Genomic DNA, 54612 nt, shown 5'->3' with positions numbered 1-54612 from the left:
GTCGTACTGGTCTTTCCCGCGCGTGCCTTGCCGGCCGTGGCGATGTTGCTGGAGATCACCGGGCCCGTGATGTGCACGTTGTTGCTCGTCACCTGCATGGCCTGTTCCATGAACTCGGTGACCGAGATGCCTTTGTCCTCCAGGAACTCGCCCAGTGTGCGCAGCAGCCGTGACTCCAGCACCTTGATGTAGCGCTCGACGTCGGTGAGCTGGAAGTAGTTGTCGACCTGGCTCCTGCTCGCGAGCTCGCGCAGGCTGTTGCTGGCGCCGTAGCGTTGCGCGACGTACGTGCCCTCCGCCTGGTGGATCGGGTTCATCCAGGCGACCGCGGAGGCGAACCGCTTCGGCAGTGACACCGGGAACTTCAGCAGGTCGACGACCGCGTCGAGGAACGGGCGGATCGACTGCTCCGGCAGCACGTCGATCTGCCGGTGCTGATCGTGGATCGGGTGCAGGATGCAGGGCGTCCACTCGACGTAGAGCATCTCCTCGTCGAGTCCGAACGTCAGGTACGCGGAGATGACGACGTCGCGGTCCCACGTCTCGACCTGGAACGAGCGGAAGTAGCGCATCCACTCCATCGGCGTGGTGATCAGACCGTCCACAACGGACCTGTCCACCGCGGTCACGGGCGAATAGTCCTTGTCCGGCAACACGACGCGTGCTTCGTCGTCGTCGATGTGGTCGATCAGCTCGACCGACGAGATGACGACCCGGTCGCCCGTCTTCAGGCCGCGCAACCGATGTGCCGGCGAGAGCGACGGCGAACGGCCCGTCTTGACCAGCTCGCTCGTGATGCGTTCGTACAGCTCCGGGAGATCGAATCCAGGTAACGGCGCGTCGGTCTTCGCCTCGGTGTGCTTGAGAGGCAGCGCCATGGACCACGGTTCGAACATCGTGCCGGAGCCGACGAACGGCCGGTAACCGTGGTAGACGATCACCTGCGCCTCGTCCGCGTCCTCAGGTTCGTCGCCGTCCTCGGTCGGATAGAGCGCGAGCGCTTCGGCGTAGTTCGAGTGCCCAAGCCGCCGGACCGTCCACTCGTTTCGCCACAGGTCCTCCTCGCCCTGGCTGGTGCGGAAACCCGTGCGCCGGAAGCTCTTCGTCACCAGCAGCCACGTCACGACCCGGTCGGCCAGCAGTACCGCGAAGACCAGCGCGATCGCGCTGATCAAGACCGCGAGCACGGCGCCGCTGCTCTCCTGCTCGCACACCTCGTACCTGGGCCTGCAGAGTCTGGTGGACTCGTTGAGCTCTTCCATGAACTTGTACAGCACGAAGAAGAGCGCGATCGCGCTGGCGATCGAGCCGAGCACGACCGGCCCGCGCGAGTGCGGCACGACCCGCCGCGGACGCGTGAACGCCAAGCGCGCCCCGGTCCCGAGCGCCACGACCGAGGCGGCCACCAGCCACCACACGAGCAGCGTCCCACTCGCGGCGAACAGCACCACGACCGCCAGCACCAGCAGCAAACCATCGCGCACCTTGCGCCGCGTCCGCGCCGCCACCGCCTCCCGCAACACCGCGCCGGAGTTGACCCCGGGCGAACGCGGAATCGACCGAGTGGACTCGACGAGGTACTCGCGAATGGCGGAGTCCGCGAACTCCTCGTCGCGGTGAGCGGCTCCGCAGAGGAAGCGGGTTGTGTCGTCGCGCAACTTCGGGGAATCGTTTCCCGTCGTCGTCGCGGGAGTTGACATTGTCCTGTCCACTTTCTGTCATTGAATCTAGCACTCTGTGTTTGTGCTGGTCAGGGACATGGTGAGACAACGAACAACACGAAATCCGATCTGTTGATGGCACAATAGTCGGTCCTGATCGGAATGGGACAGAGGTCGCGTAATTGCAAATTGTCAATGCGCCGAACGAGGGCAAAGACCACTCTTTCCGGACGCTGTCTCGGCTGCCTCACTCCGCCCGGCGAGTGGTGCGGCCCAGGTCGGGAGTGGTCAAATCCTGGCCAATAACACGACGTTTGGTCACGTTAGGGCCAAACGGTCGTATGTTCTCTGCGGGGAGGGCACGCGGTCACGCGCTATGAGGAACCGCCGCCTCGCGCGTGACCGCGTGTGCGCCTACTCCTGTGGTTCGCGCACCGGGAGCCAGGCGACGCAGAAGGCGAACGCGGCGTTCATCAGCAGGGCGAACAGGAACAGCAGGTCGAGCCCGAGGTTGACCTTGCCCTGCTCAAGCTCACGGACGAACCCCGCCTTGTCCACGACCACGTCGACCTCGTGGCCGACGTCCTCGACGGAGTAGCCGAGGCTGGGCCAGTAGGTCAGAGTCCTGTCACCGCAGTCCAGCTCGTTGGACCACTGCGTGGCGCCGCGGCTGCTCGAGTGGCTGTCGATGCTGATCACCTTGCACTGCTTCGATTCCCCGAGCGCGGTGAGCCACAGCGAATGACCACCGATGTTCACCGCGAAGACCGTGACGACGCCGATCGCCAAGCCCGCGAACATCGGCCACCTCTCGGGTCGCCGGTAGCCGCTGAGGGTTGCCCCATAGCCGATCAGGCACGCGACGGTGGCAAGGATGAAGACGATCAACAGCTCGGAGGCGGCCGTGGTGGGTAGGAAGCTGCCCACCACGATCGCCGCTAGGAAGACGCATGCCACCAGCAGTCTCTTCGCCTGAAGGGGTGGTCTCGCGCCGGTCATTCGTTCAACAACCCTTGTGGCACAGGTTCGCGGATCGGGAGCCGGGCGACGCAGAAGATGAGCACGGCGTTCATGAGCACGGCGAGCAACAGCATCAGGCTGTGCCCCAACCCCACCTTGTCGGGTTCGAGGACGGGGACGACACCCGTCCTGTCCACGACGACGTCCATCTCGGTGCCGGGCTCCTGAGCGGAATGGGACGAAGTCGGGGTGTAGTGGACCTGCCGGTCGCCGCACCGCAGCTCGTTGCTGTACGTCGTGGATCCACGTCGGCTCGGGTGCTCCTGGATGCTGATGACCTGGCAGTGCAAGGTCTCCCCGAACGCGGTGAGCCACAACGAGTGGCTGCCGATGTTCGCGGGGAAGATGGTGACGATGCCGATCACCATCACGGGGAGACCGGCCCACCTCGACGGCTTGGGCCGGTAGCCGCCGAGGTCGAGGACGTAGAAGATCAGGCAGACGAGCATGGCCAGCGCCACGACGATGAAGGCCTTGCCAGCTGCCGTGAGCAGGAAGCTGCCCACGATGATTCCCAGGGTGAGCAGGCTGACGCGCACGAGCGCCTTCGGCCGGACCTCGGGTCTGGTGCCGTTCACTCGTCCAACGACCCTCGCCGTCTCATCCGTCCACGATCACCTGTTCGGGGTTCATCGTTCGCTCGTCATCGCCAGAACTTGCCCGAGGTGTCGTGCGAGACCCACATTGTCGGCGGGGCCGATCGTGAACCAGCCGGCGCGGGCGGGCACGTTGGCGTAGCGGCCCGCCTTGGTGTCGACCCAGGTGACGGGCGGGAAGTCGCGTTTGGTCCGCCCTTGCCCGAGCTGCACGAGGAAGTGGCCGTTGCCGATGGCAGGGCCGGTCAGCATCTGCTTGGCGAGGCGGACGTCGTCGGTCTCCGTCGTCCGCACGGCCTGCCGGAAGCCTTCTTGTGGTTGCTGGGCCTCGAAAGCCTGCGCGGGCACCGTCACCGGCTTGCCAGGGCCCGGCCGGCCAGGCGGCATGGCGTTGGCGAGGCTGGTGGCGATCTCGTTGGGCTGCACCAGGTTCAGCGTGACCGTGGTGTCCTCCTGGGTCACCAGCACCGCGTAACCGCCGCGAGCCACCACGCTCGCGCGCACCAGCTTCTGCTGGTTCATGTCCGGCATGCACAGCGCGATGACGCGGAGCTCGGGGCGCGCCAACAGGTTCAGCGCGTCCTCGAGGTCGGGCTCAGGCCGGCCGCGCCGCACGAGGTTCCGCCGCTCGAGGTCCGCGTGCACCGCGGCCTTGATCCGCGCGCGCTCGTCGAGCGTCTCGCCGTGCTGGCTGATGTCGAACGGGTACGGGATGCTCCCCGCCCGCAGGTCCTCCCAGAGGACCTCGAACGCGGGCAGGGAGAGCTGCGCGATCCGCTTCATCCGCCGATCACCGGCGGCGCGACCATGCGATCGTCGTCGAAGAACTCATCGGTGGGGATGAGGTAGTTCGACTTGTGTTCCTTGTCCTCCTCGCCACCCTGGCCGGCGCCGCCTCCAGCACCCATGCCACCCGCACCAGCGGCGCCACCACGGCCAGCGGCACCAGCGCCCGCGCCGTTCGCCGCGCCGCCAGGACCGCTGCCGCCCATGACTCCGGCGCTGCCGCCGGGGGTGGCGGGCCCGAAGCTGCCCATGCCGCGCCCGGAACCGCCCACGCCCGCCATGCCGCCGGGTCCCATGCCACGGCCACCGCCCGCACCGCCTCCGCCGGGACCGCCACGTCCGGCGCCCGAACCACCTGGCCCGCCGCCGCCGGGCCTGCCCGTCTGACCGCCGCCGGGCGGCCGCATGCCGGGCGGGAAGATACCGGGCGGGCCGATGGGAGGCCGGTTCTGGCCGCCGGGCGGGATGTTCTGGTTGTTGTTGCTGGGCTGCAGCGCCGGGTCCTTGACCTGAGGCGCGGCCCACGCGGTGTTCGTCGTGCCGTTGTTGGAGCTCGGCTGAGGCATCGACGGCATGCCGGTGCTGTTGTTGTTGCTGAACTGCTGGTTCGCGTTGACGTTGCTCAGGCTGTGCGAGCTGGTGGTGCTGCTCGGCTTCGTGACGGCCTGGTCCTGCGTGACCTGCGGGATGGAGTCCATGGTGGGCATGGACATCGCGGCGGACATCATCGTGTTGTCACGCGTCTGCATGACCTGGACGGCCTCGGCCTTGGCCTCTTGCTGCTCGTTGTGCTTCGCGAGCATCTCGAAGGGCGCGCCCGCCATCGCCGGCGGGAACAAGACAGTGGGGGCCGCCCACTTCTTCATGATGTCCATCGGGCTGTAGCTCACCGGCTCGGGCATGCTGCGGTTCGCCTGCACCGCCGCGTCCCGTTGCTGCGCGATGGCACCGGACGTGCGCACGAAACCCTCGCCGGTGGTGTCCGCGAACGTCCCCACCTTGTTGAGCGCGGCCCGAACTCCCTCGGCGGCCTTGCCCGTCCACGCCGTCTGCGACCCGTTGACCAGGATGGTGAAGTCGGTCGCCAGTTCCTTGAACGTGTTGCCGATCGACTTCCACGCGTCGCTGACCGCGGTCGCCGTCTCGGGGTTGTAGTTCTGGGTGACCTGGGTCTTCATCTGTTCGTGTTGCAGGCCTGGATAGTTCGCGTTCGGCGTTGGAACAGCGGGTTTGACGGGCGCCATGAGATTCCCCCCTCGGGCGTTGTTACGGCAGCTTGGGCGCGATCAGATCGGCGGCTTGGGACGCGCGCTGACACGCGGCGGCGGTGTCATCGGAGATGAGACCGATGTTTCCGATGATCGAGACCGATGACGACTCGCTGACCGCGATCACGTAAGTGCAAATGCTCGTGGCTCCGTCCGGCGCCTCGACCTTGGTCACGTCGTACTTGCCGACCTTGGTCTCCGAGAGCTTGCCGTTGAGGTTCAGGTCCTTGACGCCGGAGTTGGTGCGGATGCCCACGCGCAGACCGCCCTTGCCGCTCACGTTCCAGTCGCAGCCCTCGGCGGTGCCGACCTTCGCGGCTTCGCCGGGGTGCTTGAGGCCCAGACCCGTGACCTCGGCTTCGGTGAGCAGGTCGCACGGCTTGGCTGCCAGCGCTTCCAGCCCCGACGCGGAGCCGGAGCTGCTGGTCGGGGTCGCGCTACCGCTCGTTGGCGCCGGAGTGCCCGTCGTGCCCCCGCCGGTACCGGTGCAGCCGGCAGTGAGGACTGTCAGGCCGATCGTCGTGGCGATGAGGATGCGCTTCATTACTTCCCAAGTTTCTTGAGCGAGTCGGCACCCGCTTGGTCGGCATTCGTGTAAGACGCGCGGCTCTTCTCGATCTGCGTCTTGAGTTCGTTGATCGCTTTGGCGAGGTCCTTGAGGCTCTGCTGGGCAGCTGTGCCGAACGTCCTGTTGCCCTTGCTGATCGCCTCTGCATAGCCGCCGCCGAGTTTGGTCTCCTGGCTGAGTTCCGACGACCTCTGGGAGACCTTCTCGAGCTCGTCCTGCATCGCGGTCAGCTTCTTGATCATGGCGTCGACCAGATGCGGGTCGACGGACAGCTGCTGGGTCTCCACGGCCACCGCGATCGCCTTGCCGGCGTCCATCACGGCGCTCAGGCCGCTGCCGAAGATGCCGTCCCAAGTTCCCCCAGCGGCCCTGTCGGCCAGACTGCCGACCTTGCCACTCGTCACTGCTTCTTCAGACACAGAAGCTCGACCCTCCCCGATTGCGCTCTGTGGTCGACCCATGACCTTACAGTTGCGCGTCCGTTTGGGGGATGCGTTGAACTACTTAACCCTGTTCGGGCCGAAACATGCCCTGGTCAGGGCAGGAATGGCTGCGTGAAGTGAGAACGGAGGCTCAGCAGGGTGGGCCACCGGGCGGTTAAGGCGGGCCTTCCGTCACCCGGCCGGGGAGGCTGGCTAGGCTCACCGAGGTGAGCACGGTCTACGACTGCAGCGAACCGAGCAACCGCGCGGCGGGACTTGCCGCTGCCGCCGGCGCTGTGCGGAGCGGGCGCCTTGTCGTCCTGCCCACCGACACCGTTTACGGGATCGGCTGCGACGCGTTCGACGCCGAAGCCGTCCGAAGCCTTCTCGACGCCAAGGGCCGCGGGCCCGACATGCCCGTGCCCGTGCTGGTCGGGTCCTGGACCACGATCGACGGGCTGGTGCTCAGCGTGCCGCGGCAGGCGAGGGCGCTCATCGAGGCGTTCTGGCCCGGTGGGCTGAGCATCGTGCTGCCGCACGCGCCCAGTCTGGCGTGGGACCTGGGGCAGACGCGCGGCACGGTGATGCTGCGCATGCCGTTGCACCCTGTTGCACTGGAGTTGTTGCGCGACGTCGGTCCGATGGCCGTGTCCAGCGCCAACAAGACCGGGCATGCGCCGGCGTCCAGTGCGCAGGAGGCTCGGGACCAGCTCGGCGACGCCGTGCCCGTGTACCTCGACGGTGGCCTCAGCGGCGAGAACATCGCCTCGACCATCGTCGACCTCACCGGGCCCGATGCGTTGATCCTGCGCGAGGGTGCTGTGAGCAAGGAAGAGGTCAACGAGGTGCTCGGCATCGAGGTCGAGGTCGCGCGCTAGCGAGCGGCTGCCAGAATTGATCATGGTCGTCGCGAGTACCGTGGCGAGCACCCCGAACACCCCCGATTGATTGGTAGGCCCGTGGGGCCCGCATCCTCGTTCGTCCTTCCCGTGCGCGAGTACCTGCTCGTCGCGTTGATCGCTGCCGTCGTGACGTTCCTGCTCGTGGGTCTGGTGCGCGCGATGGCGTTCCGGCTCGGGGCAGTGGCCTACCCGCGGCAACGCGACGTGCACGTGCAGCCGATGCCGCGCATGGGTGGTGTCGCCATCTACGGCGGCGTGCTGTGCGGCATGTTCGTGGCGCACCAGTTGCCGGTGCTGCGGGCGGCGTTCGACTTCTCCAACGACCCGTGGGGCGTCATCGTCGCGGGCGGCGTCATCGTGCTCGTGGGCGCGATCGACGACAGGTTCGAGCTCGACTCGCTCACCAAGCTCGCCGGTCAGGTCACCGCGGCGGGCATCCTCGTGCTGTTCGGCCTGCAGTGGATGATCGCGTGGGTGCCGTGGGACGGCGGCGCGACCATCTCGCTCGACCAGAACCAGGGCGCGCTGCTGACGGTGCTGCTGGCCGTGACGATGATCAACGCGATGAACTTCGTCGACGGGCTCGACGGGCTGGCGGCGGGCATCGGCCTCATCGCCGCCGCCGCGACCGCCGTGTTCTCTATCGGTCTGCTGGTCGAACGCCAGGGTGCCGTCGAGGCGTACCCGCCGGCCCTCATCGCCGCCGTGCTGGCGGGCGCCTGCCTCGGCTTCCTGCCGCACAACTTCAACCCCGCGCGCATCTTCATGGGCGACTCGGGCTCGATGCTCATCGGCCTCATGCTCGCCGCCGCCACCACCAGCGCGTCCGGCAAGATCAACCAGGCCACCGGCAGCGCTGCCGACCTGCTCGGTCTGCTCTCGCCGCTGATCGTGGTCGCCGCGGTGCTGTTCGTGCCGCTGCTCGACCTGCTGATGGCCATCATCCGCCGCACGCGACGCGGCGAGAGCCCGTTCTCACCGGACAAGATGCATCTGCACCACCGGTTGCTGGAGATCGGGCACTCGCAGCGTCGAGCTGTGCTGCTCATCTACTTGTGGGCCGGTGTGCTGGCGTTCGGCGCGGTCGCGCTCACACTGTTCGACCCGATCATCGTGGCCACGTGCTTCGTCATCGGGCTGATCGTGACGTTCGTGGTCTCGGTGATCCCTCGCCTCAGGGAAGCCCGCAAGTCCTGACGGCAGGTCAGATGGGGTTCTCCACGCACGGGCGGCCGAGCAGCTTGAACGTCCCGTCGTCCTGCAGCGACCAGCCTTCCGCGCAGTGCTGCTGGCCGTCTGCGTAGTCGCGGCCGACCGGGACGTTCCAAAGGCGACCGATGGTCCACTCCTTCGTGGGCGAGACAGAGCTGTAGTCCGGGCCGTACACCTTGTAGAAGCCGGTGAACGAAAGGAAGGGACTGAGCGAGCTCACGCTCGCGTAGGTGTTGGTGACATGGCCACCGCTGCCTCGTGCGGTGACTGTGATGCCGCCGCTCGTCCCGCCCTCATCGGCCTGTGCCGCAGGTGCGGCCGTCAGCAGTGCCGTGGCCGTGGCGGCCAGTGCGATCGCGACCGTTCGAACGTTGCTCATCGAACCCCCAACAGTGGTTGCCAATGCGGTCGACGCTAACTGCGCGTTGCGCCAATTCGCCTACATGGGGTGTAGGCGAATGGAGTAGCGTCCTCGGTGGTTGACTGCCTGGGGGAATGACAACCATGGAGAGCTGCAGGTTCGGTCTGCTCGGAGAACTCTCGATCGACGACGGCGCGGTGGTGCTCAAGGCGAGCAAGCTGCGCGGCCTGCTTGCGGCACTGCTGCTGCGTGCCGGAAGACCGGTTTCGCAAAGCGAGTTGGTAGAGCAGATCTGGGACGAGCCGCCGTCGCGGGCGAACTCGACTCTCCAGGTCTACGTCGTGCGCCTGAGGCAGGTGCTCGGTGACTACGGCCCGTTGGTTCTGCGCAGCAGCACGGGCTACCGCATCGACGTGCACGCCGACCAGGTCGACCTCCACAGGTTCCGCGGCCTGGTCGCGCGCCACGACACTGACGCCCGCACCGAGCTGGGCAACCTGCGCGAGGCGCTGTCGCTCTGGCGCGGCCCGGCGCTGGCCGACGTGGACTCGGAGGCCATGCGGTTCGAAGCCGACCGGCTGGACGAGGAGCGGCTCGTCGCGGTCGAACGCCGCATCGAGCTGGAGATCGAGCTGGGCGCGCACCGGGAGTTGGTGCCCGAACTGCGTGCGCTGACCCGGCGGCATCCGTTGCGGGAGCGGTTCGCCGAGTTCCTGATGACGGCGTTGCATCGTGGTGGGCGTTCCGCGGACGCCCTCGAGATCTATCGAGTTGTTCACCGGATGTTCGCGGACGAGCTCGGTGTCCGGCCGGGACCGCGGCTGGCGCGGCTGCACGAGCAGATCCTGTGCGGCCGGGAAATTGGTACGCCATCTTGTTTGGGGCCGCTTAACCGCCGTTAACGAGGGGCTGCCCGCAGGTGCTGGAATGCGGCTTCATAGACTTCGGGACATGAGCGACGCGGACAAGGCCGTCACGCACGAGCTGACCGTCCAGCGACTCGCCGGGGAAATGTTCCGCGAGGCCGCCTGGGCCGCGCTCGGCACGTTTGTCCTCGGCGTCGTCGTGTCAACTGTGATCTGGGGGACCGCTGGTCTCTTCGGGTCATTGATCGGTGGTGCGATCGCCATCGGTTCGAGCCTTGCCACGCTGTTGTTGATGCGCAAGACGGCCGGCTTGGATCCGATGTTCGTGATGGTCGCCGCTCTCGGCGGATTCATGGGCAAGCTGCTCGTGTTGCTACTGGCGGTGATCTTGCTGCGCGACCAGCAGTGGCTTGAACCCAAGGCACTGGGAATCACCCTGGTGGCGACGGTGCTCGTCACGTCGTTCCTCGAGGCCAGAGCCTCCAAGCGCAGCCGTAGCCAGATGGTCGTGCCCGCCTCAGAAGGCGCCTAGACCTGCTGATATGGTCCGCGCAGACCAGGGACACCCGATAGCAGGGGTGCCTCTGGTAGTCGCTTGCGAACCGTAAGGTACGTTAAGTCCAGATCGTGACGATTCCCCCGGCGGAGTGAACGCCGGCCGGGAGAACCGGAAGGAACACAGTGACCAAGTTGCTGGCTTCGGGGGGCGAGTTCGTCGCTCCCGGTGTGAAGGACTTCTTCCTCCCGCCGATCTTCGGCTCGGTCACGAAGCCGATGGTCCTGCTGGTGCTGTCCATCGTGATCATCGCCGTCTTCTTCATTGTGGCGACCCGCAGTCTCAAGGTCGTTCCCGGCAAGTTCCAGTTCGCCGCCGAGTCGCTTTACGACTTCGGGCGCAACAACATCGCCAGGGAACAGATCGGCGCGAAGGACTACAAGCCGTTCATCCCGCTGATCCTCACGATCTTCTGCTTCGTCCTGGTGAACAACCTGTTCGGGCTCATCCCGATCGTCCAGTTCCCCACGATGTCGCACATCGGCTTCCCGCTCGCCGTTTCGTTGCTCGTTGTTTACCCGGTGTACCACTTCGTCGGGTTCAAGCGGCACGGCTTCGTGGGCTACTTGAAGCACCAGACGGTTCCGCCGGGCGCGCCGTGGTTCGTGCTCCCGCTGCTGATCCCGATCGAGTTCTTCCAGAAGTTCATCCTGAACCCGCTCACGCTGGCGATCCGAGTTTTCGCCGCTATGTTCGCGGGTCACCTCCTGCTGCTGGTGTTCACCCTGGCCGGTGAGTTCCTGCTGCTCAATGGCGGACTGACCGTCATCGTGGCGCCGGTGTCCTTCGCCTTCGCCATCGCGCTGACCTTCCTGGAGGCACTGATCATGTGCCTGCAGGCCTACATCTTCGCGCTGCTGTCTGCCAGCTACATCGGCATGGCGCTGGCAGAAGAGCACTGAGTAACAGCACACAGCCTCCGATCCGCGAACACTCGCGGGCCGAGTTGGAAAGGGAACAGCAACAGTGAGCGCTCTCCAGATCGCCCAGGCCTTCGACGGAAACATCAACCCGGGTCTTGCGGCCATCGGTTACGGCCTCGCCGCGATCGGCCCCGGCATCGGTGTGGGTCTGATCTTCTCCTCGGTCATCAGCGGCACCGCCCGCCAGCCCGAGGCCCGCGGCGTGCTGCTCGGCCTCGCGTGGACCACCTTCGCCATCGTCGAGGTCCTCGCGCTGATCGGCTTCGTCGTCTACTTCATCGCGACTGCCTGACCGAATCCAGATCGCGTTAGGAGAAACCGTGATGGACACCCTCATCCTGGCGGCGGAGGGGCCGGTCAACCCGGTCATTCCGCACACCTCGGAGATCATCCTCGGTCTCGTCGCGTTCCTGCTCCTCCTCTTCGTCATCAAGAAGTTCGTCTCACCGCGCTTCGAGGCGTTGTACGAGGAGCGGACGGCCAAGATCGAGGGTGGCATCGAGAAGGCGGAGCAGGCTCAGGCCGAGGCTCAGCGCACTCTCGAGCAGTACAAGGAGCAGCTGGCCGAGGCTCGCGCCGAGGCCGCGCGCATCCGCGACGACGCCCGGGCCGAGGGCCTGCAGATCGTCGAGGAGCTGCGTGAGCAGGCGCAGGCCGAGTCCTCGCGCATCATTGCGCAGGGCCAGCACCAGCTGGACGCTCAGCGCGCCCAGATCGTCGCGGAGCTCCGTGCCGACCTCGGCCGCACCGCTGTCGAGCTGGCGAGCAAGGTCGTGGGCGAGTCCCTCGAGGACGACTCCCGCCGCCGTGGCACCGTCGACCGCTTCCTCAACGAGCTGGACGCCGTCGCGGCGCCGGCGAGCAAGTAGAGGCAGCCGATGACGTTGCATGCCGCAAGTCGTGAAGCTCTGGCAGCCGCGGAACTGCGGCTGCTGGAGCTGGCCGACGCCACCACGTCGACGGACGACCTCGCCAAGCTCGGCGAGGAGCTCTTCGCCGTGCTCGGCCTGCTGGTTCAGCAGCGCTCGCTGCGTGGCGCGCTCGCGGACGCCTCGTCCGAGGCCGCGGGTCGTGAGCAGCTGCTCACCGGCCTGTTCGGGGGCAAGGTCAGCGACGCGACGCTGCAGGTGCTGGTCGCCGTCGTGACCGCGCGCTGGTCCAGCCCGCGCGAGCTCGTCGACGGTGTCGAGTCGCTCGCCCGCACCGCGCTGCTGGTGCGTGCCGAGCGCGACGGTCAGCTCGACTCGACCGAGGACGAGCTGTTCAGGCTCGGCCGCATCGTTGCTGGTTCGAACGAGCTCGAGCTGCTGCTGGCGGACCCCGCCGGTGACGCCGCCGGCAAGGTCGTGCTGGTCGACTCCCTGATCGAGGGGAAGGTCAGCCCGGTCACCAAGACGCTGGTGGACCAGCTGGTCCGCAACCCGCGTGGGGTGCGTGTGGCGGACGGGCTCTCCGAGCTCGCCGACCTGGCGGCCAAGCGCCGTCAGCGTTCCGTCGCGCACGTCCGCTCTGCGGTGGCGCTGACCGCGGAGCAGGTCGACCGCTTGACCGCGACGCTGACCACGATCTACTCGCGCCCGATCGCGCTGCACGTGGAGGTCGACCCCTCGCTGGGCGGCGGCCTCTCGATCAAGATCGGCGACGAGATCATCGACGGAAGCATCGCCGGCCGGTTGGCGGCACTGCGCCGCAATCTCGCCAGCTAGCCCCCGAGCCCTTTCCCAAGAACGAAGAAGTGAGAGCAGGAACGACATGGCGGAGCTGACGATCTCGTCGGACGAGATCCGCAGTGCGATCGAGAAGTACGTCTCGAGCTACTCCCCGGAGGTCTCCCGGGAAGAGGTCGGTACCGTCTCCGAGACCTACGACGGCATCGCCATCGTCGAGGGCCTTCCGGGCACGATGACCAACGAGCTGCTCGAGTTCCCCGGCGGCGTCCTCGGCGTCGCTCTGAACCTCGAGGTCCGCAACATCGGTGCGGTCATCCTCGGTGACTTCGACAAGATCGAAGAGGGCCAGGAGGTCCGCCGGACGGGCAAGGTCCTGTCCGTGCCGGTCGGCGACGGCTTCCTCGGTCGCGTCGTCAACCCGCTGGGCACGCCGATCGACGGCCTCGGTGACATCGTCGCCGACGACACCCGCGCCCTGGAGCTGCAGGCCGCGTCCGTGCTGCAGCGTCAGCCGGTGTCCGAGCCGATGCAGACCGGCATCAAGGCCATCGACGCGATGACCCCGATCGGCCGCGGTCAGCGTCAGCTGATCATCGGCGACCGCAAGACCGGCAAGACCGCGGTCTGCATCGACACGATCATCAACCAGAAGAAGGCCTGGGAGTCGGGCGACCCGAAGCAGCAGGTCCGCTGCGTCTACGTCGCCATCGGCCAGAAGGGCTCCACCATCGCGGGCGTCAAGGCCGCGCTGGAGGAGGCGGGCGCACTCGAGTACACGACGATCGTCGCCGCCCCCGCTTCTGACTCGGCCGGCTTCAAGTGGCTGGCGCCGTACACCGGCTCCGCCATCGGCCAGCACTGGATGTACCAGGGCAAGCACGTCCTGATCATCTTCGACGACCTGACCAAGCAGGCAGAGGCGTACCGCGCCATCTCGCTGCTGCTGCGCCGCCCGCCGGGTCGCGAGGCCTACCCCGGCGACGTCTTCTACTTGCACTCGCGTCTCCTCGAGCGTTGCGCGAAGCTGTCGGACGACCTCGGCGGCGGTTCGATGACGGGTCTCCCGATCATCGAGACCAAGGCGAACGACGTGTCGGCGTACATCCCGACCAACGTCATCTCGATCACCGACGGTCAGTGCTTCCTCGAGTCCGACCTGTTCAACGCCGGTGTGCGTCCGGCCGTCAACGTGGGTATCTCCGTCTCCCGCGTCGGTGGTGCCGCGCAGATCAAGGCGATGAAGGACGTCGCGGGCTCGCTGCGTCTCGACCTGTCGCAGTTCCGTGAGCTGGAGGCCTTCTCCGCGTTCGCGTCCGACCTCGACGCCGCGTCGCGCGCCCAGCTGGACCGCGGTGCCCGTCTGGTCGAGCTGCTCAAGCAGGGCCAGTACTCCCCGGTGCCCGTCGAGGAGCAGGTCGTCGAGATCTTCGCCGCGACCAAGGGTCACCTGGACGACGTCCCCGTCGGCGACATCCGTCGCTTCGTCGCGGACTTCAAGGACTCGCTGCGCCGCAACCACGCGGACCTGCTGAGCTCCATCGTGGAGACCAAGAAGTTCCCCGAGGACTCGCAGAAGCGCGTTGTCGCCGCCGTGACCGAGTTCAAGAAGCAGTTCACCGCTTCTGACGGCACGACGATCGTCAACGAGGCGTCCGAGAAGCCGATGGACGCCGACAAGGTCGCCCAGGAGTCGGTGAAGGTCCACAAGCCCGAGCCCACCAAGAAGTGATCTGAGCCATGGGCGCACAGATTCGGGAGCTCCGCCAGCGGATCCGAACGGTCAACTCGACCAAGAAGATCACGAAGGCGTACGAGCTCATCGCCACGTCTCGCCTCGCCAAGGCGCAGACCAGGGTCGCGGCCTCGCGCCCCTACGCGGACGAGATCACTAACGTGCTCTCCGCGTTGGCCGAGGCCTCGGCGAACCTCGACCACCCGTTGCTGACGGAACGCAAGAACCCGAAGCGCGCCGCTGTCCTCGTCGTCACCAGCGACAAGGGCATGTGCGGTGGTTACAACTCCAACGTCCTCAAGGCGGCGGAGCAGCTGATCGAGCTGCTCAAGTCCGAGGGCAAGGAACCGGTGCTGTACGCGACCGGCCGCAAGGCGATCGGGTACTACAACTTCCGCCGCCGCGAGGTCACCGCGTCGTGGAGCGGGTTCTCCCAGACCCCGCACTACGTCGACGCCGTCGAGGCCGGTGACGCGCTGGTGGAGGCGTTCCTGGAGGGCACGGAGAACGGTGCGCAGGGCGTGGACGAGATCCACGTCGTGTACACCGAGTTCAAGTCCATGCTGAGCCAGACGCCGACCGCCAGGCGGATCGCGCCGATGGACGTCGAGTACACCGGCGAGACGCCCAAGGGCCCGCGTGCGGTGTACGACTTCGAGCCGAGTGCGGAAGCACTTCTCGGAGCGATGCTGCCCAAGTACGTGAAGACGCGGCTGTTCTCCGCCATGCTGGAGGCAGCGGCTTCGGAGTCGGCAGCTCGTCGTACGGCCATGAAGGCGGCGACGGACAACGCGACGGAGCTCGTGCGCAACCTCAGCAGGGCGGCGAACTCGGCCCGTCAGGCCCAGATCACCCAGGAGATCAGCGAGATCGTCGGTGGCGCCTCCGCGCTTACCGGTGGCGCAGGAAGTGATGACTGACATGAGTGCTACTGCCACCACCACCCGCACCGGCCGTGTGGTCCGGGTGATCGGTGCGGTCGTCGACGTGGAGTTCCCGCGCGACGCCGTGCCGGAGCTGTTCAACGCCTGCCACGCCGAGATCACCTTCGAGGCCGTCGCCAAGACGCTGACCCTCGAGGTCGCGCAGCACCTCGGCGACAACCTGGTCCGCACCATCTCGATGCAGCCGACCGACGGTCTGGTCCGCGGCACGACCGTGACCGACACCGGCAAGGCCATCTCGGTGCCCGTCGGCGACGTCGTCAAGGGCCACGTCTTCAACGCCCTCGGTGACTGCCTCGACGTCCCCGGCCTCGGCCGCGACGGCGAGCAGTGGGGCATCCACCGCAAGGCGCCCGCCTTCGACCAGCTCGAGGGCAAGACCGAGATCCTCGAGACCGGCATCAAGGTCATCGACCTGCTCACCCCGTACGTCAAGGGCGGCAAGATCGGCCTGTTCGGCGGCGCGGGTGTCGGCAAGACGGTGCTCATCCAGGAGATGATCACCCGTATTGCCCGTGAGTTCTCCGGTACGTCGGTGTTCGCCGGCGTCGGTGAGCGCACCCGTGAGGGCACGGACCTGCTGCTCGAGATGGAAGAGATGGGTGTTCTCTCGGACACCGCTCTCGTCTTCGGTCAGATGGACGAGCCGCCCGGCACGCGTATGCGCGTCGCGCTGTCCGCTCTCACGATGGCGGAGTACTTCCGCGACGTGCAGAACCAGGACGTGCTGCTCTTCATCGACAACATCTTCCGGTTCACCCAGGCCGGTTCCGAGGTGTCGACCCTGCTGGGCCGCATGCCTTCGGCCGTGGGTTACCAGCCGACGCTGGCGGACGAGATGGGTGAGCTCCAGGAGCGCATCACCTCGACGCGTGGCCGGTCGATCACCTCGCTGCAGGCCATCTACGTGCCCGCGGACGACTACACCGACCCCGCCCCGGCGACCACCTTCGCCCACCTGGACGCGACGACGGAGCTTTCCCGTCCGATCTCCCAGAAGGGCATCTACCCGGCCGTCGACCCGCTGTCGTCGTCGTCTCGAATCCTCGAGCCGTCGATCGTCGGCGAGGAGCACTACCGGGTGGCCCAGGAGGTGAAGCGGATCCTGCAGAAGTACAAGGAGCTGCAGGACATCATCGCCATCCTCGGCATGGACGAGCTCTCCGAGGAGGACAAGGTCCTCGTCGGTCGCGCGCGTCGTCTCGAGCGCTTCCTCGGCCAGAACTTCATCGTGGCCGAGAAGTTCACCGGTCAGCCCGGCTCCTTCGTGCCCATCAAGGACACGATCGAGGCGTTCGACCGCGTGTGCAAGGGCGAGTTCGACCACTTCCCGGAGCAGGCGTTCTTCTCCTGCGGCGGGTTGGACGACGTCGAGGCCAACGCCAAGAAGCTTGCCGGTAACTGAGGCTCGCTGACTTTCGAAGGGCCGTCCCTCCTTTGTGGAGGGGCGGCCCTTTGTCATGTGGTGAGCACATGACGTTTCCATTGGATGGAAATCGCACTCCGCCTGAAGGTCCTGACGTCGCACGATGCGCGGCATCACGAGGCCTCAGCTCGGCACGGTGATTCCCTCGCTGTTGCAGGAGAAGCTGCTCACGACGGCGAGCGCCAGCGCGGTGTCCACGGCGGGCCTGGTCGGGATGATGCTCGGCGCGCTGATCATCGGGACCATCACCGACGTCATCGGGCGGCGCAAGGTGATGATCTACGCCGTGGCCGGGTTCTCCGTGTTCACGCTGGCCTGTGCGTTCGTGCCGGACGCGACGACGTTCGGAATCCTGCGGTTCCTCGCCGGGCTGGGCCTGGGCGGATGCCTGCCCACGGCGATCGCGCTCGTGAACGAGGCCCGGCCTCAGCAGGGCGGGCGGGCCACCACGGTGATCATGACCGGGTACCACGTCGGTGCGGTCATCACGTCACTGCTGGGGATCGTGCTGATCCCTCAGCTCGGCTGGCGGTCGCTGTTCGTCGTGGGCGCGTTGTCCGCGCTGGTGCTGATTCCGTTGATGGTCAAGCATTTGCCGGAGACGGTGGCGCGCAAGGCGCCCGCGCTGGAGGCGGTCGGGTCGCTGTTCAAGCCCGGGCTGCGCAAGGCGACGATCGCGTTCTGGGTGGCCTCGTTCATGGGGCTGTTGCTCGTGTACGGGCTCAACACCTGGCTGCCGCAGATCATGCGCAGCGCCGGGTACGAGCTCGGGACGGCTTTGGCGTTGCTGAGCATCAAGCTGCCCGGCTTCGGGGTGTACGTCGCGGTGCTCCTCGCAGGGTTCTTCGTGTTCAGCGCGCAGGTGCTCGTTTACGCCTACGCGGGGCGGGTTTACGAGGAGAACCGGGCCACCGGTATTGGCTGGGCTGCGGGCGTTGGACGGTTGGGTGCCATTAGTGGGCCGCTATTGGGCGGTGCGTTGCTCACGGCTGGTTTGGCGCACCCGTGGGGCTTCTACGCGTTCGCGTTCGTAGCCGCGTTGGGCGCAACGGCCGTTGGTGCGATTGGGCTGAAGGCGAAATCGGTCGTGGCGCCTGCCGGGTGATGGCAAGGTCAGGTGCATGGCCCGACACGTTCCGCACGACGATCCGGGAGACCCGGATCTGCGCTCGCCCTGGCGCTACCTGTGGTGGCTGGTGCTCGCCCAGCGCGGGCGGGTGCTGGCCGGGGCGTGGTGGGGTTCGTTGTCGATGTGCGGGCTGATCCTGCCGCCCTATCTCATCTCTCAGGCCATTGAGGACGGTCTGCGGGGTGGTGACCGCGTCGCACTGGTGTGGTGGTGCGCCGCGCTGCTCGCGGTGGCGGCCGCACTGGCCCTGATCTTCATCGCCCGGCACCGGACGATGACGCTGGTGCGGACCGACGCCTCGTTGCGCACGGCGCAGATCGTCGTCCGGCACGTGACGCGGCTCGGTGGTGTGGTGCGGCGCAAGCTGTCCACCGGGGAGCTGACGTACCTGCAGAACGGCGACACGGCGCGGATCGCGCACGCGTTGACCAGCACCGGGCCCGGGGTGGGGGCGGTGATCGCGTATGTCGCCACGGCGGTGTTGCTGGTGCGGATCTCGCCGCTGATCGCGGTCGTCGTGCTGCTCGGTGTGCCGGTGCTCGCCCTGGTCACCGGGCCCGTCCTGCAACGGCTGCACAGCGTGGAGGGTGGATATCGGCAGAAGCAGGGGGAGCTGAGCTCACGGGCCGGCGACATCGTGGGCGGCCTGCGGGTGCTGTCGGGGATCGGCGGGAAGCCGGCGTTCGAGGCGCGGTTCCGGTCCATGTCGACAGAGGTCCTCCGCGACGGTTACCGGGTGTCGGCGTGGCTGAGCTGGGTGCAGGCGCTGACGTGGGGGCTGCCGGCGTTGTTCCTCGCGGTGGTCACGTGGATCGCCGCCCGGATGGTGGTGAACGGAGCCATCTCGGTCGAGGAGATGGTCGCGGTGTACTTGTACGTCACCACGTTGACGGTGCCGGTCAGCTTCTTCATGGAAGGCGCGGACGCGATTCCCCGTGCGCTGGTGTCGGCCGGGCGGGTCGTGGACGTGCTCCGGTTGCGGCCGGAGGAGAAGGACGAGGGTGAGGCGCTCGACGTGAAGACCGGCGCGTTGACCGTGGTCGTCTCCGCGAACGCGACGCTGGCCAGGGAGGCTGTCGATCGGTTGCCCGCGGTGGTGGCGGACAACGACGACTACCTGTTCGCCGGGACCGTGCGCGAGGCCGTGTCGGTGGGGGAGCACAGTGATCACGAGCTCGACGCGGCGTTGCACGCGGCGGCCGCGATGGACATCGTGGAGGCGCTGCCAGACGGGCTCGACTCGCACCTGGAGTCGCAGGGGCGCAACGTGTCCGGCGGTCAACGGCAACGCCTGCGGCTCGTGCGGGCGTTGCTGAGCGAGCCGGAACTGCTCGTGCTGGTGGAGCCGACGTCCGCGCTCGACGCCGTGACGGAGGCCGTGGTGGCGAAGAGGGTGCGGGAGAGGCGTTCGGGGCGGACCACCGTCGTCGTGTCGTCGTCGCCGTTGTGGGCGGGGCAGGCGGATCAGGTCGTGCACCTGGAGGAGAGCCGATGACGAGGCTGCCCATCGCGGACCGTCGTGAGGTGAGGCGGGCGGCCACGCGGTTGCTGCGGGGCGAACGGCCCGCGCTGGCCGTGGTGCTGCTGCTCACCGCGCTCTCGGCGTTGTCGGCGCTCGTCGGGCCGTACCTGCTCGGCAAGATCGTCGGTGGGGTCGAGGGAGGCTCCCTGACGCTGTCCACTGTGGACCGACTCGCGCTGGGGGTGCTCGGCGCGGCTGTGGTGCACCTGTTGCTGGTGCGGTACAGCGGTCTGCTGACGGCCAGGCTGGGCGAGCGGTTCCTGGCGTCGTTGCGCGAGGAGGCGGTCACGCGCACGCTGGCATTGCCGGCGCGGGTGGTGGACCGGCTGAGCACCGGTGACCTGCTGACGCGCGTGACGAGTGACGTCGGCACGGTCGGCCAGGCGTTGCGGGACAGCGTGCCCGAGGTGCTCGCGGGTGCCATGCACCTCGTAGTCGTGTTCGTGGCGGTGTTCTGGCTGGACCCGGTGCTGGGCCTGGTCTCGCTGGCGGGGATGCCGTTCGTCGTGTGGGTGGTGCGCTGGTACCTGGTCCGCGCCCGCGACGCGTACCTCGCGGAGAGCGAGGCGAACGGGGACGTCGCGGAGATGTCCGCGGCGGTCGGCGAGGGCAGCAGGACGATCGAGACGTACGGACTGCGGGACCGGATGGTGGCAGCGGCGGACGGCACCGTCGCGCGGTCGTACCGGGCGCGGCTGCGGACTCTCCGGCTGAGGAACGTGCTGTTCCCGGTGACCACCTTCGTGAACATGCTGCCGACCGCGCTGGTGCTCGTCGCCGGGGGTTTCCTCTACGCGGCCGACAGCACGCGGATCGAGGTCGTCGTCACGGCGGTGCTCTGGGTGTGGCGCCTGGTCGAGCCGATGGACCGCATCCTGTTCTGGGTGGAGTTCCTGCAGCGCGGTGGCGCGTCGTTCGCGCGCATCGAGGGGATCGGGGCTCACGTCGAACCGGCCATCTCGGTCCGGGAACCGGACGGTGATCGCATCGAGGTGAGCGGTGTCCGCTACTCCTATGTGGACGGCCACGAGGTGCTGCACGGCGTCGATCTCGTGGTGCAGCCGGGAGAACGGCTGGCGATCGTCGGCGTCTCCGGTGCGGGCAAGTCGACGCTCGGCAGGCTGATCGCCGGGGTGGACCGGCCTGCGGAGGGGTCGGTGCTCGTCGGCGGGGTGCCCATTGCGGATCTCACGGCGGCGGGCGAGCAGCGGATCGTGCTTGTCACACAAGAACATCACGTGTTCATCGGCACGGTCAGGGAGAACCTGGCGATGGCGGCGCCGGACGCCCCGGACGCACGGCTGCTCGACGCGCTGAGCACGGTGGACGCGCGCTGGTTCGCGGACTTACCGCAGGGCCTCGACACGCTGCTGGGCGCGGGTGGGGTGGAGCTGGATCCTGCGCAGGCGCAGCAGCTCGCGCTCGCACGGGTCGAGGTCGCCGATCCGCACACGCTGGTGCTGGACGAGGCGACGTCCTCGCTCGACCCGGCCACGGCCAGGCATGCGGAGCGCGCGATCGCGGCCGTGCGGGAGAGACGCACGGTGATCGCGATCGCGCACCGTCTGCAGACCGCGCGGGACGCCGACCGGATCGCGGTCGTCGACGCGGGCCGGATCGTGGAGCTGGGGTCGCACGACGACCTGGTCGCCAGGGACGGCACCTACGCGACGCTCTGGCGTTCGTGGCACGGCTAGGGGCGGACCTGGCCGAGCGGGCCGGCCTCACCACGTGCCTCACACACGCCAGCCATCAATGCCCGAGCACGGCTAAGGCAGCTGGATCACCCTGGGAACGCCCTTCTGGCGCACGGTGACCTCCTTGGTGCCGCTGGGCGCCAGCCAGGCGTGGTCGCGTTCCTGAGGACCGACGACGGCGTTGAAGTCGGCGACGATCGTGCCCTGGCCGTCCGGCAACGGCAGCACCGCCGGCTCGCCCTTGACCGCCTTGCCGCCGACCACGGCCGCGCTGAACGTGCCGTCGGGCTGGTAGAGCGCGCCGTACAGGTCGCCCAGCGACTCGAACATCAGGGCGTAGCGGCCGTCGGGCAGCCACGCGCAGACGCTCCAGTCGGTGGTCGCCTCCCAGCTGGCGATGTAGTCGAGCAGCGCGCGCTTCTGCAGTTCGTGCTGCACCTCCTGCAGCTTCAGGCCCTGCCCCGAGTAGGTCTTCCGCTCCGGGAAGTCCGTGGCGCAGAACTGCCCGCTCCACCCGTTGCCGGGATGGGGCACGAACCGGCGGTCCGGCCGGAGGGCGCCGGTGATGATCGCGGGCTGGGTGAAGTCGTCGGACCGGGGCACGGAGTCGCCGCGCACGAACACGGGCCGTTCCTCCGGCGGGGCGACGGTGAAGACCACGCCGTCCTCGTCGTGCGGTGCGGAGGCCCAGGTGCGGGTCAGCCGGTTGTCAGGGCCGCGCTTCGGGCTCTGCGACCACGACACCGTCCTGCCGAGGGTCAGCACGACGTACTGGTCACCGACGGGGCCGAAGCGGTAGAGCCCGGCCTCGCGGTCCCTCGCTTCGGAGAGCACGACCTCGCGGTCCACCACCTTGCCGTCGGCCACGAGGCCGACGAGCGTCGCGGGGTGCTCGGAGGTCCGCACCCGCACCTCCTGCGCGACCAGGGCCGCGGGGCCGGTCGGCGTCTGCCCGGTCCAGAACACGTTCGGTTCCGACGAGACCTCGGTCACGGGCTCGTCCTGCTTCCACGGCTCGTCCTTCTGCGCCTCACTCCACAGGTGCGACGCGGTCGCGATGAGCTCGGTGTCGCCGGCGAACGGTCCGGTGGTCGCCGCCGTCAGCCGCGGGTCCGCCGACCGTTCTGTCGAGCGGGTCAGCACGACTCCTGTCGTCACGCCCGCGAGCAGCGCCACCACCGCGGTCACCGTCACCAGCCTGCGCGTGTGCCTGCGTCGTCCCCCGGCCATGACGTCCCCCACGAATCCCGGCCGCACGTCCAGCTCTGCCGTCGCGGCCTCCATTGCCTGCTTCAGTTCCACGTCAGCACCTGCTCACCCATCAGTTCCCGCATGCGGGCGAGGCCGCGCGAGGTCTGGCTCTTGACCGTGCCGATGCCGCAACCGAGCGCGCGGGCGGTCTCGGCCTCGCCGAGGTCGTCGAAGAACCTCAGCACCAGGACGGCCCGCATCTGCTTCGGCAGCTGGGCCAGCGCACGCACCACGCTGTCCGCGGCCACGACCTGTTCCTCGTGCCCGCGAGCCGTAGGTACCGCCCCCAGTTCCAGCGGTGCCTCCGGCTTGCGCGAACGCCGTCGCCAGCGGTTCGCGGCCGCGTTGGCCAGCGCGGCGCGTGCGTAGGCCTCCGGGGAGGTCCTGATCCGGCGCCACTTGCCGTACATGCTCATGAGGACGTCCTGCAGAATGTCCTCAGCGGCGCCTTTGTCGCCGCCGCACAGCAGGTAGGCGGTGCGCAACAGTGCCTGCGAGCGCAACGCCACGAAGTCTTCGAAGTCCTGCATGTCCCCCCTCCGGCGGTCGTTGAACGTACTGACACCGGGCGGGGCGGCAGGGTTGTCAGGCGACCGTTTAGACTCAGTTCGACTCCAGACGACGAGGGAGATACGCGTGGCCGAGATGACCGTTGAACTGGTCGCCGTTGAACGCCGTTTGTGGTCCGGTAAGGCCACCTCTGTTTCGGCGCAGACCACCGAGGGCGAGATCGGCATCCTGCCCGGTCACGAGCCTGTGCTCGGCCAGTTGGTCGAGGGTGGCGTGGTGCGCGTGCGCACGACCGACGGTGGCCTTGTCACCGCCGCCGTGCACGGTGGCTTCCTCTCCGTGACCGGCTCCGGCGTCTCGATTCTCGCCGAGGACGCCGAGCTCGCGGGCGAGATCGACGTGGACGCGGCGCGCACGGCGCTGCAGGACGCGGACGACGCAGAGCGTGCACGCGCGGCAGCGCGCGTGCGGGCCGTGGAACAGTCGGCCTGAGACCGGGCACGAGGCCGCAGCCGTGGGGATCACCGAGATTGCCGGCCTGATCCTTCTTGGGGCGGCCATCGTCATCGTCTACTTCGCGTGGCGCCGGATTCGGCTGCTGCGCGAAGGGGGCGTGCACGTCGCCCTGCGCAGCCAGTTCGATGATCGCGGGCGTGGCTGGCACCTGGGCGTGGGGCACTACCGGGGCGACTCGTTCGCCTGGTTCCGGGTGCTCTCGCTCGGGTCGGGGCCGAACCAGCTGATCTCCCGGGACGGGCTGGAGATCGACGCGCGGCGGGAGCCGACCGGGCCAGAGGCCTACGCCATGCCCGTGGGGGCCACGGTGCTGCGGTGCCGGTCCGCCTCGGGTGAGGTCGAGATCGCCATGGGGCCGGACGCGCTCACCGGGTTCTTGTCCTGGTTGGAGTCGTCGCCCCCCGGGCGGGCCATTCCCTGGGCTTCCTGAGCATGAAATGAAGGGGCGCGTTCCTCCTGGGAACGCGCCCCTTCAGCTTTTCTGCAGGTCAGGCGTTCTCGCCCGGCTGCCAGAGCACGTCGCCGTCCGGGTTCGCCACACGGGCCAGGATGAACAGCAGGTCCGAAAGCCGGTTCAGGTACTTGGCCGTGAGCACATTCGTGCGCTCCGCGTCGTCCTCGATCAACGACCACGCGCGCCGTTCCGCGCGGCGGGCGATCGTGCGCGCCTGGTGCAGCAGCGCCGCGCCGGGGGTGCCGCCGTTCAGGATGAACGAGTCGAGCTTGCCCAGGCGTTCGTTGAACGTGTCGCAGTAGCCCTCCAGGCGGTCCACGTACGCCTGGGTCACGCGCAGCGGCGGGTACTCGGGGTCCGGCACGATCGGTGTGCAGAGGTCTGCTCCGACGTCGAACAGGTCGTTCTGCACCTTGCGCACGACGTCGTACACGTCGGGGGCCAGCTGGCCGAGGGCCAGGGCCACGCCCAGGGACGCGTTCGTCTCGTCGACGTCCGCGTACGCCTCGATGCGTGGTGAGGTCTTGGGGACGCGGGAGAAGTCGCCGAGGCCGGTCGTGCCGTCGTCGCCCACCCGCGTGTAGATCTTCGTGAGATGCACCGCCATGGCTGGCACTTTAGAGCCGTCCGTAGGATTGCCGCGTGAGCGAGCATTTCCGGGTACATGGTGGCGCAAGGCTGGTCGGCGAAGTTGATGTCGTCGGCGCCAAGAACAGCGTGCTCAAACTGATGGCCGCCGCCCTGTTGGCAGAGGGCACGACGACCATCACCAACTGCCCGGACATCCTCGACGTGCCGCTGATGGCGGACGCGCTGCGCAGTCTCGGGTGCGAGGTCGAGCTCGAAGGCGACGTGGCGAGGATCACGACGCCGCAGGAGCTGAGCCACCGCGCGGACTCCGAGGCGATGGGCAAGCTGCGGGCGTCGATCTGCGTGCTGGGGCCGCTGGTCGGGCGGTGCAAGCGGGCCGTCGTGGCGTTGCCGGGTGGTGACGCGATCGGCTCGCGGCCGCTGGACATGCACCAGAGCGGGCTCGAGAAGCTCGGTGCGCGGACCTGGATCGAGCACGGCTGCATCGTCGCCGAGGCCGAAGGGCTGCACGGCACGCAGATCTGGCTCGACTTCCCCAGCATGGGCGCCACCGAGAACATCCTGATGGCGGCCGTCCTGGCCAACGGCACGACGGTCATCGACAACGCCGCGCGCGAGCCGGAGATCATCGACCTCTGCCTGATGCTCAACCAGATGGGCGCGAAGGTCGAGGGCGCCGGCACGTCGACGCTGACCGTGCACGGCGTGACCGAGCTCAAGCCCACCGAGCACCGCGTCATCGGCGACCGCATCGTCGGCGCCACGTGGGGGTTCGCCGCCGTCATGACGCGCGGCGACGTGCGGGTGCGCGGTGTGAACCCGCACCACCTCGACCTGGTGCTGGAGAAGCTCCGCATGGCGGGTGCCGAGGTCACCGTCTACGAGGGCGGCGACGACGAGGGCTTCCGCGTCGTCATGGAGGGCAGGCCCAAGGCCGTCGACTTCGTGACGCTGCCGTACCCCGGTTTCGCCACGGACAACCAGCCGTTCGCGATCGCGCTGTCCACGGTCTCCGAGGGCACCGCGATGATCACCGAGAACCTGTTCGAGTCCCGGTTCCGGTTCATCGACGAGATGATCAGGCTCGGGGCCGACGCGCGCACGGACGGTCACCACGCCGTGATCCGCGGCATCGAGACGCTGTCCAGTGCCCCGGTGTGGGCGTCGGACATCCGCGCTGGTGCGGGGCTCGTGCTCGCCGGTCTGTGCGCGGACGGGGCCACCGAGGTCTACGAGATCTTCCACATCGAGCGTGGTTACCCTGGGTTCGTGGAAAACCTCCGCAAGCTCGGTGCCGACGTCGAGCGCGTCAGCTCCTGAGCACCAGCCGCGCGTTCGCGACGTCCGCCGGGAACACCATCACCCGGTAGGGCGCGTTTCGCGAACGCGTGGCACGCACCCCGTTCCGCTTGAGCTTCTGCACCAGGACGATCGCGGCCTCTTCCGTGGGCACGACCGCCACCTCGTTCAGCAACCCGAAGTCCGTGCCGTCCAGATCCGGCACGGGCCGCTTGTCGTTGCCCGCGAAGTACCGCAGCACCAAGGCCAGCAAGGCGAGAACCCCGAAGACGATCCCGGTCTGGTAGAAGCCCGTCACCTCTTCATCATGCTCCCAGTGGTCACGATTCAGTGAGCAATCGCACGCGCGGCAGTGGTTACCGGCCAGTACGCTCCGATGAACGACGATGTGGGAGGTTGCTGTGCCGTACCCAGCTGACCGCGAACGCGATCGCCCCTGGGTGATGCGCACGTACGCGGGGCACTCTTCGGCCACTGCTTCCAACGAGCTCTACCGCCGGAACCTGTCCAAGGGGCAGACCGGGCTCTCCGTGGCGTTCGACCTGCCGACGCAGACCGGCTACGACCCCGACGACGAGCTCGCGAAGGGCGAGGTCGGCAAGGTCGGCGTGCCCATCAGCCACATCGGCGACATGCGGCAGCTCTTCGACCAGATCCCGCTCGCCGGCGCCAACACGTCGATGACGATCAACGCGACGGCCATGTGGCTGCTCGCCATGTACGTCACCGTGGCCGAGGAGCAGGGCGCGGACCCGTCGGCCCTCGCCGGCACGACGCAGAACGACATCATCAAGGAGTACTTGTCCCGCGGCACGTACGTGTTCCCGCCGGGACCGTCGCTGCGGCTGATCACCGACATGGTCGCGTGGACCGTGTCGAACGTGCCGAAGTGGAACCCGATCAACATCTGCAGCTACCACCTCCAGGAGGTCGGCGCGACGCCGGCGCAGGAGGTCGCGTACGCGATGTGCACGGCGATCGCGGTGCTGGACTCCGTGCGCGACTCCGGTCAGGTGCCGCAGGAGAAGTTCGGTGAGGTCGTCGCCCGCATCTCCTTCTTCGTGAACGCCGGTGTGCGGTTCATCGAGGAAATGTGCAAGATGCGCGCGTTCGCCCAGCTGTGGGACGAGATCACGCTGGAGCGTTACGGCGTCGAGAACCCGAAGCACCGCCGGTTCCGCTACGGCGTGCAGGTCAACTCGCTGGGGCTGACCGAAGCCCAGCCCGAGAACAACGTCCAGCGCATCGTGCTGGAGATGCTCGCGGTCTCGTTGTCCCGCAACGCCCGTGCACGCGCGATCCAGCTCCCGGCGTGGAACGAGGCCCTCGGCCTGCCGCGCCCGTGGGACCAGCAGTGGGCGTTGCGCATGCAGCAGGTCCTCGCCTACGAGACGGATCTGCTGGAGTACGACGACATCTTCGACGGCTCACCGGTCATCGAGGCGAAGGTCAACGACATCCTCGCCGGTGCCCGCGAGGAGATCGACCGCGTGCAGGCGATGGGCGGTGCCGTCGCGGCCGTCGAGTCCGGCTACATGAAGTCGAACCTGGTGTCCTCACTGGCGGATCGCCGTCGCCGCGTCGAGGCGGGCGAGGACGTCGTGGTCGGCGTCAACAAGTTCGACACGACCGAGCCGTCACCGCTGCAGGCCGAGGGCGCGAACTCCATCGAGACCATCGACCCGATCGTCGAGATGCACGCCGTCGAAGCCATCCAGCAGTGGCGCGCCACCCGCGACAACGCTGCTGTGGAAGCATCTCTGGACGCTCTGCGCGAGGCCGCGAAGACGGACCAGAACCTGGTGGAGGTGACGCTGGCATGTGCCCGCGCTGGCGTGACGACCGGCGAATGGTCGCAGGCGTTGCGTGAGACCTTCGGTGAGTACCGGGCCCCCACAGGTGTTTCCGGCGCGTCGGCGTCCGGCGAGGCCGGCTCGGAGATCGCACGGGTGCGCGACCGCGTGCGCGCCACCGGCGAGGAGATGGGCGAGCGCCTGCGCATGCTCGTCGGCAAGCCGGGCCTCGACGGCCACTCCAACGGCGCCGAGCAGGTCGCCGTGCGTGCCCGCGACGTCGGCTTCGAGGTCGTCTACCAGGGCATCCGCCTCACGCCGTCGCAGATCGTGGCCGCGGCCGTGCAGGAGGACGTGCACGTCGTGGGCCTCTCGATCCTCTCCGGCTCGCACCTCGAGGTCGTGCCCGCCGTGGTCGACGGCCTGCGCGCGGCCGGCGCCGGGGACATCCCGGTGATCGTCGGCGGCATCATCCCGCCGGACGACGCCCAGAAGCTGCGCGAGCGCGGCGTGGCCAGGGTGTTCACGCCCAAGGACTACGAGCTGACCCAGATCATGGACGAGATCGTCACGGTGATCCGCGAGGTCCGCGGCCTGAGCTGATCATTCGGCGCGTAACGGGAGGCCGGTCGGAGTAGAAAGTCCCCGTAGATCTTTCGCATGCGGGGAGGACGTCCGATGAACGTGGAGCTCGCGGAGCTGATCAGTCAGCTGCGTGCCGAGTTGACCGAGGCGATGCGCGCCGGGGAGAACGAGGAGCTGCGCTTCGAGATCGGTCCGGTCGAGCTGGAGCTGACCGTCGCGGTCACCAAGGAGGCCAAGCCGGGCGCGAAGGTCAAGTTCTGGGTAGTCGAACTGGGCGCCGACGTCACCGCGGGGTCGAGCACCACGCAGACGATCAAGCTCGTGCTGGACCCGCGCCGCAAGGGGCAAAAGGTCGAGATCTCCGGCGGTGAGGTGGCGAACGAGAAATGACCGGCGCGCCGCTCGACCGGTCTCGGGTCGCGGAGCTGATCGTGGCCCGAGACGGCGGACGGCAGCGCGGCTCCGGCTACCGCGTGCGCACCGACGCCGTGCTGACCGCGGCGCACGTGGTCGACGGCGCGTCCTCTGTGCGCATCCGGTTCGAGCCCGACCTGCCCGGCGAGCGAATCGTCGACGCCGTCTCGTGGTGGGCCGATCCGGTGTCCGACATCGCGGTCGTGACGATCGCGGCCGACGATGCCGTGCCCCCGGTCAGTTTCGGCCGCATCGAGAACCGCGCCGCCGTGCTCACCGTCGAGGCCGTCGGGTTCCCGCTGTGGAAGATGCGCACCGACGCCGCCGGTCTGAACTACCGCGACTCCTGTCACGCCACCGGAACCGTGGCCGTGCTGTCGAACTGGCGTGAGGGCACGCTGGAGGTCGTGGTCGAGCCGGCCACCCCGTCCGACACCGATTCCTCGCCGTGGCAAGGGATGTCGGGTTCGGCGCTGTGGTCAGGCGGGCGCGTCGTCGGCGTGATCGCGAAGCACCACCCCGGTGACGGACTCGGCCGGCTCGCCGCCGCGCGCATCGACCTGGCACTGGACCGGGTCGATCCGGCGCACGGCACCCCGTTGCGCGATGTGCTGGGCGTCCCTGCGCCGCTGCCGGGAGTGCTGCCTCCCGCACGCCCCGCTTTGATCACCAACGCCTACCAGGCCCTGGTCGCCGAGGCGGCGCCTCAGCACCTGCACGACCGCAACTGGGAACTGGGCGAGCTGGTCCGGTTCTGTGCGGGCGACGAGCCGTACGCGTGGTGGCAGGCAGGCCCGTGGGCCGGCAAGTCCGCGCTGCTCGCGTGGTTCGCCCAGCACCCGCCGGACGGCGTGGACGTGGTGTCGTTCTTCATCACCGGCCGCTGGGCGGGCCAGTCCGACAGCGATGCCTTCACCGAAGCCCTGATCGACCAGCTGGCCGCACTGGTCGGCGAACCTCCGGAACTGGCCCTCGAAGCCCGCGCCCGCCGCGGCCACACCCTGCGCCTGCTCAACACCGCAGCCGCCGCGTGCGCCGCCGCGGGGCGCACGCTGCTGCTGGTCGTGGACGGCCTGGACGAGGACACCAGCCGGTCCGAGGGCCTCGACCGACCGAGCATCGCAAGCCTGCTCCCACGCCGCCTGCCGGCATCGGTCCGCGTGCTGGTGGCGAGCCGCCCGCACCCCGAGTTGCCCGACGACGTCGGCGGCGACCATCCACTCAGGACGGTCGCGCCCCGCCCGCTCCAGGTCTCGCCCTACGCCAAGAACCTGGAGGGCGAGGCGAAGCGCGAACTCACCACCCTGCTGGCCAAACCGGGCCTGCAACGCGACGTGCTGGGCCTCATCACCGCGTCCGGCGGTGGCCTCACCCAGCCGGACCTGGAAGAACTCACCGGACGCCCGCGCTACGAGCTGGACGCGCTCTTCGGCGGCATGCTCGGCCGCAGCGTCGGCGCCCGCGCAGGCAGGGACTCGGACGAACGCGTCTACCTCTTCACCCACGACACCCTGCGCGAACAGGCCGAGCACAAGTACGGGACCGGCCTGGCCGCCTACCGCGAGCAGGTGCACGAGTGGGCGGATCGCTACCGGACCGCGGGCTGGCCCGAGCACACCCCGGCCTACCTCCTCCGCGGCTATCCCCGGTTGCTCGCGGCGCTCGGCGACACCGGCCGGTTGGTGGTGCTCGCGCTGGACCGCGCCCGGCACGACCGCATGCTGACCCTGACCGGCGCGGACTCGCTCGCGCTGTCGGAGATCGTCTCGGCGGCAGGCCTGCTCGCCCGCACACCCGAACCCGACCTGCTGACCATGCTGCACGTGGCTGCGGCCCGTGCGGAACTGGGCGCCCGTAACGAGGACATCCCCGCGGAGCTGCCCTGCGTGTGGGCCGGCATCGGCGAGGTGGACCGAGCGATCGCCCTGGCCAACAGCCTCACGGCGGAGACGACCCGTGCGGAGGCCTTGGCGGGGATCGCGTCGGCGCTTGTCGCCAGAGGTGAGCCCGACCGGGCGTGCCACCTCGCCGATGAAGCGGAACGGCTGGCCAGGCACGCGGGCCACCCCTTCACGCTCTATCAGACACTGGGAATCCTGGCCGAGGCCTTCGCCGGTGGTGCGGACGACGAGCGATCGAGGCGGCTCATCGAGGAGCTGACCGCGGCGGCCGCACCCGTGCTCCGCGACGTCTACCTCCGCGACGAGCTGCTGGGTCTTCTCGCAGGCGTCGCGTGCGCACGAGGTGACCACGATCAGGCTTTGACGCACGTCGCGGCGATCAGCTCTGAGTACCGGCAGGCCGGCACCTGCGAGGTGCGGGCGGTGCGAGCGGTGCGAGCGTCGGACGACGCACTGGCGTCGCGGTTCCTGGTAGCCCTGGAACCCTCCTACCACCGTCCACAACTGCTCAACGTGCTCGTGGACGAGGTGCGGACCGATGCGCGGCGAGCACTGGCGTTCCTCCGTGCGGCCGGTGAAGGACCCTACGACGACTACCTGCATGTGCTCGTCGACGCGGCCATGGAGGCGGGTGACGACGACCGCACTCTGCAGTACGCCTCGGCGTGCAGTGATCCTGATGGTGTGCTCACGGACTTGGTCGAACGAGCCGTGGACGCGGGTGAACTGACGCGTGCCTCCCGGTTCGCGGACGACATCGCGGGATCGGCGCCGCGCGGGGCGGCGTGGTGCGCGCTGGCCGCTGCCCTGGGAGAAGCAGGTGAGATGGTGCGGGCGGCGAGGCTGATGGAGTCCGCCGAAGCTCTGCTGCCCGCTGTCGAGAAGGCGGACGAGCGGGCACTCCTGCTCACCGCGCTGGGCAGGGTCGCGTTCGTGCTCGGCGACGGGGACCGGTTCACGCGGCTGGTCGCGGCGGCGGAGGAGCAGGCGGCGCGAATCGAGGACCCGCACGTCCACGTCCACGTGCTCAGCGTCATGGCGGAGGCGGCGTCGCGGTGTGGTTCTGCCAGCCGGTACACCGAACTGGTGGAGCTGGCGGAAGCCGCCGCCCAGCCGATCGTCCGCAAGACCGGTGACGCGGAGATCCTGCTGGAACCGGCCCAGGTGGCCGCTGACGCGGAGGACCACGCACGGGCAAGGCGACTCCTCGAAGCAGTGCTGGCCGGTTGGTACGGCGGGTATCACGTGACCGGCGACGTCATGCGCGTCGCCGCGAGCATCGGAGCAGCGGACCTCGCCCTGAAGCTGCTGGAGTTCGACAAGAGAGCCGTGGAGGTCCGCGGGTTGCTGGACACGGCCATTGCCGCAGGTGACCGCGCACGAGCCCAGCGGATCATGAGTGCCGTCGCCGCGAACCCGGTGCGCCGGTCGACGGCCTGGCTCGCCGAGCTGTTCGTACAGCTGGAGGAGATCGACCTGGCGCTGGACGTCGTGAACCGCGACGCTGACACGCTGCAACGGAGCAGGACCCTCACCCAGGCGGTGAAGGCCGCCGTGGCACAGGGAGCGGATGAGCACGCGTTGCTGCTGGTCGGCGCCTTCGGCACGTCCTTCCACCGGAGGCAGTCTCTCGACGAGATCATCATCTCCCTGACGGACGACGGGTCGTACGACCGGGCCGCCCGCTACGCGCTCGCCTACGGGGATCCCTTCGGCCTCGGTGAACTGCTGTCGGGCGCCGCGCTCACCGCTTTCCGGCGAGGTGATCTCGACGGCGCGCGGATGCTCTTGGACGAGGTGCCGGAGCCGTCCAAGCGCGCGGAGGGCCTGGCAGTGCTCGCCGAGGCAGTCGCGGCCTCCGGTGACCTCGAACGAGCTGCGACTTTGTGTCTCGCGGCCGAGGAGGTAGTACGCGGTGGCGCCGGTGCAGGCCCGCTGGACCACGTGCACACGAACCTGGTGCTCGCCCTCGAGTTCGCAGGAGACGAGAAGCGGGCAGACCAGCTCGCGTCGATCCCGTTGGACGGCGAGCTCAGGTTCGAGGCGTTGTCGGGCATGGCGCTTGCCGCGCTCGGTCGCCAGCGCAACGCACGCGCCAGAACGCTCGCCTCAGCAGCAGCCGATGTTCATCACGGTGACGAGCCGTGGCACCTGCGGCAGGTGCTCGGGGGACTGCAACGCACGAAGGCGAAGAAAGCTATCGGACAGTTCGCGGTAGAGGTGGAAGCACTTGTACGTGACTGCGGAGACGAGTACGACCGTCCGCGCTACCAGGCCGTGCTGGCGGAGGCCTTGGCCGCACTCGGTCGTACTGAGCAGGCCTACGCGCTGACGGACGGGATCAGGTTCGACAGCGACAGGTTGTACGCGATGGCCGCTATCGCCCGGACGGCACCGGCGGGATCCATCCGCGACAGCGCGCTGGGCTCCATGACGACGTTGGCGCGCAGTTTCATGGTCAGCCCAGAAGAAATGCCTTGGCTGGAGGACTTGGTGAAAGCGCTGGTGTCAGCGGGCGAGAGCAACCTCGCGCTGGACATCGTGCTCACCAGCAGTGAGTCGATGCAGCAGGCGCTCGGACTGCGTGCCGTGCCGGGCGTCGCTCCTGGCGACCCTGCGCAGCGTCGGGACTTGACGGTCAAATGCCTGAACGCGGCCCGGGACATCCACAACTCGTACTACCGCGACAAGGTGTACGGCGACTTCGCGGCCATGCGCGACAAGGACGGCGAGCACGCGGAAGCCCTGCGGATCGCGCAGCTCATCGACGATCCAGGCCTGCGCGAGGAGGCGCTCCGCGACATCCGGTTGCGGGCGATCGCGGACGGCAGGGAGACCACAGGGGCGCGTGAGTTCGTGGCGGAGGTGCTGGCCACGAAGGACTGGCAGGTCGCGCTGACCGCCCTCGGCAAGGTCGATCTGCCCGTGCTCCAGCGGTTCGCGGACGAGGTTTTGGGTTAGCGTCTGAGCATGGTCGACGTTGCGCGTGAGGGTTCCGTGGTCCGGATCACGATGGACCGTGCGGCGAAGCGGAACGCGTTGTCCGCCGAGCACCTGACCGAGTTGCTGGAGGCGTTCCGCGAGGCGGGGGCGTCGGACGCGGCCGGGATCGTGCTGGCGGCGCAGGGGCCGGTGTTCTCCGCGGGGCACGACTTCGCGGACGTGCACGCCCGTGACGAGGAGGGTGTGCGGCTGCTGCTGGAGCTGTGCACCGTGCTGATGAGGACGATCCAGTCCGTGCCGCAGGTGGTGATCGCGCGCGTGCAGGGGCTGGCGACGGCCGCCGGGTGTCAGCTGGTGGCGTCGTGCGATCTCGCGGTGGCGGCGGACACGGCCGGGTTCTCGTTGCCCGGCGGCAAGGCCGGGTGGTTCTGCCACACGCCCGCGGTGCCCGTCGCGAGGTCGATCGGGCGCAAGCGGTTGATGGAGCTGGTGCTCACCGGGGACGTGATCGACGCGCCGACCGCGGTGGAGTGGGGGCTGATCAACCGCGCCGTGCCCTTGGACCGGTTGGACGCTGCGGTCGACGATCTGCTGGCTCGGGCCACGCGGGGGAGTCGTGCGTCGAAGGCCATCGGCAAGCGGACGGTCTACGCGCAACTCGACCGGCCGGAGATCGACGGTTACGAGATCGCGCTGGCCGTCATGGCCGAGACCTCGCAGTCCCCGTCAGCCAAAGAGGGACGGGCGTCGTTCCTGGAGAAGCGGCCGCCCGTGTGGCCCGACTAGTCGCGAGGAGCCTCAGCGCGTCGGCGTTCGGGCCCGGCTCCGCCTGGTAGACCACCAGGAACTGGCCGGGCGCCTCGCGGACGTCGAACGAGTGGTAGCTCAGCTTGAGCGGGCCTACCGCGGGGTGCACGAACTCCTTGGCGTCCTGGGTCTTCCCGCGCACCTCGTGGTGCTCCCAGAGCTCCTTGAAGACCGGGTTCTGGTTCAGTTCCGCGACCATCTGCCTGAGGCGCGGGGACTTCGGGTCCGCGGTCTGCCGCAGGTGCGCGACCGTGCTCTGCGCGACCCAGTTCCAGCGCGGGTAGAAGCTCGCGGCCACCGGGTCGAGGAAGGTCATCCTGGCCGCGTTGTCGGCGGGTGTGAAAGGCTCGTAGAGGGCGTCGGCCAGCGCGTTCGAGGCCAGCATGTCCAGGAACCCGTTCATCACGAACGCCGGCATGTCGTGCATGCCGCTCATGAGCCGTCGCAGTTCGGGACTGACCTTGTCGCTGGTGTGGCCCTCGTCCGAGACGACCCCGGCCAGCCGGTGCAGGTGCGCGCGGGCGTCCGTGTCGAGGTGCAACGCCCGGCTCAGGGCGTCGAGGACCTGTGCCGACGGGTTGGTCTCGCGGCCCTGTTCGAGGCGGGCGTAGTAGTCCGCGCTGACTCCGGCGAGCACCGCGACCTCTTCCCTTCGCAGGCCCTTGACCTTGCGCTGGGTGTGGCTCGGCAGGCCCGCGTCCTGGGGGTCGACGCGGGCGCGGTGGGCTTTGAGGAACTCGCCGAGCATGGTTCCGAGGATATTCCGAGTGGTCTTCGTCTGCCTGGGTGTGGCACTCCTAGGGAGAAGGTGTCCTGGTTGAGACCGTTCCGCCCGGCGAGTGTTGTGGCCATGAGCAAAGTCGTGTTGATCAGTGGAGCTTCCAGCGGCATCGGCGAGGCCACGGCCCGAGTGCTGGCGGCGGCAGGACATCAGGTGTTCCTCGGGGCGCGGCGGGAGGACCGGCTGGCGGCGCTGGCTTCCGAGATCGGGGCCGGGTACGCGCCGCTGGACGTGACCTCCCGCGAGTCCTTCCAGTCCTTTGTGGACGCGGCGGTGGAGCGGTACGGACGGGTCGACGTGCTGGTGAACAACGCGGGCGTGATGCCGTTGTCCCTCATGGACTCGCTGAAGGTCGACGAGTGGGACCGCATGGTGGACGTGAACATCAAGGGCGTGCTGTACGGCATCGCCGCTGTGCTGCCGCGTTTCACGGGTGGTGGGCACGTCGTGAACGTCGCCTCGGTCGGCGCGCACATGGTCATGCCGACCGCCGCCGTGTACTGCGCGACGAAGTACGCGGTGTGGGCCCTGTCCGAGGGCCTGCGCCAGGAACGGGACGACCTGCGCGTCACCGTGATCTCGCCCGGTGTCACCGAATCCGAGCTCGCGGACACCATCACCGAGGACTTCGCGGCGTCGCTGATGGAGGACTTCCGCAAGCTCGCGCTGCCGGCGTCCGCCATCGGTGACGCCATCGCGTACGCGATCTCACAGCCCGCCGAGGTCGACGTGAACGAGATCGTCGTGCGGCCGGTGGCGCAGCGCTAGGCGCCGGTCGTCGAACCCGGCCGGAGGATCATCAGCACGGTCACGGTCGCCCACAGCAGGTTGAAGATCCCTGTGTACAGGGCGAGGTGCTTGATGTCGTTGGTCTTCAACGCCTTCTCCTGGCCGGGAAGGATCTTGAGGGCCAGCAGGAACGCGGCGGCGGTGGTGAGCGCGATCGAGATGATCACCCACGGGTGGCCGGTCACGCCCATCACGCCGGCCGTCGCGAACCCGAAGACCGGCACCGAGATGCCGATCAGGGCGTAGACGCGGCAGATCCGGTGCAGCAGCTCGGGATTGCCGGCCGTGGTCACCGCCTTCGGGAACATGCTGGCGGCGACCGTGACCGGGCCGATCGCGACGATGGCCGCGAGGACGTGCAGCGAGAGGAAGAACTTGCTCACGCGGCCCTCCACGCGGTGCCGCGGCGTTCGTGGAAGAACAGCTCCTCGACCTCCAGGGCCTGCTGGGCGCCGAGCTCGCGTTCGATCAGGTGGAGGCCGAGGTCGATGCCCGAGCTGACGCCCGCGGCGGTGACCAGGTCGCCGTCGTCGACGATGCGCGCACGGACGGCGTTCACGCCCATGGACTCCAGCGCGTGCAGGCCGAGGTGGTTCGTGGTGGCGTTGCGGCCCTTGATCAGGCCGCCGATGGCCAGCAGCAACGAGCCTCCGCACACGGTCGCGATGATCGCCGTCGTGTCCTTGAGCGCGGGTGCGAGCGTGGCGGCGCCAGCGCTGAGCAGGGCGAACACCTCTTGTTCCTGCAGTGCCGCCGCGCCGGGGACGATGATCACGTCGGTACCAGGGTCGAGCTGGGCGGTCGCCTTGAGCGACAACAGGTTGAGGCCACCGGGCACTTCGCGCGGTCCCTCCACCGCCACCAGCTCGGTCCGGACCCCGCCCGCGGTCAGCGTCTCGTACGGGCCGATCGCGTCCATCGGGTCGAAGCCGTCGAACAACACCACTTGGGCTTTCACTTCGTCTCCTCGTTTCGGTGATCAAAACGGTAGGAGGGCCGGATCCCGTCGAGAACTGGCTGGAATGCCATGTTCCAACGGATTCTCGCCAGCTACGGTGGTGGACGTGCACGAGGTGGCAGTGGTAGCGATGGACAGCGTCGTCCCGTTCGACTTCGCGACGCCGGTCGACGCGTTCAACTGGGTCGGGCGGTACCGGGTGCGGGTCTGCGGTCCGAAGAGGACTGTCGACGCGGGCTGTTTCGAGATCAAAGTCCCGCACGGCCTGGAGTTGCTGTCCGAAGTGGACACCATCGTCCTGCCGGGCCACGACCCTGCCATGGTCGTGCCGAAGCCGTTGATCGACGCGCTGCGGCAGGCGGCGGCGAGGGGCGCACGGATCGCGTCGATCTGCACGGGGGCGTTCGTCTTCGCGGCGACCGGCCTGCTCGACGGGATGCGGGTGACCACCCACTGGCTTGGAGCCGAGGACCTGGCGGAGCGGTTCCCGGCGCTGGAGGTCGACCCGGACGTGCTCTACGTCGACAACGGGCAGTTCCTCACGTCCGCGGGTGCCGCGGCGGGACTCGACCTGTGCCTGCACATGATCCGCCGCGACCACGGCTCGGCGGTGGCGGCCGACGCGGCGCGGTTCGCCGTGATGCCGCTGGAACGGGAAGGCGGGCAGGCGCAGTTCATCGTGACACCGCCCGTGACGCCTCAGGGCGCGGAGCTGGAACCCGTGCTGCGGTGGATGGAGGCCAACGCGTCGCTCGAACTGACGCTGGAGGACCTGGCGAAACAGGCGGGCATGAGCACACGGACGTTGAACCGGCGCTTCCGCGAACAGACCGGCACGACCCCGTTGCAGTGGCTGCACCGCGCGCGGGTCCGCCACGCGCAGCACCTGCTGGAGACGACGAAGCAGCCCGTGGAGCTGATCGCGAGCATGGTGGGGTTCGGCTCGGCCACGGCGTTCCGCGACAGGTTCAAGCGGATCGCCGGCACCTCACCGCAGAGCTACCGGGCGGCTTTTCAGGGCTGAGAGTGTTCGTGCAGCAGGAGAAGCGTGTACGCGGCGATCGACTGGGCGTCGGTGATCTCGCCCTTCGCGATCATCGACTCGAAGTCGGCGCGCGGGAACCACGCCGAGCGCATGTCCTGCTCCTCGTGCTCCCGCTCGTGGAAGCCCTCGGTGAGCTGGGTCGCGAGGAACACGCGCCCGCGCTGCGACGACATGCCGGGCGCGACGTCGAGCAACCCCAGCTCGATCATCTTCCCTGCCCGCAACCCCGTCTCCTCGCGCAACTCGCGAGTGGCGAGCTGCAACGGGTTGGAGTCGGCGCGGTCGGGCGCCGTGCCCTGCGGGAACTCCCAGCGGCGCAGGCCGATCGGGTACCGGAACTGCTCGACGAGCCGCACGCGTTCGCCGTCGAGAGGGATGATCAGCGCGAAGTCAGGCTTGTCGACCACGCCGTAGATGCCGCTCGAACCGTCCGCGCGCTGGATCTCGTCCTCGCGAACGGTCATCCACGGATTTGCGTACACCTGACGGGTGCCGAGGCTTTCCACGCCACGGACCGTACCTAACGCCGGCATTCTGGACACACCCCGTAGCCTGTCGCGGTGCGTCTCGTCATCGCTCGCTGCAAGGTCGACTACGTAGGCCGACTCACCGCCCATCTGCCGATGGCCCAGCGTTTGCTGCTGGTCAAGGCCGACGGCTCTGTGTCGATCCACTCCGACGACCGCGCGTACAAGCCGTTGAACTGGATGAGCCCGCCCTGCTGGCTGATCGAGGACCCCGACATCTGGACGGTGCAGAACAAGGCGGGGGAGAAGCTGATCATCACCCTCGAAGAGGTGCTGCACGACTCCAAGCACGAGCTCGGACCGGAGCCCGGCCTGCAGAAGGACGGCGTCGAAGCCGACCTGCAGAAGCTGCTCGCCGAGCACGTCACCACGCTGGGCGAGGGCTGGTCGCTGGTGCGGCGCGAGTTCCCGACCCCGATCGGCCCGGTCGACCTGATGTGCCGCGACTCCGCGGGCAAGTCGGTCGCCGTGGAGATCAAACGGCGAGGGGAGATCGACGGTGTCGAGCAGCTGACCCGGTACCTGGAGCTGCTCAACCGCGACCCGTTGCTGGCGCCGGTGCAGGGGGTGTTCGCGGCTCAGCAGATCAAGCCGCAGGCTCGGGTGCTCGCGGAGGACCGCGGGATCCGGTGCGTGGTGCTGGACTACGACGCGTTGCGCGGGATCGAGCCGGACGAGTTCCGGCTGTTCTAGCCGCCTTCGAACATGCCGATGGCCTGGATCGCCGCCGAGAGCGAGTGATCCGGGCCTGACGTCTCGTGCGCGAGTTTGACCGCCCGCATCGGCTTGCCCGCGACGACCAGATCCATGAGCTCGGCGAGCGTTTCGTCGGACAACGACTTCAGCAACTCGTGTGCCGCGGTGTCGTGCGCTTCGGGTTGCGAGTCGAACTCGGTCATGCCGCGAGTCTCGGTGTCCGAACCCTCTGTGCGCACCCCGATTTCCCGCGCCCCTCGGCTTCAACGAGCACCCCGGGACACCTCGTGGTTTGGTGATCATCCACACGGGGTAAGACCCGCTGCACCTGGAGTAATGTCCTCTCCTGGTCGATGGTGTTCGACTTTGTTGAAAGGCTTGGAGGTGGGCAGTGTCGATGTCGGTGCTGGCCGAGGCGGACCTGCGACTTGACGCGGGACCGATCGACTACGCGTTGCTCGTCATCTACTTCGTGGTGGTTCTCGGCATCGGCGTGATGGCGAGACGATCCGTCTCCTCCAGTCTCGACTTCCTGCTGTCCGGGCGGTCGCTGCCGGCGTGGGTGACCGGTCTCGCGTTCATCTCCGCGAACCTCGGCGCGCTCGAGCTGATGGGCATGACGGCGAACGGCGCGCAGTACGGCATGGCGACCGTGCACTACTACTGGATCGGCGCCATCCCCGCGATGGTGTTCCTCGGTCTGGTGATGATGCCGTTCTACTACGGCTCGAAAGTGCGCAGTGTTCCCGAGTTCATGCGCCGCCGGTTCGGCAAACCGGCCCACCTGGTCAACGCCATCAGCTTCGCCGTCGCGCAGATCCTGATCGCGGGCATCAACCTGTTCGCGCTCGCGGTGATCATCGACGCGCTGCTCGGGTGGCCGTTGCCGGTGTCGATCTGTGTCGCTGCGCTCGTGGTGCTCGCGTACACGACGCTCGGTGGTCTGAGTGCCGCCATCTACAACGAGGTACTGCAGTTCTTCGTCATCGTGGCCGCGCTGGCGCCGTTGACGATCATCGGTCTGATCAAGGTCGGTGGCTGGCAGGGCATCGTCGAGAAGATCAGCGACCAGGAGCAGCTGTCCGCGTGGCCCGCGACAGAACTCACCGGCATCAACAGCCCGGTGTGGAGTGTCGTCGGGTTGGTGTTCGGTCTCGGCTTCGTGCTGTCGTTCGGCTACTGGACGACGAACTTCGCCGAGGTGCAGCGCGCGATGAGCGCCAAGTCGATGTCCGCGGCCAAGCGCACGCCGATCATCGGTGCGTACCCGAAGGCCCTCATCCCGGCGATCATCATCATCCCCGGCATCATCGCCGCGATCATCGTTCCGGAGATGGCGCAGCTCAAGGCCGGCGACACGAGCAGTGGCGTGGTCTACAACAACGTTCTGCCGCTGCTGATGCGCGACCTGCTGCCCAACGGCATCCTCGGCATCGCGATCACGGGTCTGCTGGCGAGCTTCATGGCCGGTGTGGCGGCGAACGTCAGCTCGTTCAACACCGTCTTCACGTACGACCTGTGGCAGGACTACGTCAAGAAGGACCGGCCGGACGAGTACTACCTGCGCGTCGGGCGGTTGGCCACGGTCGGCGCGTGCGTCCTCGCGATCGGCACGGCGTTCATCGCGGCGGCGCTCGGCGGGTCCAACATCATGGACTACATCCAGGCGCTGTTCTCGTTCTTCAACGCGCCGTTGTTCGCGACGTTCATCCTCGGCATGTTCTGGAAGCGGATGACGCCGACCGCCGGTTGGGTCGGTCTGCTCGCGGGCACGTTCACCGCGATCTTCATCTACGCGATCTCGGAGCCCTCGTTCGGCATCGAGCTGCTGGAGCTGCCCGGCCAGGGCGCGAGCTTCCTCGGTGCGGGCCTCGCGTTCGTGGTCGACATCGTCGTGAGCTTCGCGGTCAGCCTCGTCACGCGGCCGAAGCCGGACAGCGAGCTCGGCGGGCTGGTCTACAGCCTGACGCCCAAGGAAGACAGGGCGCACTCCACCACCGGTGAGGACGCCGGCTGGTACCGCTCGCCGGCCCTGCTCGGCGGCGGAGTGCTGGTCCTGACCACTGCTCTCTACTTCATCTTCGGCTGAGGGAGGTCGCCATGAGGTTGTTCGACCTGCGACTGATCATCGCTTTCCTCTTCGGCCTGTACGGCGTTGTACTGGTCGTCATCGGTCTCGCTTTCACGACCGACGAGGACCTGAAGAAGGCCGAAGGGGTCAACATCAACCTGTGGGCGGGCATCGCCATGGCGGTGCTGGCGGCGGTGTTCGCCGCCTGGGCGACGCTGCGGCCTCAGTTCGCGGACACGGAGAAGCAGCCGCTCAAGGAGCTATGACTGGGGACGACCAGGGTAAACAGGGTTGAAGGCCTCGATCGTCCACGCGTCGAGCCAGTTGAATGCGCGGCGAATTCGGTTTCGCACGTCTCTCCTTCTGTCGGGGTCTTCACCTTGTACATCGCGTCGATCTTCTGAATCGTTCCCGTAGCGCACGGTGACATGTGCCACGGGCCAAGTCGGGGTACCGCCCACGAAGGCGCGCAAAGGGCACTACCGTGCACGTCGTGCCTCGTTTTCGTGCCACCGCTGTGGTCGCCGCCGCCGCGTTGCTGATGGCCGGCTGTGCGACCGGGCCGGGTCTTGCCAAGACCAACTCGCCGCGCCGCACCGTGCAGGCTGGTGCGGACGCGAACACGACCGATCCGTCGACCAAACCGTCGGCCCAGGCGGGCAAGCCCGTCGACCCGGCGTTCGCCGCGGAACGGCTGCGGCTGATCAACCCGTGCGCGTTGATCGACAAGGACGTGCTGCAGACGGTCGGCACGCCGTCGAGGTACACGAGCAGCTCCTACACGCGCTGCTCCAACTACATGAAGGACAAGGCCGGCAAGACGCTCAACATCACGCTGGACATCGGCTACTCGCTGACGTCCACCGAGGTGAAGAACGCGACCAAGCAGATCGCGAGCCTCAAGAGCGGCGAGCAGAAGCTGAGCGCCTCGTCGTGCTTCATCTGGGTCGTGACGCAGGAGAACCCCGCGCAGGCCGTGCGGATGCAGACCAGCACCGGCTCCGACGGCAGCGAGGCGTGCGAGCCGGGGCGCAAGGTGCTCGAGGGTGCCGTGCGCAAGCTCAAGGGCAACCCGCAGAAGTACACCCCGCCCAAGGGTTCGCCGGTCGAGGTCGACCCGTGCGCGATCGTCGAGAGGTCGACGCTCGCGCCCGTGCTCGGCGCGTCACCGCGGGCCCTGCCGTACGGGCTGCACCAGTGCTCGTGGACGGGGCAGAGCGCGCAGATGCAGATCGAGTTCAAGACGGCGCGCATCCCCAAGGACGGCAAGTTCGACAGCAAGTCGGTCGAGACCGATCTCGGCGGCGGGCTGAAGGGGTACCAGGCGTTCAAGGACGGCGCGTTCCCGACCTGCGAGCTGGTGCTGGTCCGGACGAAGGACCAGACCGACGCGGGTGAGATCGTGGAGTTCATCGTGGCGGCCTCGAAGGAGAAGGAACTGGATCGCTGCCAGGCGGCGCACGCGTTCGCCAAGGCGGTTCTTCCTCTGCTGCCCCAGGCCTGACAGGTCCGCACGGGACCAGGCGGGGGCTGAAAGTTCTTCGAGTACGCGTTAGTGTCGAGGTTACTGGCGAGTACCGGAGGAGCCCAATGACGCAGACCGCTTCGGACAGCGCGCTGTCGGCCGATGGCGAGCAGCGGCGGTTCGCCTCACTGGACCCGCGCACCGGCGAGGTCGTGGCGCATCACCCGATCCACACGGCCGCCGAGGTGCAGGACGCGGTGGCCTCGGCACGCGACGCCGCGGCGTGGTGGGCTGGGCTCGGGTTCGAGGGCCGCAAGACCAAGCTCGACGCGTGGCGCAAGATCCTCTCGCAGCGCTCGGACGAGCTCATCTCGTTGATCAGCTCGGAGACGGGCAAGCCCGCGGACGACTCCCGCGTCGAGGTCGCGCTGGTGATGGACCACCTGCACTGGGCCTCGCGGCACGCCGGTCGTGTGCTGGGCAAGCGCCGCGTGTCATCGGGCATGCTGATGTTCAACCACAGCGCGTCGCTGGAGTACCGGCCGTTGGGCGTCATCGGCGTCATCGGGCCGTGGAACTATCCCGCGCACACCCCGATGGGGTCGATCTCGTACGCGCTGTCCGCCGGCAACGCCGTGGTGTTCAAGCCCTCGGAGTTCACGCCGGGCGTCGGCACGTTCCTCGCGTCGACGTTCACCGAGGCGGTGCCGGAGTTCCCGGTGTTCCAGGTGGTCACGGGCTTCGGCGAGACGGGCGCGGCGCTGGTCGCCTCAGGTGTCGACAAGATCGCGTTCACCGGCTCCACCCGTACCGGCAAGAAGGTCATGGCCGCGGCCGCCACCTCGTTGACGCCGGTGCTGGTCGAGTGCGGTGGCAAGGACGCGCTGATCGTCGACTCGGACGCCGACCTGACCGCCGCCGCAGAGGCCGCGATCTGGGGCGCGGTGTCGAACGCCGGCCAGACGTGCGCAGGCGTGGAGCGGATCTACGTGGCCGAGGACGTCGCCGACGAGTTCACCGAGATCGTGGTGAAGCGGGCGACCAGGCTCAAGCCGGGCGGCGAGCCGAACGCGAACCTCGGGCCGATCACGATGCCGTCGCAGGTGGAGATCATCCGCGAGCACGTGCAGGACGCGCTGGACCGCGGTGGCAAGGCGCTGGTGGGCGGGCCGGACTCGATCAGGCCCCCGTACGTCGAGCCCGTGGTGCTGGTGGACGTGCCGGAGGACTCGCTGGCGGTCACCGAGGAGACCTTCGGGCCGACCGTGGTGATCAACCGGGTGCCGAACGCGCTGGAGGGGGTGCGGCTCGCGAACCAGTCCAAGTACGGGCTGGGTGCCGCCGTGTTCTCGAAGTCGCGCGGCGAGGAGCTGGCGGCGGAGCTGCGGGTCGGGATGGTGTCGGTCAACTCCGTGCTGACCTACGCGGCGATTCCCGGGCTGCCGTTCGGCGGTGTCGGCGACTCCGGGTTCGGGCGCATCCACGGCGAGGACGGGCTGCGCGAGTTCGCCTACGCCAAGGCCGTGACGAAGCTGAAGTTCAAGTCGCTGATCAACATGGCGACGTTCGACAGGTCTTCCATGGCGGGCAAGCAGATGCTGCGCCTCGCGCGGATGCTCTTCGGTCGCTGAGGAGCATCCGCGCGCGGAGGCGTCAGATGCCGAGCTGCGTCTTCATGTCGTCGAGGACCACGTTCGCGGCGAGCACGCCGAGTCCGAGGAAGTAGGTCTCGTCGAGGACCGGCTTGGCCTTGCCGGCTTTGACGGCGTTCAGTCCGGTCCACAACGGACCGCCGAGCACCGAGGCCTGCGCGGTCTTGGCCGGGTCGCCGTAGGTCGAGTAGAGGATGAAGTCGCCGTCGGCCTTGCTGATCTGCTCCGCGCTGACCTCGGCGGCGAGGTCGTCCACCTGGGACGACGTCGGCTGGCCGATCTTGGCGTCGATCAGGATCGTGCCGATGAAGGACTTCTTGGCGTACAGGCGGATGCGGCCGGGCATGAAGCGCAGCGCCGTGACGGTCGGGCGCACACCGAGCTTCTTCTCGATGGCGTCACCGGTCTCCGTGGCCTTCTTCGTGTAGTCCTCGAGCATCTTCGCCGCGTCGGCCTGGCGGTCGAGCGCGGCGGCGTTGAGCAGGAAGTTCTCCTTCCACACGTAGCCGGGGCGCACGCTGAACACCGTCGGGGCGATCGCCGCGAGCTTCGGGTAGAGGGCCTCCGCGCGCAGCTGCGAGCCCAGGATCAGGTCCGGGTTCAGCTTGGTGATCGCCTCGAGGTTGAGGTTGTTGGTCGTGCCGACGTTCTCCGGCGTGCCGCCCTTGTCGCCGATGTAGGACGGCATGGTCGGCGAGCCGTCGGTGTAGGCGATGCCGACGGGCTTGATGCCGAGCGCCACGACGTTGTCGAGCTCGCCCGTGTCGAGCACGATCACCCGTTCGGGTTTCTTCTCGAGCTTGGTCTCGCCCATCGCGTGCTTGATGGTGCGGGGGAACTCGCCTGGCTTCTGCTGCGTGCCGAAACCGTTGCTCAGCTCGTACGCCTTGCCGAAGTCCTCGCCGCCCTGGGCGACGGTCGGCCGGTCCGGGGTGCTGGAGCAGGCGGTGAGGGTCAGTGCGACTGCTACGAGCAGCGCGGCTCTCTTCGACACGACGTTGTTCCTCCACTACGGAACGTGATGTTGACCTGCATTTCTTAGGGCAGCCTAACGGTACGGGGGTCCTTTGCCTGTTCCGAGTGTCAGACCCCCGGAGTAAGAAGGAACACGGCACCGACTCCTCGGGAGGGCTCTTCAATGAAGAAGATCATCAACGATCCGGAAACCGTGGTGCGGGACGCGCTGCGGGGCATGCAGGCCGCCCATCCCGACCTGTTGACCGTCCACCACGACCCGGCGGTCATCGTGCGCGCGGGCGCGCCGGTGCAGGGCAAGGTCGCGATCATCTCGGGTGGAGGGTCGGGCCACGAACCGTTGCACGGCGGGTTCGTCGGGCGCGGCATGCTCGACGCGGCCTGTCCAGGGCCGGTGTTCACGTCGCCGACGTCGGACCAGGTGCTCGACGCGGTCGTCCGGACGGACGGCGGCGCGGGCGCGTTGCTGATCGTGAAGAACTACACGGGCGACGTGCTGAACTTCGAGATGGCGGGGGAGCTCGCGGAGTCCGAGGTCAGATCGGTCGTGATCGACGACGACGTGGCGGTGAAGGACTCGCTGTACACGGCGGGGCGGCGCGGTGTCGGCGGCACGGTGCTGCTGGAGAAGATCGTGGGCGCGGCTGCGGAGCGCGGTGACGACCTGGCGGCGTGCGAGGCGCTGTCGTTGCGGGTGATCGCGTCGGTGCGCTCGATGGGCCTGGCGCTGACGTCGTGCACGGTGCCGCACGTGGGCACGCCGTCGTTCGAGCTGGCCGACGACGAGATGGAGATCGGCATCGGCATCCACGGCGAGCCGGGCCGGCAGAAGGTGAAGGCCGGGACCGCGTCCGAGATGGTGTCGGCGTTGCTGGAGCCGATCCTGGAGGACCTGCCGTTCGCGTCGGGCGACCGGGTGCTGCTGTTCACGAACTCGATGGGCGGGACTCCGCTGATCGAGCTGTACCTGGCGCACGGCATCGCGGAACAGCTGCTGGCCGACCGGGGGATCGTCGTGGAACGCAGGCTGGTGGGCCCGTACATCACGAGCCTGGAGATGCAGGGCATGAGCCTCACGCTGCTCCGCCTCGACGACGAGATGGTGGAGCTGTGGGACGCACCGGTCCACACGCCCGCACTGCGGTGGGGAGTCTGAGGTGGGCTGCACGGCAGCGGACGTCGTGGCGGCAGTGCGAGCCGCCGCCAAGGTCGTGCAGGAACACCGCGACGAGCTGGTGCGCCTCGACCAGGCGATCGGCGACGCCGACCACGGCGAGAACATGAAGCGAGGCTTCACCGCGGTGCTGTCCCGTTTGGACGCCGAGCCACCGGACACCCCCGGCAAGGTGCTGAAGCTGGTGGCCACCACGCTGATCTCCACGGTGGGCGGCGCCGCGGGCCCGTTGTACGGCACCGCCTTCCTACGAGCGTCGACCGCAGTGGGCGACGCCGCAGAGCTGGACTGCGACACGGTGGCCCGCGCCCTGCAGGCAGCGCTGGACGGAGTGGTGGCGCGCGGCAAGGCCGTGGTGGGCGACAAGACGATGGTCGACGCCCTCACTCCAGCCGTGACAGCAGCCGCGTCTGCCAAGGACTCGGTGGCCGCAGCACTCTCCGCCGCCGCGGACGCGGCAGCGGAAGGAGCCTCCGCCACCGTCCCGATGGTGGCCCGCAAGGGCCGGGCCTCCTACCTGGGCGAGCGCAGCGCGGGCCACATGGACCCAGGCGCCCGCTCGACGTCGTTGCTGCTGCGCGCTTTCGCAGACGCGGCGGCCAAGGCATGACGGCGGCCGCGGACACCGGCCGTGTGGGCCTGGTGGTCGTCTCTCACAGCGCCATGCTGGCCAACGGCGTGGCGGAGCTGGCTGCCCAGATGGCCCCAGACGTCACCGTCCTCCCCGTGGGCGGCACCGAGGAAGGCGGCCTGGGCACCGACTACGGCTCGGTGGTGGAGGCCTTGGCAGACGCGGACTCCGGCGCGGGCGTGGTGGTGCTCTACGACCTGGGCAGCGCCAAGATGACGGCGGAGATGGCCGTGGAGTCGGCAGACGACCCGTCCCGCTACCTGGTGGTGGACGCCCCACTGGTGGAGGGCGCGGTAGCCGCCGCCGTGTCCGCCCAGGGCCACGCCACCCTCCCCGAAGTGGCCCGCGCCGCCGAGGGAGCGTCCGGCGAGGCCCCGGTAGCCGCCCCCAGCCGCCCGGCCCTGCACCTCGTGCCGGACGCGGTGACGGCAGAAGTGCTGCTGACCAACGAAGTAGGCCTCCACGCCCGCCCAGCAGCCCTGCTGGCACGCACGGTCGCCGAACTCGACGCCGACGTCGTCGTCCGCTACGGCGAGGAGGAGGCGAACGCGGCGAGCGTGCTCGCGTTGATGGGGCTGAGCGCGCCCGGCGGCAAGTCGATCACCGTGGTGGCCACGGGCAACGACGCAGGAGAGGCGGTGCGGCGGATCGAGGAGCTGGCGGCCAGGGGGTTCGACGACTAGCCGGCCGGCTTCGCCGTTGCTCCGGGGCGGCCGAGGCCGTTCGGGCGTCGAAGCGGCCTGCCGTTCGGCCTGAGGCGCTGAGTCCGAATGTGCCTCCTTCGCGGTGTGTGGATCCGAGGTGCCGATCCTGGCCGCGCCTGCTTCGTCTGCTGCCTGGAGCCGCTGCCGGGCGCGCCGGTCTGGGCTGCGCCGGTCCGGGCTGCGCCGGTCCGGGCTGCGCCGGTCTGGGGCGCTCCGATCTGGGGACCACACCTGACTGCGCGGCGACCCGTGCCGGCGACTCCTCCCTTGCTGGGACACCTCGCCCGACCACCTCGCCCAGCCGCCGCCACCTCGTCCGCCGCCTTGCTCCGTTCCGCCCGCCGCCTCACCCACCCGCCGCCTCACCCACCCGCGACTCCGCCCACCCGGCGCGCTCTCCACCACCCCCACGACCAATCCGACCCACCCTCGATTGGCCCATCCCCGCGTTCCCCCACGCGGGTTCATCAGGCAAAAGGCCGGGTCTAGGCGTTTGCTAGACCGATAACTGTTTCGATCCTGATGGCGAAGCTCACGGCCGCTGTTCATGCTGGGAGTGGCATAGTCGCCCGCAAGTTACTCCTTGGTAGCCCACGCTTTACCCCGCATGGGAGGTCTGCAGTGGCGCGCGAAATCAACACCGTCGGAGTCGTCGGCTTCGGAACCATGGGCGCGGGCATCGTGGAGGTACTCGCGCGCACCGGGCTCACGGTCAAGGTGGTGGAAGTCGACGCGGCCGGTGTCGAGCGCGGGCTCGGGCACCTGGAGCACTCGACGAAGCGGGCCGTCAAGCGCGAGAAGCTGACCGCGGACGAGAGCTCCGCGCTGCACGGGCGGGTCTCCACGAGCCTTGACCTGGGCAGCCTCAAGGACTGCGATCTCGTCATCGAGGCGGTGCCGGAGAGCGTCGAGCTCAAGACGCGGATCTTCCGGGAGCTGGACGACGTCCTCGCGCCCGAGGCGATCATCGCGTCCAACACGTCGTCGCTCTCGATCACCGAGATCGGTGTCGTGACGAAGCGGCCCGGCAAGGTCGTCGGGCTGCACTTCTTCAACCCGACGCAGGTGCTCAAGCTGGTCGAGGTCGTGCGCACGGTCGTCACGGAGCCGGACGTGATCACGGACGTGGTCGCGTTCACCGAGCGGCTGGGCAAGTCGCCGGTCGTGATCGGGGACAGGGCGGGCTTCATCGCGAACGCCCTTCTCTTCCCCTACCTCAACCACGCCGTGAAGATGCTCGAGTCCAAGTACGCGACGCGCGAGGACCTCGACGCGGCCATGCGGTACGGCTGCGGTTATCCGATGGGACCGTTGGCGCTGCTGGACCTCATCGGTCTCGACACCGCGTACGAGATCCTCGACACGATGTACCACCAGTCGCGCAACCGGTTGCACTCGCCGGCGCCGTTGCTGAAGCAGATGATCACGGCCGGGTTCCTCGGCAGGAAGACCGGGCGCGGTTTCTACACCTACGACGGGCCCGACTCGCCGGTCGTCGTCGAGGACGTGCACACACCGTCCGAAGTGGACAGCTCTGTGCAGACCCGGGAGGTTCAGCGGGTCGGTGTCATCGGCACGGGCACGATGGCCACGGGCATTGCCGAGGTGTTCGCCAAGCGCGGGTACGACGTGGTGCTGCGTGCGCGCGGTCTGGACAAGGCGGAGAAGGCGATCGGCGCGGTGCGCAAGTCGCTGGAACGCGCGGTGAGCAAGGGCAAGCTGTCGGAACAGGACCGCGACGCGACGCTCGCGCGCATCTCGCCCGCAGTGGAGTTCGTGGAACTGGCCGACTGCGACCTGGTCGTCGAGGCGGTGGCCGAGGAGATCGGGATCAAGAAGGAGGTCTTCGCGGCGCTCGACGAGGTGTGCAAGCCCGGCGCCGTGCTCGCGACGACCACGTCCTCGCTGCCGGTCATCGAGGTCGCGTCCGCCACGAGCAGGCCTGCGGACGTCGTCGGACTGCACTTCTTCAACCCCGCGCAGGTCATGAAGCTCGTCGAGATCGTGGAGACGATCTCCACGGGCGCCGACGTGGTCGCGACGGCCCGCAAGATCTGCCTCGACCTCGGCAAGCACCCGGTGCACTGCGGTGACGTGGCCGGTTTCATCGTGAACGCGCTGCTCTTCCCGTACCTCAACGACGCGGTGAAGATGCTGGAGGCCCACTACGCGGAGGCCGACGACATCGACAACGCCATGAAGGTCGGCTGTGGCCTGCCGATGGGACCGTTCGCGCTGCTCGACGTCGTGGGTCTGGACGTGTCGCTGGCGATCCAGCGCACGCTCTACAACGAGTTCCGCGAGCCCGGGTTCGCGCCGGCGCCGTTGCTGGAGCACCTGGTCACGGCCGGTCGTCTCGGCCGCAAGACGGGCAAGGGCTTCCGCGACTACTCGTGAGCCGCTAACAGGGGCACCATGTCGCGTCTGGCATGGTGGTGGCATGCGGCGACTGGTGCTCCTGTTGGCTGTCCTCGTGCTCGCGTCCGGCTGTGCGCGGACGACCATCGGGGGCAGTCCGGTGGCGCAGGAACCGCTCGACGTCTCCTCGCCGTTCGACCAGGAGGGGTCCACGGACCCGAGCACGGAGCCGACCGAGTCGGAGGACCCGGAGAACGCCCCGATCGACGGCGAGATCACGCCCAACTGCGCCAAGCTCAAGTGGACGGACCTGCCCTACCCCGGTGCCAAGGCCGAGACGCCGCCCACGCAGATCAACTACGACTCGACGTTCGAGGAGTCGTGCCGGTGGACGACGAAGATCGACAACGTCGAAGTCGGTGTCTCCCTGCGGTTCCGCGACGGCAAGCAGATCAAGATCGAGCGCACCACCGGCGAGTGGGACGTGAAGGATCACAAGATCGCGTATCTCGACCGCTCCGGTGAGCAGGACGTCGAACCGTCGTGCGTGCTCGCCCTGCCCTACAACGGCGGCGGGCTCGGGATCATCGTCATCGACTCGAGCGGCAAGTTCGGCGACGTCTGCGCGCAGGGCCGCAAGGTCGCCGAGGTCATGATCGACCGCGAGACGGCCTAGGCACCGGTCCTGTCCGCGGTGCGCCAGGGCTTCAGCTTCTCCGGGTTCCGCACCGCCCAGATCCTCGTGATCTGGGCGTTCTCCACCTCGAAGGCCGCGACCGTCACCGCGACACCGTCGTAGGTCGCCACCAGGCCCGGCCTCCCGTTGACGGTCCTGGACAGGATCGTCAGGTCCGGCGCGATCTTGCCGATGCCGATGAGGTAGCGGGCGATCTGCTCGCGGCCCTCCACCGGCTTCAGCACGGTGCCGACCTGGCCGCCGCCGTCGGCGATCATGACGGCGGCCGGGTCGAGCAAGGCGATCAGAGCCTGGATGTCCTGTGCCTCCCAGGCCTGTTTGAACTCTCGCACCACGTCTGCCTGCCGCGCGGCCGGGATCTCGTCACGCCGGGACGCGCGAATCCGCCGTCGCGCGGACGTCGCCAGTTGCCGGCACGCCGCGGGGCTCCTGCCGACGATGTCCGCGATCTCCGCGAACGGGAAGCGGTAGACGTCGTGCAGCACGAAGCTGACCCGTTCCGCCGGGGTCATCTGCTCCAGCACCACCAGGAACGCCATGGTGACCGACTCGTCGAGGGTGACGCGGTCAGCCGGATCGGGGCCGCCGCCCCATTCCTCCCGGTCCGGGAGCGGCTCCGGGATCCACTCGCCGACGTAGCGCTCCCGCCTGACCCTGGCCGAACCCAGCACGTCCAGGCAGATGCGGCCGGCCACCCTCGTCAGCCACGCTCCGGGGGACTCGATGGCGTCCCGCTGGTCTGACGACAGCGCGTACCACCGCGCGCAGGTCTCCTGCAGCACGTCCTCGGCGTCGGCCAGCGAACCCAGCAGGCGGTAGGCGAGGTTCAGCAGTTGCCGCTGTTCGCTCACGATCGCGTGCACACCAGCATCAGCCAAGGTCCCCCGCCTCACATTTCCGGATGCTGCGTCGTCGGACTGTCATGACCACGCAAACCACGGCAAGACCCGCCAACCTCAAGCTCCTGCGCGCCACCGTCGCGCTGCAGACCGCCGCCGTCTTCCTCCAGTCCGTCACCGCGGGGTTGATGATGACCCTCCCGTACGGGCACGTCCTGCACAGCGCGGGCTCGTACACGTTGTGGGTCGTCACGGTCGTCCACGTCGTCGTCGCGGTTCTCGCGTGGCGGCCGGGCGGCGGGTCACCTCAGCCCATCTGGTTCGCGGCGGGCTTTCTGGCGCTGATCACCGCCCAGGTGTACATCGGTGTCTTCCACCTCACGGCGCTGCACGTCCCCCTCGCCTCGGCGCTGCTCGTCGCCAGCGTGGTCTACCTCGTCAAGATCCGGCGCTAGCCGCAGCAACCTCCGCCGCAGCACCCGCCTCCGCCACCACCGGGCGCGGCCTGCTGCGTGCCGCCGATACCGGCCATGGACAGCAGCTTCACCGTGTCGGGATGGCCCTCTGGGCAGCTCGCGGGCGAGGACGACTCGCTCATGGGGCGCTGCACGTCGAAGGTGTCGTCGCAGGTTCGGCAGCGGAACTCGTAGGTCGGCACGCCCCGATTCTACGAGCGGTTAACGTGTTCTCGTGCCACGTCGTAACAGCCCCAAGCCAGAAGATCCCCGTCCCCTTGGAGGGGGCGTCGGCTGGGCGCGCGCCGAGTCAGGCCCGGACGGCGACTGGCTGGTCCGCGCCATCTCGGGCGCGCAGGCCCAGAAGACCTACCGCTGCCCCGGCTGCGACCACGAGATCCGCCCGGGCATCCCGCACGTCGTGGCGTGGCCCGCCGAGGACACGGGCTCGGTGGAGGAACGCCGCCACTGGCACCAGGCGTGCTGGGACTCGCGCGGCCGGCGAGGCCCGACCGCGCGTCGCTGGTAGTCCTAGATCCCGACCTTCTCGCGCCACCGTTCGAGCCGGAAGCGGAACTCGTCCGGCTGCTCGACAGGTGGCAGGTGCCCCGAGTCCTCGATGCGTTCGCTCGTGGAGTGCATGAGCGTGATCGCCAGCTTCGCGGCCACGTCCGGCGGCGTGAGCTTGTCGTGTTCGCCGACGAGCACCAGCGACGGGACGTTCAACGACTCCAGCACGTCCGTCGAGTCCGGCCGCTTCGCCATGGCCCGCTGCCACCACGCCACGTCCTCGGCGCGCTGCTCGAGGATCATGGTGCGCACCAGCGCCTTGGCCGTGTCCGAGGCGTCCGGTCCGAGCAGGTTCGGCAGCATCGCGTCGGCCAGCCAGTCGCCGACACCCTCGCGTTCGACGCGGTCCGCCATCGCGTGCCGGTTCGCCGCGGCCTCCGGTGCGTCTGCGGTGTGCTTGGTGTCGACGAAGACCAGACCTCGCACCCGTTCCGGCGCACGCCTGAGCAACTCCATCGCCACGTAGCCGCCCATCGAGCAGCCACCGAGCACAACGCTGTCCAGTTTCCGTTCGTCGAGCACACCCAGCACCTGCTCGGCGACGGTGCCGAGATCGGGCTCGCCGTGGCCGCGCAACGACGGCGTCAGCGCGCCCGGCACGTCCCACATCCGCGCGTCAAGCGGAAAGGCGTGCAGCAGCACCAGATCGTCCATCAGCTCTCCCACTCCGGCGCCAGCACCGACCACACCTCGAGGTCCTGACGAACCCCGCGGTGCAGGAAGTACGAGCGCAGCACGCCGTCCCTGCTCATCCCGAGCCGCCGCGCGACCGCGATGCTGGGCGCGTTCTCCGACGACACCAGCCACTCAACCCGATGCACGCCGCGTTCGCAGATCGCCCAGTCGATCAGCACCCTGGACGCCAGCGTGATCAGTCCCTTGCCGGTCGCGGCGGGCTCCAGCCAGCACCCGACCTCCGCGCGGCCCTGCGGCACGTCCATCACGCGGAACAGCACACCGCCGACCAGCTTGCCGCCGAGCCAGATCCCGAAGATCCGCCCGGTGTCGGTGGCCGCCTTGTCCGCGTAGCCCTGCAGGAGCTCCCGTGCGCCCTCCAGCGTCGCGGCCTTGTCCGCGAACGCGATGTGCTGCCCGATGAACTCCCGGCCGCGCTCCATGTGCGCGAAGAACTCCTCGGCCTGCCACGGTTCGAGCGGCCTGAGCTCGGCGTCGTCGACGCCCAGCGATTTCACGAACATCCTGTTCCCCCAAGATGGTGTGTTGTGACCACGCGAATCGTATTGGTGCGCCACGCGCAGTCCGTCCCGCCGCGCATCGGCGAGCCAGACGACGACAGCAGGCCGCTGACCCCGGCGGGCCTGGCCGAGGCGGAGTCACTGGCCGGGCGCCTCGCCGGGTACGCGCCCGCGGTGGTGCTGTCGAGCCCGCAGTGGCGTGCGGTGCAGACGGTCACGCCCGCTGCCGAAGCGCTGGGGCTCGCGGTGGTGACGTGGCCGTCGTTGCGGGAGTGGGAGTCGGGGCTGCTGCCGAGTACCGACTGGGAGAGTCTCTACGCCTACAGCTGGGCTCATTCCGGCTTCGCGCACGGGGCGGGGGAGAGCCTCGACGCGCTGACTTCTCGGGCGAGGAAAGCGTTGGCGCGCATGGGTGAGGAGTACCCGGACGTGACTGTGCTCGTAGGGTCGCACGGGATGTTCCTGACGCGCGCGTTGATCGCGGCCGGGCGTCGCGCGGACTGGGAGTCCTGGCGTGCGATGCCGATGCCGGCGATCTACGAGATCACGGTCTGACCTGCGCGGACGCGAAACTGTCGGTGCCGGCTGGGATAATTGAAATCAGGGGTCCCCCTGGGCGGGGGACCCCTGCGTGAGCTTGCGGCGTCAGGACTTCTTGGCCGTCTGAGGGCGGGTCAGCTTGGCCGTGGGGCCGTCGAGCTGGG

The 54612-nt window shown here is 68.5% G+C and carries 59 protein-coding genes (2 of these 59 running past the window's edge); 36 read left to right on the top strand and 23 right to left on the bottom strand.

The genetic code is table 11. From position 1 onward, the window contains the following. The 7 genes from ACSHWB_RS07540 to ACSHWB_RS07510 form a co-directional block, all read right to left on the bottom strand. Positions 1-1658 carry the 5' portion of a hypothetical protein gene (locus tag ACSHWB_RS07540; protein WP_439661352.1) on the bottom strand. 16 nt of this gene lie to the left of the window's left edge, so only the first 1658 of its 1674 coding nucleotides appear in the window; it begins with the start codon at positions 1656-1658; its stop codon lies beyond the left edge, outside the window. A gap of 417 nt (positions 1659-2075) precedes the next feature. After that, positions 2076-2618: a hypothetical protein gene (locus ACSHWB_RS07535; RefSeq protein ID WP_439661351.1), complete on the bottom strand. Its 543-nt coding sequence runs from the start codon at positions 2616-2618 to the stop codon at positions 2076-2078. Positions 2619-2656: 38 nt separating this feature from the next. After that, positions 2657-3259, bottom strand: a complete 603-nt coding sequence (locus ACSHWB_RS07530; RefSeq protein ID WP_439661350.1) for a hypothetical protein — start codon at positions 3257-3259, stop codon at positions 2657-2659. Between the two features lie 51 nt (positions 3260-3310). Continuing rightward, a complete protein-coding gene (locus tag ACSHWB_RS07525; protein ID WP_439661349.1) occupies positions 3311-4060 on the bottom strand; it encodes an ESX secretion-associated protein EspG in 750 nt (249 codons plus the stop codon). Continuing rightward, a complete protein-coding gene (locus ACSHWB_RS07520; protein ID WP_439661348.1) occupies positions 4057-5241 on the bottom strand; it encodes a hypothetical protein in 1185 nt (394 codons plus the stop codon). Before ACSHWB_RS07520 ends, ACSHWB_RS07525 begins: the two co-directional genes overlap by 4 nt. Positions 5242-5329: 88 nt before the next feature. After that, complete coding sequence (locus ACSHWB_RS07515) at positions 5330-5875, bottom strand: DUF3558 family protein (RefSeq protein ID WP_439661347.1); 546 nt, start codon at positions 5873-5875, stop codon at positions 5330-5332. Next, positions 5875-6318 carry a type VII secretion target gene (locus tag ACSHWB_RS07510; RefSeq protein ID WP_439661346.1) on the bottom strand — a complete coding sequence of 148 codons (444 nt, stop codon included), beginning with the start codon at positions 6316-6318 and terminating at the stop codon, positions 5875-5877. The genes ACSHWB_RS07515 and ACSHWB_RS07510 overlap by 1 nt, the downstream gene beginning before the upstream one ends. Before the next feature lie 230 nt (positions 6319-6548). Here ACSHWB_RS07510 and ACSHWB_RS07505 point away from each other — a divergent pair, with 230 nt between their 5' ends. Continuing rightward, positions 6549-7199, top strand: coding sequence for an L-threonylcarbamoyladenylate synthase (locus ACSHWB_RS07505; protein ID WP_439661345.1), 651 nt, complete (start codon positions 6549-6551; stop codon positions 7197-7199). Positions 7200-7280: 81 nt separating this feature from the next. Beyond that, positions 7281-8420: a glycosyltransferase family 4 protein gene (locus ACSHWB_RS07500; RefSeq protein ID WP_439661344.1), complete on the top strand. Its 1140-nt coding sequence runs from the start codon at positions 7281-7283 to the stop codon at positions 8418-8420. A 7-nt stretch (positions 8421-8427) separates the two neighbouring features. Here ACSHWB_RS07500 and ACSHWB_RS07495 read toward each other — a convergent pair whose 3' ends face one another. Further along, complete coding sequence (locus tag ACSHWB_RS07495; protein ID WP_439661343.1) at positions 8428-8814, bottom strand: hypothetical protein; 387 nt, start codon at positions 8812-8814, stop codon at positions 8428-8430. 125 nt (positions 8815-8939) lie between these two features. Here ACSHWB_RS07495 and ACSHWB_RS07490 point away from each other — a divergent pair, with 125 nt between their 5' ends. The 12 genes from ACSHWB_RS07490 to ACSHWB_RS07435 all read left to right on the top strand — a co-directional run bounded on the left by ACSHWB_RS07490 (position 8940) and on the right by ACSHWB_RS07435 (position 21261). Beyond that, positions 8940-9698 (top strand): AfsR/SARP family transcriptional regulator, encoded by a 759-nt coding sequence (locus tag ACSHWB_RS07490; RefSeq protein ID WP_439661342.1) that lies wholly within the window; start codon positions 8940-8942, stop codon positions 9696-9698. Between the two features lie 49 nt (positions 9699-9747). Further along, positions 9748-10194, top strand: coding sequence for a hypothetical protein (locus ACSHWB_RS07485; RefSeq protein WP_439661341.1), 447 nt, complete (start codon positions 9748-9750; stop codon positions 10192-10194). A gap of 149 nt (positions 10195-10343) precedes the next feature. After that, positions 10344-11120, top strand: coding sequence for a F0F1 ATP synthase subunit A (gene atpB / locus ACSHWB_RS07480; protein WP_439661340.1), 777 nt, complete (start codon positions 10344-10346; stop codon positions 11118-11120). Between the two features lie 64 nt (positions 11121-11184). Beyond that, the gene (locus ACSHWB_RS07475; protein ID WP_319987398.1) at positions 11185-11433 is read left to right on the top strand and encodes an ATP F0F1 synthase subunit C; all 249 of its coding nucleotides are present in this window, start codon (positions 11185-11187) and stop codon (positions 11431-11433) included. Positions 11434-11464: 31 nt separating this feature from the next. Further along, the gene (locus ACSHWB_RS07470; RefSeq protein WP_439661339.1) at positions 11465-12010 is read left to right on the top strand and encodes a F0F1 ATP synthase subunit B; all 546 of its coding nucleotides are present in this window, start codon (positions 11465-11467) and stop codon (positions 12008-12010) included. Positions 12011-12019: 9 nt separating this feature from the next. Next, complete coding sequence (locus ACSHWB_RS07465; RefSeq protein WP_439661338.1) at positions 12020-12847, top strand: F0F1 ATP synthase subunit delta; 828 nt, start codon at positions 12020-12022, stop codon at positions 12845-12847. 46 nt (positions 12848-12893) lie between these two features. Beyond that, positions 12894-14540, top strand: coding sequence for a F0F1 ATP synthase subunit alpha (atpA, locus tag ACSHWB_RS07460; protein ID WP_439661337.1), 1647 nt, complete (start codon positions 12894-12896; stop codon positions 14538-14540). Positions 14541-14548: 8 nt separating this feature from the next. Next, positions 14549-15463 carry a F0F1 ATP synthase subunit gamma gene (locus tag ACSHWB_RS07455; RefSeq protein WP_439661336.1) on the top strand — a complete coding sequence of 305 codons (915 nt, stop codon included), beginning with the start codon at positions 14549-14551 and terminating at the stop codon, positions 15461-15463. Beyond that, positions 15456-16892, top strand: a complete 1437-nt coding sequence (atpD, locus tag ACSHWB_RS07450; RefSeq protein WP_439661335.1) for a F0F1 ATP synthase subunit beta — start codon at positions 15456-15458, stop codon at positions 16890-16892. The genes ACSHWB_RS07455 and atpD overlap by 8 nt, the downstream gene beginning before the upstream one ends. Positions 16893-17016: 124 nt before the next feature. After that, entirely contained in the window at positions 17017-18018 is a 1002-nt protein-coding gene (locus tag ACSHWB_RS07445; protein ID WP_439661334.1) for an MFS transporter, read from the top strand. A gap of 16 nt (positions 18019-18034) precedes the next feature. Continuing rightward, positions 18035-19537 carry an ABC transporter transmembrane domain-containing protein gene (locus ACSHWB_RS07440; RefSeq protein WP_439661333.1) on the top strand — a complete coding sequence of 501 codons (1503 nt, stop codon included), beginning with the start codon at positions 18035-18037 and terminating at the stop codon, positions 19535-19537. Next, positions 19534-21261 carry an ABC transporter ATP-binding protein gene (locus ACSHWB_RS07435; RefSeq protein WP_439661332.1) on the top strand — a complete coding sequence of 576 codons (1728 nt, stop codon included), beginning with the start codon at positions 19534-19536 and terminating at the stop codon, positions 21259-21261. Before ACSHWB_RS07440 ends, ACSHWB_RS07435 begins: the two co-directional genes overlap by 4 nt. 72 nt (positions 21262-21333) lie before the next feature. On the opposite strand, the gene ACSHWB_RS07430 is transcribed toward ACSHWB_RS07435, so the two are convergent. Both ACSHWB_RS07430 and ACSHWB_RS07425 read right to left on the bottom strand, forming a co-directional pair. Next, positions 21334-22563, bottom strand: a complete 1230-nt coding sequence (locus ACSHWB_RS07430; protein ID WP_439661331.1) for a hypothetical protein — start codon at positions 22561-22563, stop codon at positions 21334-21336. Next, complete coding sequence (locus ACSHWB_RS07425; RefSeq protein ID WP_439661330.1) at positions 22554-23042, bottom strand: SigE family RNA polymerase sigma factor; 489 nt, start codon at positions 23040-23042, stop codon at positions 22554-22556. Before ACSHWB_RS07425 ends, ACSHWB_RS07430 begins: the two co-directional genes overlap by 10 nt. A gap of 106 nt (positions 23043-23148) precedes the next feature. On the opposite strand from ACSHWB_RS07425, the gene ACSHWB_RS07420 reads away from it, so the two are divergent. Both ACSHWB_RS07420 and ACSHWB_RS07415 read left to right on the top strand, forming a co-directional pair. Next, positions 23149-23514: a F0F1 ATP synthase subunit epsilon gene (locus tag ACSHWB_RS07420; RefSeq protein ID WP_285646505.1), complete on the top strand. Its 366-nt coding sequence runs from the start codon at positions 23149-23151 to the stop codon at positions 23512-23514. Positions 23515-23536: 22 nt separating this feature from the next. Then, on the top strand, positions 23537-23968 hold the full coding sequence (locus tag ACSHWB_RS07415; protein WP_439661329.1) for a DUF2550 domain-containing protein: 432 nt from the start codon (positions 23537-23539) through the stop codon (positions 23966-23968). A gap of 58 nt (positions 23969-24026) precedes the next feature. On the opposite strand, the gene ACSHWB_RS07410 is transcribed toward ACSHWB_RS07415, so the two are convergent. Continuing rightward, a complete protein-coding gene (locus ACSHWB_RS07410; protein WP_439661328.1) occupies positions 24027-24599 on the bottom strand; it encodes a cob(I)yrinic acid a,c-diamide adenosyltransferase in 573 nt (190 codons plus the stop codon). Positions 24600-24634: 35 nt separating this feature from the next. Here ACSHWB_RS07410 and murA point away from each other — a divergent pair, with 35 nt between their 5' ends. Continuing rightward, positions 24635-25903, top strand: a complete 1269-nt coding sequence (murA, locus tag ACSHWB_RS07405; RefSeq protein ID WP_439661327.1) for a UDP-N-acetylglucosamine 1-carboxyvinyltransferase — start codon at positions 24635-24637, stop codon at positions 25901-25903. On the opposite strand, the gene ACSHWB_RS07400 is transcribed toward murA, so the two are convergent. Then, positions 25893-26180, bottom strand: a complete 288-nt coding sequence (locus ACSHWB_RS07400) for a hypothetical protein (protein WP_360047833.1) — start codon at positions 26178-26180, stop codon at positions 25893-25895. The genes murA and ACSHWB_RS07400 overlap by 11 nt on opposite strands. Positions 26181-26283: 103 nt before the next feature. Between ACSHWB_RS07400 and ACSHWB_RS07395 the strand changes: the two genes are divergently transcribed. The 4 genes from ACSHWB_RS07395 (at position 26284) to ACSHWB_RS07380 (ending at position 34304) form a co-directional block, all read left to right on the top strand. Beyond that, the gene (locus ACSHWB_RS07395) at positions 26284-28278 is read left to right on the top strand and encodes a protein meaA (protein ID WP_439661326.1); all 1995 of its coding nucleotides are present in this window, start codon (positions 26284-26286) and stop codon (positions 28276-28278) included. A 75-nt stretch (positions 28279-28353) separates the two neighbouring features. Beyond that, entirely contained in the window at positions 28354-28650 is a 297-nt protein-coding gene (locus ACSHWB_RS07390; RefSeq protein ID WP_439661325.1) for a trypco2 family protein, read from the top strand. After that, positions 28647-33536 (top strand): trypsin-like peptidase domain-containing protein, encoded by a 4890-nt coding sequence (locus tag ACSHWB_RS07385; RefSeq protein WP_439661324.1) that lies wholly within the window; start codon positions 28647-28649, stop codon positions 33534-33536. The genes ACSHWB_RS07390 and ACSHWB_RS07385 overlap by 4 nt, the downstream gene beginning before the upstream one ends. A gap of 9 nt (positions 33537-33545) precedes the next feature. Further along, the gene (locus ACSHWB_RS07380) at positions 33546-34304 is read left to right on the top strand and encodes an enoyl-CoA hydratase-related protein (RefSeq protein WP_439661323.1); all 759 of its coding nucleotides are present in this window, start codon (positions 33546-33548) and stop codon (positions 34302-34304) included. Here the strand turns inward: ACSHWB_RS07380 and ACSHWB_RS07375 are convergent. Then, complete coding sequence (locus ACSHWB_RS07375; RefSeq protein ID WP_439661322.1) at positions 34219-35073, bottom strand: helix-turn-helix transcriptional regulator; 855 nt, start codon at positions 35071-35073, stop codon at positions 34219-34221. The two genes, ACSHWB_RS07380 and ACSHWB_RS07375, sit on opposite strands and share 86 nt — an antisense overlap. 102 nt (positions 35074-35175) lie before the next feature. Between ACSHWB_RS07375 and ACSHWB_RS07370 the strand changes: the two genes are divergently transcribed. After that, positions 35176-35874: an SDR family oxidoreductase gene (locus ACSHWB_RS07370; protein ID WP_439661321.1), complete on the top strand. Its 699-nt coding sequence runs from the start codon at positions 35176-35178 to the stop codon at positions 35872-35874. Here the strand turns inward: ACSHWB_RS07370 and ACSHWB_RS07365 are convergent. Then, positions 35871-36278 (bottom strand): hypothetical protein, encoded by a 408-nt coding sequence (locus ACSHWB_RS07365; protein WP_439661320.1) that lies wholly within the window; start codon positions 36276-36278, stop codon positions 35871-35873. The genes ACSHWB_RS07370 and ACSHWB_RS07365 overlap by 4 nt on opposite strands. Continuing rightward, a complete protein-coding gene (locus ACSHWB_RS07360; RefSeq protein ID WP_439661319.1) occupies positions 36275-36853 on the bottom strand; it encodes a DJ-1/PfpI family protein in 579 nt (192 codons plus the stop codon). The genes ACSHWB_RS07365 and ACSHWB_RS07360 overlap by 4 nt, the downstream gene beginning before the upstream one ends. A gap of 106 nt (positions 36854-36959) precedes the next feature. Here ACSHWB_RS07360 and ACSHWB_RS07355 point away from each other — a divergent pair, with 106 nt between their 5' ends. Continuing rightward, positions 36960-37877, top strand: a complete 918-nt coding sequence (locus ACSHWB_RS07355) for a GlxA family transcriptional regulator (protein WP_439661318.1) — start codon at positions 36960-36962, stop codon at positions 37875-37877. Here ACSHWB_RS07355 and ACSHWB_RS07350 read toward each other — a convergent pair. Continuing rightward, positions 37868-38362 (bottom strand): NUDIX domain-containing protein, encoded by a 495-nt coding sequence (locus tag ACSHWB_RS07350; protein ID WP_439661317.1) that lies wholly within the window; start codon positions 38360-38362, stop codon positions 37868-37870. The two genes, ACSHWB_RS07355 and ACSHWB_RS07350, sit on opposite strands and share 10 nt — an antisense overlap. Positions 38363-38458: 96 nt before the next feature. Here ACSHWB_RS07350 and nucS point away from each other — a divergent pair, with 96 nt between their 5' ends. Continuing rightward, positions 38459-39118, top strand: coding sequence for an endonuclease NucS (gene nucS / locus ACSHWB_RS07345; protein WP_439661316.1), 660 nt, complete (start codon positions 38459-38461; stop codon positions 39116-39118). On the opposite strand, the gene ACSHWB_RS07340 is transcribed toward nucS, so the two are convergent. Then, positions 39115-39324: a hypothetical protein gene (locus ACSHWB_RS07340; protein WP_439661315.1), complete on the bottom strand. Its 210-nt coding sequence runs from the start codon at positions 39322-39324 to the stop codon at positions 39115-39117. The genes nucS and ACSHWB_RS07340 overlap by 4 nt on opposite strands. A 194-nt stretch (positions 39325-39518) precedes the next feature. Here ACSHWB_RS07340 and ACSHWB_RS07335 point away from each other — a divergent pair, with 194 nt between their 5' ends. From ACSHWB_RS07335 to ACSHWB_RS07320, 4 genes are all read left to right on the top strand, one after another. Then, positions 39519-41210 (top strand): sodium:solute symporter family protein, encoded by a 1692-nt coding sequence (locus ACSHWB_RS07335; protein ID WP_439664542.1) that lies wholly within the window; start codon positions 39519-39521, stop codon positions 41208-41210. Between the two features lie 11 nt (positions 41211-41221). Next, positions 41222-41458 carry a hypothetical protein gene (locus ACSHWB_RS07330; RefSeq protein WP_439661314.1) on the top strand — a complete coding sequence of 79 codons (237 nt, stop codon included), beginning with the start codon at positions 41222-41224 and terminating at the stop codon, positions 41456-41458. Positions 41459-41685: 227 nt separating this feature from the next. Beyond that, positions 41686-42696, top strand: a complete 1011-nt coding sequence (locus ACSHWB_RS07325) for a hypothetical protein (RefSeq protein WP_439661313.1) — start codon at positions 41686-41688, stop codon at positions 42694-42696. Between the two features lie 86 nt (positions 42697-42782). After that, a complete protein-coding gene (locus ACSHWB_RS07320) occupies positions 42783-44288 on the top strand; it encodes an aldehyde dehydrogenase family protein (RefSeq protein WP_439661312.1) in 1506 nt (501 codons plus the stop codon). Between the two features lie 22 nt (positions 44289-44310). Here ACSHWB_RS07320 and ACSHWB_RS07315 read toward each other — a convergent pair whose 3' ends face one another. Further along, the gene (locus ACSHWB_RS07315) at positions 44311-45303 is read right to left on the bottom strand and encodes an ABC transporter substrate-binding protein (protein ID WP_439661311.1); all 993 of its coding nucleotides are present in this window, start codon (positions 45301-45303) and stop codon (positions 44311-44313) included. A gap of 144 nt (positions 45304-45447) precedes the next feature. Between ACSHWB_RS07315 and dhaK the strand changes: the two genes are divergently transcribed. The 5 genes from dhaK (at position 45448) to ACSHWB_RS07290 (ending at position 50827) form a co-directional block, all read left to right on the top strand. Beyond that, the gene (gene dhaK / locus ACSHWB_RS07310) at positions 45448-46440 is read left to right on the top strand and encodes a dihydroxyacetone kinase subunit DhaK (protein ID WP_439661310.1); all 993 of its coding nucleotides are present in this window, start codon (positions 45448-45450) and stop codon (positions 46438-46440) included. A 1-nt stretch (position 46441) separates the two neighbouring features. Further along, on the top strand, positions 46442-47068 hold the full coding sequence (gene dhaL, locus ACSHWB_RS07305; RefSeq protein ID WP_439661309.1) for a dihydroxyacetone kinase subunit DhaL: 627 nt from the start codon (positions 46442-46444) through the stop codon (positions 47066-47068). Beyond that, entirely contained in the window at positions 47065-47772 is a 708-nt protein-coding gene (gene dhaM, locus ACSHWB_RS07300; RefSeq protein ID WP_439661308.1) for a dihydroxyacetone kinase phosphoryl donor subunit DhaM, read from the top strand. Before dhaL ends, dhaM begins: the two co-directional genes overlap by 4 nt. Before the next feature lie 642 nt (positions 47773-48414). Beyond that, positions 48415-50190, top strand: a complete 1776-nt coding sequence (locus ACSHWB_RS07295) for a 3-hydroxyacyl-CoA dehydrogenase family protein (protein WP_439661307.1) — start codon at positions 48415-48417, stop codon at positions 50188-50190. A gap of 43 nt (positions 50191-50233) precedes the next feature. Further along, positions 50234-50827, top strand: a complete 594-nt coding sequence (locus ACSHWB_RS07290; protein WP_439661306.1) for a DUF3558 family protein — start codon at positions 50234-50236, stop codon at positions 50825-50827. Here the strand turns inward: ACSHWB_RS07290 and sigJ are convergent. Further along, on the bottom strand, positions 50824-51726 hold the full coding sequence (gene sigJ / locus ACSHWB_RS07285; protein ID WP_439661305.1) for an RNA polymerase sigma factor SigJ: 903 nt from the start codon (positions 51724-51726) through the stop codon (positions 50824-50826). The genes ACSHWB_RS07290 and sigJ overlap by 4 nt on opposite strands. Before the next feature lie 44 nt (positions 51727-51770). Between sigJ and ACSHWB_RS07280 the strand changes: the two genes are divergently transcribed. Further along, the gene (locus ACSHWB_RS07280) at positions 51771-52142 is read left to right on the top strand and encodes a hypothetical protein (RefSeq protein WP_439661304.1); all 372 of its coding nucleotides are present in this window, start codon (positions 51771-51773) and stop codon (positions 52140-52142) included. On the opposite strand, the gene ACSHWB_RS07275 is transcribed toward ACSHWB_RS07280, so the two are convergent. Beyond that, a complete protein-coding gene (locus ACSHWB_RS07275) occupies positions 52139-52345 on the bottom strand; it encodes an FmdB family zinc ribbon protein (protein ID WP_319987431.1) in 207 nt (68 codons plus the stop codon). The two genes, ACSHWB_RS07280 and ACSHWB_RS07275, sit on opposite strands and share 4 nt — an antisense overlap. A gap of 32 nt (positions 52346-52377) precedes the next feature. Between ACSHWB_RS07275 and ACSHWB_RS07270 the strand changes: the two genes are divergently transcribed. Next, on the top strand, positions 52378-52671 hold the full coding sequence (locus ACSHWB_RS07270; RefSeq protein ID WP_439661303.1) for a hypothetical protein: 294 nt from the start codon (positions 52378-52380) through the stop codon (positions 52669-52671). Between the two features lie 2 nt (positions 52672-52673). On the opposite strand, the gene ACSHWB_RS07265 is transcribed toward ACSHWB_RS07270, so the two are convergent. Together ACSHWB_RS07265 and ACSHWB_RS07260 are read right to left on the bottom strand one after the other, a co-directional pair. After that, the gene (locus tag ACSHWB_RS07265) at positions 52674-53366 is read right to left on the bottom strand and encodes an alpha/beta fold hydrolase (protein WP_439661302.1); all 693 of its coding nucleotides are present in this window, start codon (positions 53364-53366) and stop codon (positions 52674-52676) included. Beyond that, on the bottom strand, positions 53366-53911 hold the full coding sequence (locus tag ACSHWB_RS07260; RefSeq protein ID WP_439661301.1) for a GNAT family N-acetyltransferase: 546 nt from the start codon (positions 53909-53911) through the stop codon (positions 53366-53368). Before ACSHWB_RS07260 ends, ACSHWB_RS07265 begins: the two co-directional genes overlap by 1 nt. Before the next feature lie 24 nt (positions 53912-53935). On the opposite strand from ACSHWB_RS07260, the gene ACSHWB_RS07255 reads away from it, so the two are divergent. Beyond that, positions 53936-54463: a histidine phosphatase family protein gene (locus tag ACSHWB_RS07255; RefSeq protein WP_439661300.1), complete on the top strand. Its 528-nt coding sequence runs from the start codon at positions 53936-53938 to the stop codon at positions 54461-54463. Positions 54464-54553: 90 nt separating this feature from the next. Here ACSHWB_RS07255 and ACSHWB_RS07250 read toward each other — a convergent pair whose 3' ends face one another. Next, on the bottom strand, positions 54554-54612 hold the final stretch of the coding sequence (locus ACSHWB_RS07250; protein ID WP_439661299.1) for a chromosome segregation protein. Its footprint extends 1255 nt past the window's final position; the window shows 59 of its 1314 coding nt (coding positions 1256-1314); the start codon falls outside the window, past its right edge; it ends in the stop codon at positions 54554-54556.

It is taken from the genome of Lentzea sp. HUAS TT2 (assembly GCF_051853195.1).
Lineage (GTDB): Bacteria > Actinomycetota > Actinomycetes > Mycobacteriales > Pseudonocardiaceae > Lentzea.
This window is presented reverse-complemented; position numbering and strand designations above follow the sequence as displayed.

Bases quoted from the DNA above. Each gene is read 5' to 3' on its own strand.
- atpD (WP_439661335.1), top strand. From the start codon at position 15,456: ATGACTGACATGAGTGCTACTGCCACCACCACCCGCACCGGCCGTGTG.
- ACSHWB_RS07495 (WP_439661343.1), bottom strand. From the start codon at position 8,814: ATGAGCAACGTTCGAACGGTCGCGATCGCACTGGCCGCCACGGCCACG.
- ACSHWB_RS07290 (WP_439661306.1), top strand. From the start codon at position 50,234: ATGCGGCGACTGGTGCTCCTGTTGGCTGTCCTCGTGCTCGCGTCCGGC.
- ACSHWB_RS07520 (WP_439661348.1), bottom strand. From the start codon at position 5,241: ATGAAGACCCAGGTCACCCAGAACTACAACCCCGAGACGGCGACCGCG.
- ACSHWB_RS07265 (WP_439661302.1), bottom strand. From the start codon at position 53,366: ATGGACGATCTGGTGCTGCTGCACGCCTTTCCGCTTGACGCGCGGATG.
- ACSHWB_RS07340 (WP_439661315.1), bottom strand. From the start codon at position 39,324: ATGACCGAGTTCGACTCGCAACCCGAAGCGCACGACACCGCGGCACAC.
- ACSHWB_RS07465 (WP_439661338.1), top strand. From the start codon at position 12,020: ATGACGTTGCATGCCGCAAGTCGTGAAGCTCTGGCAGCCGCGGAACTG.
- ACSHWB_RS07435 (WP_439661332.1), top strand. From the start codon at position 19,534: ATGACGAGGCTGCCCATCGCGGACCGTCGTGAGGTGAGGCGGGCGGCC.
- ACSHWB_RS07380 (WP_439661323.1), top strand. From the start codon at position 33,546: ATGGTCGACGTTGCGCGTGAGGGTTCCGTGGTCCGGATCACGATGGAC.
- ACSHWB_RS07320 (WP_439661312.1), top strand. From the start codon at position 42,783: ATGACGCAGACCGCTTCGGACAGCGCGCTGTCGGCCGATGGCGAGCAG.
- ACSHWB_RS07385 (WP_439661324.1), top strand. From the start codon at position 28,647: ATGACCGGCGCGCCGCTCGACCGGTCTCGGGTCGCGGAGCTGATCGTG.
- ACSHWB_RS07515 (WP_439661347.1), bottom strand. From the start codon at position 5,875: ATGAAGCGCATCCTCATCGCCACGACGATCGGCCTGACAGTCCTCACT.
- ACSHWB_RS07370 (WP_439661321.1), top strand. From the start codon at position 35,176: ATGAGCAAAGTCGTGTTGATCAGTGGAGCTTCCAGCGGCATCGGCGAG.
- ACSHWB_RS07445 (WP_439661334.1), top strand. From the start codon at position 17,017: ATGCGCGGCATCACGAGGCCTCAGCTCGGCACGGTGATTCCCTCGCTG.
- ACSHWB_RS07490 (WP_439661342.1), top strand. From the start codon at position 8,940: ATGGAGAGCTGCAGGTTCGGTCTGCTCGGAGAACTCTCGATCGACGAC.
- ACSHWB_RS07260 (WP_439661301.1), bottom strand. From the start codon at position 53,911: ATGTTCGTGAAATCGCTGGGCGTCGACGACGCCGAGCTCAGGCCGCTC.
- atpA (WP_439661337.1), top strand. From the start codon at position 12,894: ATGGCGGAGCTGACGATCTCGTCGGACGAGATCCGCAGTGCGATCGAG.
- ACSHWB_RS07335 (WP_439664542.1), top strand. From the start codon at position 39,519: ATGTCGGTGCTGGCCGAGGCGGACCTGCGACTTGACGCGGGACCGATC.
- ACSHWB_RS07330 (WP_439661314.1), top strand. From the start codon at position 41,222: ATGAGGTTGTTCGACCTGCGACTGATCATCGCTTTCCTCTTCGGCCTG.
- ACSHWB_RS07455 (WP_439661336.1), top strand. From the start codon at position 14,549: ATGGGCGCACAGATTCGGGAGCTCCGCCAGCGGATCCGAACGGTCAAC.
- ACSHWB_RS07525 (WP_439661349.1), bottom strand. From the start codon at position 4,060: ATGAAGCGGATCGCGCAGCTCTCCCTGCCCGCGTTCGAGGTCCTCTGG.
- ACSHWB_RS07375 (WP_439661322.1), bottom strand. From the start codon at position 35,073: ATGCTCGGCGAGTTCCTCAAAGCCCACCGCGCCCGCGTCGACCCCCAG.
- dhaM (WP_439661308.1), top strand. From the start codon at position 47,065: ATGACGGCGGCCGCGGACACCGGCCGTGTGGGCCTGGTGGTCGTCTCT.
- dhaK (WP_439661310.1), top strand. From the start codon at position 45,448: ATGAAGAAGATCATCAACGATCCGGAAACCGTGGTGCGGGACGCGCTG.
- ACSHWB_RS07485 (WP_439661341.1), top strand. From the start codon at position 9,748: ATGAGCGACGCGGACAAGGCCGTCACGCACGAGCTGACCGTCCAGCGA.
- ACSHWB_RS07280 (WP_439661304.1), top strand. From the start codon at position 51,771: ATGACCACGCAAACCACGGCAAGACCCGCCAACCTCAAGCTCCTGCGC.
- ACSHWB_RS07350 (WP_439661317.1), bottom strand. From the start codon at position 38,362: ATGACCGTTCGCGAGGACGAGATCCAGCGCGCGGACGGTTCGAGCGGC.
- ACSHWB_RS07440 (WP_439661333.1), top strand. From the start codon at position 18,035: ATGGCCCGACACGTTCCGCACGACGATCCGGGAGACCCGGATCTGCGC.
- ACSHWB_RS07410 (WP_439661328.1), bottom strand. From the start codon at position 24,599: ATGGCGGTGCATCTCACGAAGATCTACACGCGGGTGGGCGACGACGGC.
- ACSHWB_RS07390 (WP_439661325.1), top strand. From the start codon at position 28,354: ATGAACGTGGAGCTCGCGGAGCTGATCAGTCAGCTGCGTGCCGAGTTG.
- ACSHWB_RS07425 (WP_439661330.1), bottom strand. From the start codon at position 23,042: ATGCAGGACTTCGAAGACTTCGTGGCGTTGCGCTCGCAGGCACTGTTG.
- ACSHWB_RS07470 (WP_439661339.1), top strand. From the start codon at position 11,465: ATGGACACCCTCATCCTGGCGGCGGAGGGGCCGGTCAACCCGGTCATT.